Raw genomic sequence first — 57,671 nt, forward strand, 5'->3', positions numbered from 1 at the left:
AAACCAAATAACAAGAAGAAGTAGAGGTATTAATTTTGATGAATAGTAATAAAAAGCATAATGAACACTTGAAAATCCATTATTTTCAAAAGTTATTCCCAAAAGATTTATACTTTGAGCATCTGGGCTTATATATTTATAGTAGTAAAACAGTAAGGGAGTTACGGCTATAAACAAGGCTATCAACCCCTCGACAATCAGCTTTCTCTTTATTTTCTTTCTTTCAAACAAGGCCTACACAATATATATTATTATCCATAACCTTAAAAAGGAAAAATTATTGTAAAAAAAAAAGGCTTCTGAATTTCAGAAGCCTTTAATCAAATTTGCAAATGTCTACATTTTGCCGTCGGTTAACTTCTTTTTATCAATGCTAACCTTATCTCCAAAGGTATCTTTGTCGATACCAGTTGTAGACACAGCGGCCATGGCCAAAAAGGCTACGGCCAAAAGACCAAAAAATACTTTTCTAGTGTTCATCGTACATTTTTTTGGTTAATAAATCGAATGAATTCATCCAGAAACAAATGTAGGAAAATTTTTATACGAAACAAGTCGTTTATCGATATTTTTTGCTTTTAATCTAAAAAATCAATCCTTTCATCGATTCTGGGGAACTAGCGGGAAGATAATGAAAATGTTTGTTAACAAAAATTTAAGATGGAAAAAACTCGATGGCCCGGGTGTTTTCATCGATAATCTGTAAGTGTATTCGGTCAAAACCGACATCGAGCAATTCCTCAACTTTTTCGGGCCACTCAATAAAGACCCAAGCACCGGAATAGAGATAGTCTTCAAACCCTAGGTCCAATACTTCATCAATATGGTCAATGCGATAAAAATCGAAATGATAGGCCAAAACCTGGCCATTGGCATCATGGTACTCGTTTACCAAAGAAAAAGTAGGGCTGTTGCCACGATCAATGCCACCCAATGATTTTATGATGGCCTTGACCAAGGTGGTCTTGCCCGCGCCCATGGGGCCATATAGGCAAATGATCTTGGAAGAGGCCGTATGAATAACGGTGTTCGCAATCTCCTCTAACCGCTGCAATTCAAAACGTTCTTTCAAAGCGAATCTATTTTGCCTCCAAAACTACAAAAGGCACAATCATTTCTTCCAACGAAACCCCACCATGTTGGTAGGTGTTGCGGTAGTAGCTTACATAATGGTTGTAATTGTTGGGGTAGGCAAAGAACAAATCGTTTTTGGCAAAGATGAACGAACTGCTCAAATTGATGTTGGGCAAATGAATGCTGTGGGGGTTTTTGGCGGCCAACACATCTTTTTCTTCATAGGTAAGGCTACGGCCCGTCTTGTAGCGCAGGTTTAAACTGGTTTCGCGGTCACCGATGACCTTTGATGGGTGTTTTACATTGATGGTGCCATGGTCTGTGGTAACGATCAGTTTCATGCCCAACAACTGTGCCTGCTGCACAATGTCAAGTAGGGGAGAGTTCTTAAACCAGCTCAGGGTCAATGACCGATACGCCTTGTCGTTCGAGGCCAGCTCTTTTATTACCTCCATCTCGGTCTTGGCATGCGATAGCATATCAACAAAATTGTAGACGATGACCGTCAAATCGTTGTCTTTCTGCGATTTAAAATTTTGCGCAAGTTGCTTGCCCTGTTTCAAACTGCTGATTTTATGGTATTCCCACTTGAGGTTCATGCCGAGGCGTTCTAATTGGGCCCCCAAGAATTTGTCCTCAAAAAGATTTTTACCGCCCTCATCGGTATCGTTCTTCCACCAATCGGGATGGCGTTTTTCCATATCCAAAGGGGTGAGTCCCGAAAAAATGGCGTTTCTGGCATATTGGGTAGCCGTTGGCAGAATACTGAAATAGGGCACCTCCTTTTTCTTGCGGTAGAAATTGGTGAGCACATCTTCAAAGGCCAACCATTGATCGTACCGAAGGTTGTCTATTACCACCAAGAGGGTTGGGGTGTCTTCTATCTCTGATTTTATCAGTTTTTTGAACAATGTGTGCGACATCACCGGGGCATCATCGCCATCGAACCAACTTGCATAGTTCTTGTCGATGAATTTGCCGAACTGGCTATTGGCCTCTATTTTCTGTGATTCCAGAATTTCGAACATGCTTGAATCTTCGATATCCTCCAGGCGCAGTTCCCAATAGATCAATTTTTTATACAAATCGGCCCATTCCTCCCAAGAATTGACCATCGACAGGTCCATCGCAATTTTTCTAAACTCTTGCTGGTAATTGGCGGTGGTGCGCTCAGAGACCAAGCGCGAATTGTCAAGGCTTTTCTTTAGCGAGAGCAATATCTGGTTCGGATTGACGGGTTTTATGAGATAGTCGGCTATCTGTGAGCCGATGGCTTCGTCCATGATATATTCTTCCTCACTTTTGGTGATCATGACCACGGGCAATGAGGCATCTATCTGTTTGATCTCGTTCAAGGTTTCCAGACCAGAAATGCCCGGCATGTTCTCATCCAAAAAAACGATATCGAACGTGGTATCGCGAATTTCTTCGAGTGCCTCTTGGCCGCTCTTGCAAGTGGTAACGCGGTAATCTTTCTTTTCAAGGAAGAGTATGTGGGGTTTCAGCAAGTCAATCTCATCATCGACCCAGAGAATGGAAATATTACTCATATAGTGGTTATCTTTACGGACTTGAAATTTTGAACCTTAAAACTGAAACATTTTTGTCCCAGACCAACAAGCTCAACATATTCAACGATCCAATTTACGGTTTTATTGGCACTCAGAATGAACTAATTTTCAGTCTGGTCGAGCATCCGTATTTTCAGCGATTGCGGCGCATTTCGCAGATGGGCATGTCGTATCTGGTGTTTCCCGGGGCCCATCATACGCGGTTCCACCATGCTTTGGGCAGTATGTACCTGATGCAGCGGGCCATTGAGGTGTTGCGGTTAAAGGGTGTTGCTATTTCGGATGATGAAGAGAACGGACTTTTATGTGCCATTTTACTGCACGACATTGGCCACGGCCCTTTTTCGCACGCATTGGAAAATTCATTGGTCCATGGCATTGCCCACGAACAGCTGTCGTTACGTTTTATGGGGCACCTGAACAAAGAGCATGATGGTGGGTTAGACATTGCGTTACAAATTTTTCAGGGGACGTATCCGAGAAAGTTCATGAATCAATTGGTCTCGAGCCAGTTGGATATGGATCGTATGGATTATCTAAAACGCGACAGTTTCTATACGGGGGTAACCGAGGGCAACATCAACTCAGAACGGCTCATTACCATGCTCAATGTAGTGGATGAAGGGCTGGTAGTGGAAGAAAAAGGCATTTATGCCGTCGAAAAATTTTTGATGGCCAGACGGTTCATGTACTGGCAGGTATACCTGCACAAGACCAGTTTAATGGCCGAACTGCTGTTGGTGAAAATATTGAAGAGAGCACGCCATTTGGTCGAAAAGGGAGTTCAACTAGAGGCAAGCGAACCATTGAAGTTCTTTTTGTACGAAACGATTGCCCTGAAAGACTTTGATGATACCGTACTAGATACATTTGCCAAACTTGACGATATAGATGTACTATCGGCCATAAAAAAGTGGCAGGATAGCGACGATTTTGTACTATCCAAGATGTGTAAGATGCTTCTCGATCGAAGGTTGCTGAAGATAAAACTGAAGAACAAACCGGTGGCGCAAAAGAAAATGGACAAAAAATTGGAGTGGGTCAAATACAACTACTCATTGAGTGCTGAAGAAGCGTCCTATTTTGTGTTCGCTGGTATGGTAAAAAACCAAGCCTATGATAGTGAATACCAAAAAATAAACATATTGGAAAAAAGCGGAAAGGTGACCGACCTGACAAAAGCCTCTGACCACATTAATCCTAGCTCTTTCTCGCTTACCACAACAAAATATTACCTCTGTTTCCCCAAGGAAAGCGTTTGACAAAATTTCTTACTTTTGCAGCGATGAAATTTACGGCCACCCAAATTGCTGGAATACTGGAGGGAGAAGTTGAGGGAAATCCTCAAACGGCCGTCCATAAGCTATCAAAAATTGAGGAGGGCGAAAAGGGATCATTGACCTTTTTGGCGAATCCGAAGTATACGCCTTACATCTATTCCACAAAGGCTTCCATTACCATTGTCAACAAAGATTTTGTGCCAGAACAAAAGCTTTCGACCACCCTTATCAAGGTTGATGATGCCTATAAATCCTTCTCAAAACTATTGGAATATTACAATCAGGTAAAAAATAATAAAGTAGGCATCGAAAACCCATCGTACATCTCAGAAACAGCTGAATATGGCGAGGGATTTTATCTGGGTGCCTTTTCATATCTGGGCGATAATGTGAAAATTGGCAAGAACGTAAAGGTCTACCCCAATGTCTATATTGGTGACAATGTCAGCATTGGCGACAACGTAATGGTTTTTGCCGGTGCCAAGATCTACTCAGAATCCATCATAGGTGACAATTGCGTAATACACAGTGGGGCCATTATAGGTGCCGATGGTTTTGGGTTTACGCCAGATGAAAACGGTGAATATAGCAAGGTACCGCAGACCGGCAACGTAATCTTGGAAGACAATGTCGATGTTGGTGCTGGTACCACTATAGATAGGGCCACACTGGGTTCGACCATTCTTCGAAAAGGGGTCAAGTTGGACAATCAGATTCAAATCGCCCATAATGTCGAGATTGGCGAACATACCGCGATCGCGGCCCAAACCGGTATTGCGGGTTCTACCAAAATTGGAAAAAATTGTCTTATCGGTGGTCAAGTGGGTATCGTGGGGCACATTACCATAGGCGATAGGGTAAAGGTCCAGGCCCAATCCGGTATCGGCAGAAATGTGAAAGATGACGAGGTATTGCAGGGATCGCCGGCCATAAACTACGGAGACTTCAACAAATCATACGTACACTTCAAGAACCTACCGAAAATCATTAATCGAATAAATGACCTAGAAAAACGGAGTGACAGTGATACAGACAAGCAGTAAGCAAAAAACCATTAAGAAACCGATTTCATTGAAAGGAGTCGGGTTGCATACCGGCGAGAATGTAACCATGACCTTCTTGCCCGCAGAGCCCAATCATGGTTTTGCCTTTAAAAGGATAGACCTTGAAGGGGAGCCCGTTATAGAGGCCGACGCCAATTACGTGGTCAATACACAGAGAGGCACCAATCTTGAAAAAAACGGGGTTAAAATACAGACCTCAGAGCATGTACTGGCCGCTTTGGTAGGCATGGACATCGACAACGTGCTGATCGAGCTCGACGCCCCTGAACCTCCCATTATGGACGGTTCGGCAAAGTTTTTTGTGGAAGCACTGGAGGAGGCAGGAATCGAAGAGCAAGATGCCGACCGTGAAGAGTTTGTGGTCAAAGATGTGATCTCTTATAAAGATGAGGCCACGGGCAGTGAAATAACAGTAATTCCGGCAGATGAATATCAGGTGACCACCATGGTCGATTTCGGCACCAAGGTATTGGGTACCCAAAACGCCACACTTGAGCACATAAGTGATTTTAAGAACGAAATTGCAAATGCCAGAACGTTCAGTTTTCTACATGAACTTGAAATGTTGTTGGAGCATGGCCTTATTAAAGGTGGAGATCTGAACAATGCCATTGTTTACGTGGACAAGGAGATTTCTGAGTCTACCATGAAAAAATTGGAGAAGGCCTTCAACAAGAAGAAACTTTCGGTGAAGCCCAATGGTATATTAGATAATTTAACACTCCACTATCCGAATGAGGCAGCTCGGCACAAACTTTTGGATGTTGTGGGCGATCTTGCCCTTGTTGGAATGCGTATCAGGGGTAAGGTAATAGCAAACAAGCCTGGGCACTTTGTAAATACCCAATTCGCCAAGAAGCTTTCCAAAATAATCAAGATCGAAAAGCGCAACAACGTACCGAACTATGATTTGAACAAACCCCCGTTGATGGATGTTACACAAATCATGAAAATGTTGCCCCACCGGCCCCCATTTCTGTTGGTCGATAAAATTTTGGAATTGACAGACAAACATGTTGTCGGGGTGAAAAATGTGACCATGAACGAGCCCTTTTTTGTGGGGCATTTTCCTGGGGCACCCGTTATGCCGGGTGTTTTGCAGGTAGAGGCCATGGCCCAGACCGGTGGTATTTTGGTGCTGAGTACGGTGCCAGACCCCGAGAATTACCTCACCTACTTTATAAAGATTAACAATGTCAGGTTCAAACAACAGGTCGTTCCAGGAGATACATTGATATTTGATTGCGATTTGATTTCTCCGATTCGAAGAGGCATTTGCCACATGCAGGCATATGCCTATGCCAATGGTAAATTGGCGACCGAGGCAGAATTGATGGCCCAAATCGTGAAAGTAAAAAATAATTAAAAAATGAACCAACCCCTTGCATACGTTCATCCCGGGGCAAAAATTGCCAAGAATGTGGTCATCGAGCCGTTCACGACCATCCATAACAACGTCACCATTGGTGAGGGCACGTGGATCGGTTCCAATGTGACCATTATGGAAGGTGCCCGTATCGGTAAGAACTGCAATATTTTTCCCGGAGCCATTATTTCGGCTCCGCCACAAGATCTAAAGTACCAAGGTGAGGAAACCACCGTGCACATTGGTGACAACACTACCATTCGTGAGTGCGCCACCATCAACAAGGGCACTGCAGATAGAATGAAGACCGTAATCGGCAATAACTGTTTGATTATGGCCTATTGCCACGTAGCGCATGACTGCCTAATAGGTGATGGCTGCATATTTTCGAACAATTCGACCCTTGCAGGCCATGTTACCATAGGCGATAATGTGGTGTTGGCGGGTATGGTGGCCGTGCATCAATTTGTTTCAATCGGCAGGCATGCCTTTGTGACCGGAGGTTCATTGGTAAGAAAAGATGTGCCACCTTACGTCAAGGCCGCACGTGAGCCATTGTCATATGTGGGCATTAATTCCGTTGGCCTTCGCCGAAGAGGGTTCGAGGCAGAGAAAATCCGTGAGATACAGAACATTTACAGAATACTTTACCAAAAGCATTACAACAACTCACAAGCGGCCGAAATTATTGAGGCCGAAATGGAGGCTACCCCCGAGAGAGATGAAATTCTTCAGTTTATAAGGGATTCGCAACGAGGTATTATGAAAGGATATTTCAGTACAAACTAATTTTCAGAAATGGCAAATACATCAGATATTCGAAAAGGATTGTGCATCCGATACAATAACGACATTTATAAAATAGTCGAGTTTTTGCACGTAAAACCTGGAAAGGGCCCTGCTTTCGTGCGTACAAAATTGAAGAGTGTCACTTCAGGAAAGGTCATAGACAATACTTTTTCTGCTGGGCATAAGATTGAAGATGTCAGGGTCGAGACTCGTTCGTATCAATTTTTGTATTCAGAAGGTGATACCTATCATTTTATGAATACTGATGACTACAACCAGATTGCATTGCAAGAAAGCAATTTGGATGCCCCGGATCTATTGAAAGAGGGCGAAGTGGTCACCATTATTTTCAATGCTGAGGACAATATGCCACTTTCGGTTGAAATGCCCGCCAGTGTCATCCTCGAAGTAACACACACCGAACCAGGGGTAAAAGGCAATACAGCAACCAATGCCACCAAGCCTGCCACTGTAGAGACCGGGGCAAGGATCAATGTGCCTTTGTTCATCAATGAAGGAGATAAAATAAAGGTAGATACTTCGAACAGTTCATACCTAGAACGGGCCAAAGAATAGGGCATGAAATTTCCACGACCATATATGCTCAGCGAAATTGCGGGTATTATTGATTCCGAGTACATCGGTGAAGATGATTTTCCGGTATTGGGGCTGAACGAGATACATGTGGTCGAGAAGGGAGACATCGTGTTTGTGGACCATCCGAAGTATTATGACAAGGCGCTGCAGTCCAAGGCCAGTGTGGTACTTATAAACAAAAAGGTTGAGTGCCCCAAAGGAAAGGCCCTACTCATTTCAGATGACCCATTCAGTGATTTTAATAAGCTGACCCTATATTTCAATCCGTTTACGAGTGCCAGTGCAAGTATCTCAAAATCTGCACAAATCGGTGAGGGTACGGTAGTACAGCCCAATGTCTTTATTGGAAACAACGTAAAAATTGGCAAACATTGTCTCATCCATCCAAACGTTACCATCTACGATGATTGCGTTATAGGCGACCACGTTACGATTCATGCTGGCACCGTCTTGGGCGCCGATGCCTTTTACTACAAAAACCGGCCTGAGGGTTTCGACAAACTGGTGTCAGGAGGCAACGTTGTGATTGAAGACCATGTTGATATTGGTGCTGGGTGCACCATTGACCGCGGTGTCACCGGTAGCACGACAATAAAAGAAGGTTCAAAATTGGATAATCAGATTCAAGTGGGCCATGACACCGTGATCGGCAGAAAATGCCTGATTGCCTCCCAAGTTGGCATTGCGGGCTGTGTGGTGGTGGAAGATGAGGTCATTTTATGGGGACAAGTAGGTGTCACCAGTGGCGCTACCATAGGTAAGGGCGCCGTTATTTTGGCCCAGACGGGTATTGCAAAATCGTTGGAAGGTGGCAAAACCTATTTTGGAAGCCCGGCCGAGGAAGCCCGTGAAAAGATGAAACAATTGGCAGGTGTTCGGCAGATACCCACTATCATCGAAAAGTTAAAAAAGATTGATAATTGATGCTTGGTTTTGAGCTCCAAGCCATATTTTTGCAAGCAAACTAAACGTACAAAATGAGTGTTTTAGTAAACAAAGATTCAAAGATTATCGTTCAAGGTTTTACGGGCAGCGAAGGTACATTCCATGCCGAGCAGATGATTGAATACGGCACCAATGTTGTCGGAGGGGTGACCCCGGGCAAAGGTGGACAGGAACATTTGGGAAAACCCGTCTTCAATACCGTTGCCGAGGCGGTTGCAGAGGTAGGTGCCGATGTGTCCATCATATTTGTGCCGCCAGCCTTTGCTGCCGATGCCATTATGGAAGCGGCCAATGCCGGTATCAAGGTGATCATCACCATTACCGAAGGCATTCCGGTTGCCGATATGGTCAAGGCCTATGATTATATTAAGAAGTTCGACTGTGTGCTTGTAGGGCCCAACTGTCCGGGTGTTATCACCCCGGGTGAGGCCAAAGTGGGTATAATGCCCGGATTTGTCTTCAAAAAAGGCAATGTCGGCATTGTCTCAAAATCAGGAACCCTTACCTACGAAGCGGCCGATCAGGTCGTACGCCAAGGTTTGGGAATCACCACGGCCATAGGCATTGGTGGGGATCCCATTATCGGTACCACCACCAAACAGGCGGTTGAAATGCTCATAAACGACCCCGAGACCGAATGTGTTGTCATGATTGGTGAGATTGGTGGGCAATTGGAGGCCGATGCGGCCAATTGGTACAAAGAGAGCGGCAGCAAAAAGCCGATTGTTGGATTTATTGCCGGAGAAACTGCTCCGGCAGGTAGAACCATGGGCCACGCAGGCGCTATCGTGGGTGGTAGTGATGATACCGCTCAGGCAAAGAAGAAGATTATGCGCGAATGTGGTATCCATGTTGTGGATTCTCCCGCAGATATCGGTCGAAAGGTCAAGGAAGTAATGGCTTGACATACCGTTAAAACTATTATAAATCCCGAGTGTATCGGGATTTTTTTGTGCCTTTCTGTTTTACAAAACTTATATTTGGGTATACCATCCATTAAACCAAAAGACATGAAACTACTTGAAGGAAAAAACGTGATTATAACCGGTGCCAGCCGTGGTATTGGCCGTGGTATCGCCAAGGTGTTTGCCGAACACGGGGCCAATGTGGCATTTACCTATAGCTCGAGTGAAGGGCCGGCAATTGAACTTCAGGATGAGCTTACAGCCCTTGGTGTAAAGGCGAAGGCGTACAAGAGCAATGCCGCCAGTTATGAAGAATCTGAAAAATTGGTTGCGCAGGTTTTGGAAGACTTCGGAAGCATAGACGTATTGATAAACAATGCAGGTATTACAAAAGACAACCTTTTGATGCGAATGGGCGAAGAAGATTTTGACACCGTTATCGAAGTCAACCTCAAATCTGTATTCAATATGACCAAGGCGGTACAGCGTACCATGCTTAAACAACGAAAGGGCTCCATTATCAACATTAGCAGTGTAGTGGGGGTAAAAGGCAATGCAGGCCAAGCAAATTATGCGGCCTCAAAGGCCGGGATGATAGGTTTTACCAAATCTATTGCCCTTGAACTGGGGTCTCGAAATATCAGGTGCAATGCCATTGCCCCGGGCTTTATCGAAACAGAAATGACCGACAAATTGGATGAAAAAACGGTTCAAGGCTGGCGCGATGCCATTCCGTTGAAACGTGGCGGCACCCCAGAAGACGTGGCTAATGCGTGTTTGTTCTTGGCCTCGGACTTATCGGCATATATAACGGGGCAGGTATTGAATGTTGATGGTGGAATGCTCACGTAATCAGTTAGGCCTATAAGGGGTCAGCATATGCAGACACAGACCATATTGTTGATAGTACTGGCAATAGCAATCTCTTTGGGGTTGGCCTATTGGCAGTATCTCTACAAAGCAAAATGGTCAAAACTCAAAGGCGGCCTCTTTTTTTTGAGATTTTTGGGATTGCTGACGGTATTGGTACTATTGATAAATCCAAAGTTCGTCAAACAAGAAAACTATCTTGAGAAACCAAATTTGGTACTGGCCGTAGACAATTCACGATCGGTACAATTGCTGAACGGCACTGATGCCGCAATCTCTTTTTTGGAGATGCTACGTTCGCAGAACGATTTGGGCAACCGTTTTGAGGTTTTCGACTACGCTTTTGACGCCTCTCTAACAAACAACGACAGTATTGGGTTTGACGGTAATTTTACCAATATCCATGAAGCCATTGAAAGTATTTCCCAGGCCCATGACCAAAAAAACACCGCTTTGGTGCTAATCACAGATGGAAACCAAAACCTGGGTTTTGATTACCAATACCAGCCATACGATGATAATCTGACCATATTTCCTGTAGCGGTGGGTGACACCACCCAGTACGAAGACTTTCGTGTTGAAAGGATCAATCTGAATAGATATGCCTTTTTAAACAATAAATTCCCCCTTGAGGCCAGTTTGGTGTACGAGGGTCGCGGCCCAAAGTCCACGGTGGTCCGGGTTTCGATGGACGGCCAAACCGTACATCGTGCAACCGTGTCATTTACCCCTGAGGTGAACAGCCATAACCTGAACGTGTTGTTACAGGCCAAAGATGTGGGCAATAAAACGATTACGGTTTCGATGGGTGAGCTGCCGAACGAACGAAATGTGGCCAACAATGTAAAGCAAGCTGCAATCGAAGTGGTCGATGAAAGAACAAGGGTGGCGCTTATTTCTAAGGTGCTGCATCCTGATATGGCGGCCTTGAAAAGGGCCATCGAATCAAATGAACAACGTCAGGTGTTTTTCTTAAAGCCGAATGTAAGCACATCGACCTTGGATGATTACGACGTACTTATCTTGTACCAACCCGACAACTCTTTCTCAAAGATATTTGAATACGTTGAAAATAGGGGTGTAGGAGTGTTTACCATTGCAGGGGAAAAAACCGACTGGAATTTCTTGAACGGGGCGCAAGGCAGTTATACCAAAGAAAACTTTCAGCAGACAGAAGATGTGTTCCCTGTTAAAAACGATGCCTTTCCGCTTTTCGATATCAGTGATTTTTCCGCCGCGGATCTCCCGCCGCTTAAAACTGATTTAGGAGAGCTTTTGATCATTCGACCACATGAACCGCTTTTTTTTCAACGCATTAGAGGGGTAGATTTGCCAACACCATTATTGACCCTCATTACCGAACCCAGAAAAGAGGTGTTGCTGTTGGGCAACGATATTTGGAAATGGCGTGTGGAGACCTACCGACAAAATGGTTCTTTTGAGTCTTTTGATGCCCTTATGGGCAGGTTACTTCTCAACTTGACCAGTAATACCAGTAAAAAAAGACTTACGCTGCGCTATGAACCGATATACGACGGTCAATCGAAAGCACTTATCAGCGCTTCCTATTTTGATGAGGCCTTCGTCTTTGACAAAAACGCCTCCCTCACCTTAACGGTAAGAAATGTTGAGACCCAAGCTTCCCGCACCTTTCCCCTCTTGTTGAAGGGCAACCGGTACGAAGTGGATTTGAGCGACCTTGATGCCGGTACCTATGCGTTTACCGTAGAAGTTTCCGGAAGTGGACTATCAGAATCAGGTCAGTTCACGATTCTCGATTTCGACCTTGAAGCACAGTTTCTTTCTACCAACGACCATAAATTGGCCCAACTTGCTGCAAATACAGGTGGTGATGTGTTCTACCCTGACCAAGTTGATGAATTGGTTCAAAAACTTATCGGTGATCAACGCTTTTTGCCCATTCAAAAAGGCCGTCAAAATATTGTATCTTTAATAGATTTTCGCATATTGTTGGGGCTCTTGGCCATAACCCTTGCTGCGGAATGGTTCATTAGAAAATATAACGGATTACTTTAAACAGATACCCTATGGATAAATTACCTAAAATTGCGCTCCCCACAGTATTTATAATCATTGTACTCATTATTTTGATTTCAAAATCGGCCGTCAACATCGGGGCCGGTGAGGCAGGCGTTCTTTGGAAACGTTTCGGAGGAGGTGTGGTCACCGATAAACCACCCCTAGAAGAGGGCTTTCACCTCGTGGCGCCTTGGAACAAGGTATACATTTACGAGGTACGAAGGCAAGAACTTTTTGAGAAAATGAAGGTGCTTTCCTCAAACGGATTGGATATCCAGCTAGATGCTTCTGCCTGGTACAAGCCTGAAATTGAAAATTTGGGCAAATTGCACAAAGAAATTGGGGAAAACTATTTAGAGCGCATTATTCTGCCCACTATTCGTTCGGCGGCACGAAGTGTAGTTGGTCGTTATACCCCCGAACAGCTATATTCGAGCAAACGAGATGCCATTCAACAAGAGATTTTTGAAGAGACCCAGAAAATTGTGGGCGACCAATACATTGTTTTGGATGAGGTGTTGGTGCGCGATGTAACGCTTCCACCAACCATCAAAGAAGCAATCGAAAGAAAACTAAAACAAGAGCAGGAGGCCCTAGAGTATGAATTTAGGCTCGAAAAGGCCGAAAAAGAAGCGGAAAGGCAGCGTATTGAGGCTCAGGGAAAGGCAGATGCCAATAGAATCTTAAGTGCTTCATTGACTGATAAAATCTTGAAAGACAAGGGCATCGAGGCCACTTTAAAGCTGGCCCAATCACCCAATGCCAAAGTAGTGGTGGTAGGTTCAGGCGATGATGGACTACCCCTGATTTTGGGAAATAACTAATTTTAATTTTTTTGTAAAAAAATTAATTCTATTTTTGACCCGAAATGAGAAATAAAAATACACATCATCATTCAGTTACTTGCGCTCAGGCGAGGTGACCGTGTTTTGTGTGTATCAAAATAACAGACCCGTTTGAGCAATCGAACGGGTTTTTTTATTCCCGCCTAGGCGGGGATTTTTAACCGAAAGTGGAGCTTTTCAGAAAGCTGTCAAAAGAAAAAGTAAAATATGAATATCAGAATAGCGATACAAAAAAGCGGTAGGTTAAACGAAGACTCCCTGCGCATTTTAAAGGAATGTGGCATAGCTATCGATAATGGCAAAGACCAGTTGAAGGCCACGGCCAGAAACTTTCCTTTAGAAGTCTTTTATCTAAGAAACAGCGATATTCCGCAATATCTGGTTGATGGTGTGGTCGATATCGCCATTATCGGCGAAAACCTATTGGTTGAAAAGGGAGGGTCCATTGGTGTGGTCGAAAAACTGGGGTTCTCTAAATGTAGGGTCTCGTTGGCCGTTCCGAAATCTGAAAAATATGCTTCCCTTGAATATTTCCAGGGAAAAAAGATAGCGACCTCCTATCCGAACACGGTACAGCAATTTTTTGACCAAAGGGGCATCACAGCAGACCTCCACGTTATTAACGGTTCGGTAGAGATCGCACCTAATATTGGTCTTGCCGATGCCATTTGCGATATTGTTTCGAGCGGTAGCACTTTGTTCAAGAACAACCTGAAAGAGGTAGAGGTGTTGCTGGCCAGTGAGGCGGTTTTGGCGACCTCACCCAAGATTTCGGCCGAACGATCGGCCATACTCGACAAGCTCGTCTTTAGGTTAAAATCAGTACTGCAAGCCCGGCAGAACCGCTATGTGTTGATGAACGTGCCCAATGATAAGTTAAAGGAGGTAACCGCTATATTGCCCGGTATGCGTAGCCCCACGGTATTGCCTTTGGCCGAAAAGGGGTGGAGCTCGGTACATACGGTCATTAACAAAGATACCTTTTGGGAAGTCATTGACGAACTCAAATCAGCCGGTGCAGAAGGCATCTTGGTATGCCCGATCGAGAAAATGGTTTTATAGGCCCCACCTGACCTCCCCAAAGGGGAGGGATGAATGTAGAGGTCATGAAAAAAATAATAAATAAAAAATTCCCTCTCCTTGGGGAGAGGGTTAGGGTGAGGGGAAAATGAAAAAATATAACAATCCACACAGAGCTGAATGGCCAGAACTGTTAAAGAGGCCTACCGCCTCGTACGAGGAGATTGAGGGGTTGGCCCTCGATATTTTTGGGGAGGTCAAAAATAGTGGCGATACCGCAGTCAGAAAGTTTGGCAGGCAGTTTGACGGCATCGATTTGCAAGATTTCGGGGTATCAGAAGCCGAAATAAAGGTTGCCGAGACCCAGGTTTCTGATGATTTGAAACAGGCCGTTGAAGTGGCCAAGGGCAATATCGAAAAATTTCACAGGGAACAAAAGACCCAAAGGGTCGAGGTTGAGACAATGCCCGGTGTTTTGTGCTGGCAAGAAAAACGTCCCATAGAAAAAGTGGGATTGTACATTCCAGGAGGTACGGCCCCCTTGTTCTCTACCATTTTGATGCTGGCCGTTCCCGCCAAAATAGCGGGCTGCAAAGACATTGTACTTTGTACGCCCCCCAATAAGGAAGGAAATGTCCACCCCGCCATTTTGTATACCGCTCAGCTTTGTGGTATTGAAAAGGTTTTCAAGGTAGGGGGCGTACAAGCGGTGGCGGCCATGGCATTGGGTACGGAAACCATTCCGAAAGTGTATAAGATTTTTGGTCCTGGCAACCAGTACGTCACGGTTGCCAAGCAGGTTTCAATGCGTTTCGGTACGGCCATTGATATGCCCGCAGGCCCTAGCGAACTATTGGTAGTGGCCGACGATACCGCCAAAGCCAGTTTTGTGGCCTCCGATTTGTTGAGTCAGGCAGAGCACGGCCCTGATAGCCAGGTAATCTTGGTTTCGCGTTCAAAACAGTTTATTGATAAGGTCGATGGGGAAATCAGATTGCAAATGGCACAACTGCCACGAAAGGAAATCGCAAAAAAGGCCATGGCAAACAGTAGGCTCATTTTTATGGAGGATGCGCAAAAGGCACTGGAATTGGTGAATGAATATGGACCCGAGCATTTGATTATTTGTACGGCCAACGAAGCTTTCTTTGTGGAAAATGTTTCCAATGCCGGTTCGGTCTTCATAGGAAACTATACGCCCGAAAGTGCGGGCGATTACGCCTCAGGCACCAACCACACCCTGCCCACCAATGGTTATGCCAAGCAGTACAGCGGGGTGAACCTTGACAGTTTTATGAAAAGCGTCACTTTTCAAAAAATCTCGGAAGCCGGTATAAAGCAATTGGGGCCATCCATAGAAATCATGGCCGAAGCAGAACAGTTGCAGGCGCACAAAAATGCGGTAACGTTACGGTTAAAAGAACTAGATAATGGCAGATAAAGGTACAGATAAGTTCCCTCTCCTTGGGGAGAGGGTTAGGGTGAGGGGAGATTTCAACGTGCAAAACCTAGTCAGGGAAAACGTAAAACGTTTAAAACCATACTCCTCCGCAAGGGACGAGTATCTTTCTGATGGTTCAGTAATGGTATTCTTGGATGCCAATGAGAATCCGTTTGACAATGGAGTGAACCGCTACCCCGATCCGCACCAGCGTAGCGTAAAACATATTTTAGCAGAGCTAAAAGGGGTGCGGGAGTCCCAAATATTGATTGGGAACGGTAGCGACGAGGTGCTGGACTTGTTGTTCAGGGCCTTTTGTGAGCCGAAAAAAGACAATGTCATCACCACGCCTCCTACGTATGGCATGTACAAAGTGCTGGCCGACATCAATGAAATCAAGGTCGAAGAAGTATTGTTGACCGACAATTTTCAACCAGATGTTGAAAATATTTTAAATGCAGTGGATGATGAAACAAAACTGATTTTTATCTGCTCGCCGAATAATCCCACGGCCAACAGTTTTGAAGTAGGGAGGGTAGCAAAAATTCTACAGAAATTCAACGGTTTGGTCGTCATCGATGAGGCCTATATCGATTTTTCAGAGAATGAAAGTTGGATTTCCCATTTAAGAGAATATCCCAATCTCGTTGTTACACAAACGTTGTCAAAAGCCTATGGAATGGCAGGCATCCGAATGGGAACCTGTTATGCTTCCAAAGAAACAATCGATGTTCTAAAAAAAATCAAGCCACCGTACAATGTCAACGAACTGACACAGCAGCGGGCAAAAGAAGGGCTTTTGAACCAAGAGCAGGTCAAAAAACAGGTGAAGGAGATACTTGACCAACGAGAACTGGTGCGAGAGGCACTACTCGAAATCAATTTCGTGAGAGTGGTGTTTCCCTCCGATGCAAATTTTTTATTGGCTAGGGTCGATGATGCAGAAAAAAGATACAACGAACTATTGCAAAAAGGGATTGTGACCAGAAATCGAAGCAAGCAGCCCCTTTGTGAAAATACGTTACGGTTCACCATCGGTACTGCCGAAGAGAACAAAACATTGATAAATACTTTAAAAGAATTGGACCATGGCTAAGAAAGTACTGTTTATTGACAGGGATGGAACCCTGATCATAGAACCGGCCGATGAGCAGATAGATGCCTTTGAGAAATTGGAGTTCTATCCCAAAGTGTTCACGTACTTGGGAAAGATTGCCAAAGAACTCGATTTTGAATTGGTAATGGTCACCAACCAAGACGGATTGGGCACAGATGCTTTCCCAGAGGAGACCTTTTGGCCCGTACAGCATTTTATCATAAAATCCTTTGAAAATGAAGAGATTGTGTTCAATGAAATCTGTATCGACAGAACATTTCCCGCTGAAGGGGCTGACACTCGAAAACCGGGTACAGGCTTACTGAAGAAATATTTTTCCGAAGATTATGATCTTAAAAATTCTTTTGTGATAGGGGATCGAATGACCGATGTCGAGTTGGCCAAGAACTTGGGGGCAAAAGGAATCTTTATCCAAAACAAAACCGATTTGGGACTCGCCGAACTCAGCGTCGATGAAAAAGAGTTGCAAGAATTTATTGCCCTTGAAACCAACGATTGGCAAGCGATTTATGAGTTTTTGAAAAGAGGCAAGCGTACGGCCTCTGTCCATAGAAAAACCAACGAGACCGATGTACAAATAGAGATCGACCTTAACGGCACAGGCAAAAGCCATATCGATACGGGTCTTGCCTTTTTTGACCATATGCTTGACCAATTGGCCCGTCATGGTCAAATGGATTTAAAAATAAAAACACTGGGCGATTTGGAAGTTGACGAGCACCATACCATTGAAGACACGGCCATAGCGCTTGGTGAGGCCATGGCCAAGGCCCTTGGCAATAAATTGGGGATAGAGCGGTACGGCTTTACCTTGCCGATGGATGATTGCCTTGCCCAAGTGGCCATTGATTTTGGAGGCCGTAATTGGTTGGAGTGGGAAGCCGAGTTCAAAAGGGAAAAGATAGGCGATATGCCAACCGAAATGTTTTTTCACTTTTTCAAATCCTTTACCGACAGTGCCAAGGCCAATCTGAACATCAAGGCCGAGGGTACCAATGAGCACCACAAGATAGAAGCCATTTTTAAAGCATTCGCAAAAGCAATCAAAATGGCCGTGAAGCAAGACCCTGAAAAAATGGTGTTGCCAAGTACAAAGGGAAAATTGTAATCGATGTCATTTCGAATGTCACATTGAGCACAGTCGAAATGTACATGAGAAATCTAGATTTCTCAGTCACAAGTTCCTTCGAAATGACAAAGGAGAACAAACCGGGCATATGAAATTAGTAATAATAGATTACGGTGCAGGGAACATTCAAAGCATCCAATTTGCATTTCAGCGACTGGGTGTCGATGCCGTACTGACCCATGACAAGGAAGAAATCATGAAGGCAGATAAAGTCATTTTTCCTGGGGTAGGTGAGGCGAGCAGTGCCATGCAGAAGTTATGCGAAAGCGGTCTCGATAAAATAATTCCCGATTTGAAGCAGCCTGTTCTGGGCATTTGTTTGGGCATGCAGTTGATGTGCAACTCCTCCGAAGAGGGCGATACCAAAGGACTGGGTATTTTTGATACAGAAGTGGTCAAATTTAAGAGCCCCCAACCCCTCAAAGGGGGCTTAAAAGTGCCGCAGATAGGTTGGAACGAAATCAAAAATTTGAAAACGGATTTGTTTCACGGTGTTTCAGAAAATGATTATATCTATTTGGTCCACAGTTATTATGCGCCGATCTGTAACGAAACAATTGCAGTTGCAAACTACGGACTCGATTATAGTGCGGCACTGGCAAAGGACAATTTCTATGGAGTGCAATTTCATCCCGAGAAGAGCAGCAAGGTAGGGGCCAGAATTTTAGATAATTTTTTGAGAATGTAAAAATTTCGTCACCTGAACTTGAATGTTGAGGGAACCCATAAAACATGACATTAAAAAAAAATCAATCAGAATCAGCCGGGTATGGAGTTCCCCCTTTGGGGGCTAGGGGACTTCGGATAATTCCAGCAATAGATATTATCGAGGGTAAGTGTGTACGCCTGACCAAGGGCGACTACGATACCAAAAAGGTGTACAATGAACATCCATTGGAAGTGGCCAAACAGTTTGAGGCACATGGTATTCAATACCTGCATTTGGTTGATTTGGATGGCGCAAAATCGAAGCATATTGTCAACTACAGAGTTTTGGAAGAGATTGTCTCAAGAACCAGTTTGAAAGTGGACTTTGGGGGCGGACTCAAAAGCGATGAAGATGTGAAGATTGCCTTTGAGTGTGGTGCACAACAGATAACGGGCGGCAGCATTGCCGTTAAAGATAAAGACACTTTTTTGCACTGGCTTGAAACATACGGTCCTGACAAGATCATTCTGGGGGCCGATGCCAAGGATGGAAAAGTAGCCGTATCTGGCTGGCAAGAAGATTCCAATGAAAAACTGATACCCTTCATTAAATCCTACCAAGAAAAGGGAATCAACTATGTGATTTGCACGGATATCTCAAAAGATGGCATGTTGCAGGGCCCATCGTTTGATTTGTATGCCGAAATTATTGCGGCGACCAAAACACACCGAACTGAGATCGGCCCCAGTGGCGTAGAGGATTTTGAGGAGATTGGAATTCACCTTATTGCAAGTGGCGGTATCTCAAACATTGATGAGCTGCCAAAGCTCAAGGGAATAGGATGCGAAGGAGTGATAATAGGAAAGGCCATTTATGAAGGAAATATTACTTTAAAGCAATTGGAAGATTTTGTTTAATATGTTGGCAAAAAGAATCATACCGTGCTTGGATATCAAGGATGGCCGAACGGTCAAAGGGGTGAACTTTGTGAATTTGCGCGATGCGGGCGACCCCGTGGAGCTCGGCCAATTTTATGCCGAACAAGGGGCCGATGAACTGGTGTTTTTAGATATTTCGGCAACAGAGGAAAAGCGGCGAACGCTGGCCGAACTGGTCTATCATGTAGCGGAAAAGGTCGATATTCCTTTTACGGTCGGTGGTGGTATATCATCGGTTGATGATGTGGGAATGCTCTTGAAGAATGGGGCCGATAAGGTTTCCATCAACTCCTCGGCCGTGAAGAACCCTGATTTGATCAATGAACTGGTGGCGAAGTTTGGCTCGCAATGTATTGTGGTTGCCATAGATGCCAAACAGATAGGCGGAGAATGGAAAGTGCATTTGGTGGGTGGCAAGGTACCCACTGATCTCGATTTGTTCGAGTGGGCGAAAGAAGTCGAAAAACGTGGCGCGGGCGAGATATTGTTTACCTCGATGAACCACGATGGCACCAAAAACGGTTTTGCGAATGAGGCCCTGGCCAAGTTGTCCGATTTGGTGAACATACCCATCATCGCATCGGGTGGTGCGGGAAACATGAAACATTTTGCCGATACTTTTATAGATGGAAAGGCCGATGCAGCATTGGCCGCCAGTGTATTCCACTTTAAGGAAATCGCCATAAAAGACTTGAAAAAAGAATTGAAACAAAGGGGAATTCCCGTTAGAATATAAAACTGTCATTTCGAGCGCAGTCGAGAAATCTTAACCTTTCGACTTGGCCCAAAGTGACAAAAGATTTCAAACATGAAAATAGATTTTAGTAAAAATCCAGATGGTCTTGTGCCAGCAATAATTCAAGATGCCAACACCAAAAACGTTTTGATGTTGGGCTATATGAACGAAGAAGCGCTTAAAACGACCAAAGAGACCCAAAAAGTGACCTTCTTTAGCCGAAGCAAACAACGTTTATGGACAAAAGGGGAGGAGAGCGGCAATTACCTGAACTTGGTTGACATTAAAATGGATTGTGATGCCGATACATTATTGGTTTTGGCACGACCCGAAGGCCCTACTTGTCATAAGGGCACCGATACCTGCTGGGGCGAATCGAACGAACAAACCTTTGGGTTTTTATCACAATTGGAGGGGATTATAGAAGAACGACGGTTGGAGTCTGAAAGAGATTCCTCCTCCCGTCGGAATGACCAATCGTATGTGGTCTCACTTTTTGATAAAGGCATCAACAAAATTGCCCAAAAAGTAGGCGAAGAAGCTGTCGAGACGGTAATTGAGGCGAAGGACACAAACGATGAACTGTTTTTGAACGAGAGTGCCGATCTGTTGTTTCACCTGTTGATTTTATTGAAAGCAAAAGGCTTCGGATTGAATGATGTTGTAAAAGTGCTACAATCTAGACACTGAAAAAGCTTACCACCAAACAACGAACCATTTTTCAATGGCTCCATCGGGCCGCTTGGCCCATAGCATTGGTGCATTTTCTTTGAGCATGCGAACATTGGTTTCCATCAAAGTGTCGAAATGGTTCATCCAACCCACATTTTCTTGGGGTTTAATAACCCATTGTTGTTTTTTGGGGATGTAAAACTGCCACTTCGCAAACGCCACTTGGTTGAAATCATCAAAGCGAATCCATTCCCCTGACAGGCACGCTGTGTTCAAGGGTCTAATATGTACATTTTCCTTCCTGTAGGGTTTGAAAAGTTGTGCCTTGAAACAGGCAGCTTGGTTGATAGCCGTTGGCTCGATTTGAAGAGCTTTCCAATGGCTTTTAAGTGAAGGATGGTACAACAGCGGAAACTGTTTCGATTTCAATTTGTCGAGCTTGGTATGGAACATATCCCGTTTGTTGGGCCCCATCAACCGATAGATGGGTTCTGAGATATCAGGGTCGATTATATAGAACTTATAGGCCAGTTCAACATGCACAACTTGTTTGGTTGACATTTCCCGTAGTAAAAAATCAAGCTCCCCCAAACGTTGTTTTCCTTCTTCTATCAGAATATTCGAGAACAACAGTTCGTGTTGTGTTGAGGCCTGTATCAGGGTTTTGAACACATACTCCATTTGGTGGCCTAGCCTCAGATTTTCATAGAGTTTCAGTGGCGGCAGCGAGTCTATTTCCACCTTTGGAAGCACAAATTGTCGAAGATTGAACTGTTGATGCTCCCATAGCGGTGGAGTACTGTAAAATCCTTTTAATAGGTCCAAGTCCATGGCACAAACTTAAACGAAACCGTTAAGTTTTCTTAAAAAGAAAAATCTACAAGCGAATATGTCTTATTTTTATATGATGGCTATGAATTTGAAAAAAGGTTTTCGCTTCACTTCTTATGAAGCGCCAGACCAGACTCCATTCGAAAGGCTTTTTGAGATTTTTCAAGAGCTCATTACCCATACCTCGGGAGATTTTGATGAGGCCATAGACTGGCTGAGGGAGCTGGACAAGGAATATGGCCTTACCGATGAGGACTATACCATCGATGATTTTATTGAAGACCTGAAGCGCAAAGGATATATTCGCGAAGTGTTTGAAGACGGTGGTGGCCAGATAGGCGACGGCGAGGATGGCGAGCAAGGCGGTGGCCGCAGCAATTTTTCCATTACCGCCAAATTGGAACGCGCCCTGCGACAGCGTGCCTTGGACCAAATTTTCGGAAAATTGAAACGAAGCGGATCGGGTAACCATAGAACGGGCAAGTCGGGCAGGGGCGATGAGCATACCGGTGATTTTAGGGAGTATCGCTATGGCGATGCCCTAGAGAATATTTCGATGACCGAAAGCCTCAAAAATGCCCAAGTGAACCATGGGGTCGATGCCTTTATGCTCAATGAAAACGATCTTGTAGTAGAAGATACCCACCATAAGGCCCAGATGAGCACTGTACTGATGATTGATATCAGCCATAGCATGATATTGTACGGTGAAGACCGTATAACTCCCGCCAAAAAAGTGGCAATGGCCCTGGCCGAGCTGATTACCACATGGTACCCAAAAGATACCTTGGATATCTTGGTCTTTGGCAACGATGCGTGGCCCATACCCATTAAGGATCTTCCCTATCTGAAGGTGGGGCCCTACCATACCAATACCGTGGCCGGTTTGCAATTGGCGATGGATATGTTACGGCGCAAGCGAAACACCAACAAGCAGATTTTTATGATAACCGATGGCAAGCCCAGTTGTTTGAGGCTTCCCAATGGTGATTATTACAAGAACAGTGTGGGGCTCGATGACTATATTGTCGAAAAATGCTACGCCATGGCCCAACAGGCCCGTAAGCTACATATTCCCATTACCACCTTTATGATTGCACAAGACCCGTATTTGATGCAGTTTGTGCGCGAGTTTACCCAGGCAAACAAAGGGAAGGCCTTTTACACTGGTCTCAAAGGATTGGGCGAGATGATTTTTGAAGATTACGAGAACAACAGAAAAAAAAGGATAAAATAACTACAATGTCATTTCGAGCTGTCAGATTGAGCGCAGTCGAAATCAAAACGAGAAATCGAGATTTTTCAGTCGCATACTCCTTCGAAATGACAAATTACAGATTATGAAAACAGAAAACATCAAAACACTGGGCCAGCTCAAAAAAGCAGGATATCAGAGCAAGAGTATAAAGGATGAGCTACGCGATAACCTCATTGAGAAATTAAAGAACGGTGAAAATACATTCGAGGGTGTTTGGGGATATGAAAACTCGGTCATTCCAGAACTTGAGCGTGCGATTCTATCGCGGCACAACATCAATCTACTGGGTCTAAGGGGCCAGGCCAAGACACGTTTGGCACGCCAAATGGTCGGTTTGCTCGATGAGTACATACCCGAGATCCAGGGCTCTGAGATACATGACGATCCCTTGAACCCGATATCTCGATATGCAAAAAGCCTACTGGAAGAAAAAGGGGATGATACACCCATCGCTTGGATGCACCGAAACGAGCGTTTTTACGAAAAGCTGGCTACCCCAGATGTGACCGTGGCCGATTTGATCGGTGACGTGGATCCCATAAAGGCTGCCAACCTTAAATTGTCGTATGCCGATGATCGTGTGATTCACTTCGGAATGATTCCCCGTGCGAACCGCTGTATTTTTGTCATAAACGAGCTGCCCGACCTGCAGGCGCGCATACAGGTATCGTTGTTCAATATCTTGCAAGAGGGCGATATACAGATAAGGGGCTTTAAGCTAAGGCTTCCGCTTGATATGCAGTTCATCTTTACCGCCAATCCGGAGGATTACACCAATAGGGGTAGTATCGTGACCCCATTGAAAGACCGTATCGGGTCTCAGATATTGACCCATTATCCAGAATCGCTGGAAGTCGCAAAGAAAATCACCAAACAAGAGGCACGTTTGGGCGAAGACCAAAACAAAAGGATCTACATGCCCGAATTGGCCTTTGAACTGTTGGAGCAGATTGGTTTCGAGGCCCGAAAAAGTGAATATGTTGATGTCAAAAGTGGGGTCAGTGCGCGCATGAGCATCACGGGTTATGAAAATTTGTTGAGCACTGCCGAACGAAGGGCGCTGTTGACCGGGGAGGAAAAAACCTCACTGCGTCTCAGTGATTTTATGGGGATAATCCCGTCCATAACAGGAAAAATAGAGTTGGTCTATGAGGGCGAGCAAGAGGGGGCGGCCTTTGTGGCAGAAACCTTGATCGATGAGGCGGTAAAATCGCTGTTTCCGCAATACTTTCCAACTATTGACAAGTTGGAACGAAAAGACGCCGAATCACCTTATGATGAATTGATCAGCTGGTTTTTTGAGGAAGGCTCTTTTGAGCTGTTGGACGAAAACACCGATGAGGAGTATCGTTCAAAGCTGGATGGCATACCCCCATTGACCGCATTGGTGAGAGAATACCAACCCGATGTGGACAAGAAAGACAGTTATTTTTTAAAGGAACTGTTGCTATGGGGGCTTGTGGTCCATAAAAAACTCAGCAAGCACCGCTTTGAAAGAGGGTATCAGCTCAAAGACCTATACAGCAGCTATATCAAGGATCTATAGATTTTCTTATCGGTTCCAAGAATCGATATCCTCATTTAGATAGTCGATGCGGTAGCTTCCTATTTTCCATCTCCTGACAAAGAAAAGGCAGATGGTCGTGGACAACAACAATAGGTGTACCACCAAAAGAAATGTTCCCAAAGGCAAAAAGTAAGGGGAAATCAGGTGTTCGCTATAATCACCCAAATTCGTTAACGTCAAAAATGTTTCCACAACTTTGTATAGGTACAAAAGCGTAAGCGCGTACAGTACATATTCAAGGTTGCGCATTACCACATCAGGATATTCACCCTCTTTAATTTTAAACCAAATCACATAGAAGTAAACAAAATGGGCCAGTGAAATAACGGCGAATAGATAGGCATCGAGCTTAAAAAAATAGAACCTATTGGTGTATAGGCCATAAAAGTTGAACACTAAGGTCAATAGCAAGCATATTACCGAAGTGATAATCAACGGTTTCCAGTAGGTCTTCAAGAAAGTGGGCATTTTCTCCATAAAAGGTTTCGGGTTCTTAGCTTTAACGGCTGTGCCCAAAACATATTTTACCGATTTTAGCTTCAACAATAATTTTGTTGTCAAAAACAGAATGTGTGTTGTCACTTCCTTTTCATGGGGTACCATTTAAAAAAGGTGGCACTGCGCCATAGCCATTCAAGGGGGCCATAATAGAATCGGTTGAGCCACCAGTTGCTCAGCCAGACCTGCACGGCAACAAGCAGTATCGCCAGAAGAAACACCAAGCTGCTTCGAATGTTGGTCAAATAGCCCAATCCCCAACCATAGAAGATGGCCGTGCCGATAACGCTTTGTGCCACATAATTGGTAAGGGCCATTCTACCGTAAGGTATAAAGCGCTCTAGAAATTTTTGGACTTACTATTTTTATAGAGAATAATGAATACGGCTATTATGATGACTGTCATGCCAATGTTCATTAAGTCGTAAAAAGTAAGCCCGATCATGGCCAGCCAATTATCAAATGCAACGTCAGGGCCCAGATTGGCGAACACTGTGATAAGTCCAACCAAAGAAACCGCGAACATGATGGTTCCAATAATCCATGATTTTTTGATGATACTGCTCCGTTCTTGGTAGTGTTTGAAAAGTCCAGACCTACCCACCAACAGCCCCATCAGAAAAAAGCCAAAAGTCAAATAACCTCTGGAAAAAAGACCGAATTGAAATTCCATTTTGGTCAAGTGTCCGTCCACGGCGTTGGCCTGAAAAACATCTAGAAGGGTACCGTTCTTGAGTAAATCGAAATAATGTCGCGCTGCAGCGCTATCGGGCATTAAGGGATTATCGACAAAAAGTGGATCGCCCTTGGTGGCAGTAAATACGATAAACCGCCCCAGCCCTAAAAAAAACAGGGCAAGAACCGCCATGACCCATTTTGATTTGACCCTGTAGAAGGGAATCAAAAATATACCGCAGACAGCATATATGGTTAAAATATCACCCCGATAGAACAGACTGTGTACATAACCGATGGCCAAAAGCAGCACCAACCTCCATAAAAACCGCATTTCAAAACGATTTCCCTTTTGATGGGCATTGTCCATCTGGATAAAGAAACTGAGCCCGAACAAGAATGAAAAGAGTGCAAAGAATTTTCCTCGAAACAGGAAATCGACCAAACCGCTCGCCATTTGATCAATAATGCCCGGTGTCATGCCCTCGACCGTTTCAGGGGGAATGGGGCCACCCACAAAGTTTTCGAGCATATGTGCAAAAACGATGCCCACCAAAGAGAAGCCTCGCAGGGCATCTATGATTTCTATTCTTTTTGTTTCGGCAACAACACTTTGCTTTCCCACGTGCCCTTTTTTTGATTGATGGAAGTAATATGACAAATTTTTGCCGATCTTGTCACATGAATTCTTGTTAAAAAGAAAAAAGGAGAATTGTTAGACCACGTTTTAGAATGAAGAAGAAAACACCGAAATCCAAAACAAAGAAAATTCAAAGAGCCCAAAAAAAAATGGGCAAGGCCCCGGGCACCATTACCTACTTGGGTCAACGTGAAGGAGCCAAGAGCGTGGTCAATATCCTCGATTATAACGAAACCACCTTTGAACACCATAAACCCGGCAATTTAGACCAAATAGTCGCCCATAGAGAACCGCCTTTGGTCTCTTGGATAGATGTGGTCGGGCTGAGCGATGAAACCTTTATCGAAAAAGTGGGCAAGCGCTTTGGGCTAAATCCGTTAGTGATGGAAGATACCGTAAACACCCAACAACGCCCGAAAATAGATGAATACGAGCATTATATTTTTGGGGTCTTTAAAATGCTCTACTTGGACGAGGACAATCAGTTGGTTACTGAGCATGTGGCATTGGTGCTGATGAAAAATTGTGTGCTTGTTTTTCAAGAATTGGAAGACGACGTTTTTAACGGGGTTCGGGAGCGGATACGAACCAAGTCTGGTCGCATACGCAGCAGGGGGGCAGATTATCTTTTCTTTGCCCTTATCGATGCCATAGTGGACCATTATTTTGTGGTATTGGAGCACTTGAACGAACAGATCGAACTGCTTGAAGATGAGGTCTATGAGAACCCCACCAAGCAAGAGGCCAACAAAATTCAAGAACTTAAGAAACAAGTGCTCAAGGTCAGACGTTGGGTTTCGCCCGTAAAAGAGTTGGTCAGCAGGCTCATCGAAACCGAGCACCCGTTGATCACCAAAGACACCAAACTGTTTTTGCGCGATGTGCAAGACCATTCAACCGAAATCAATGAAACGATACAGATCTATCGTGAAATGACCATGAGCCTCATGGAAATGTACATGAGCAATATGAGCAATAAAATGAATGAGGTCATGAAAGTATTGACCATAATGGCCTCAATATTCATTCCGCTTACCTTTATTGCAGGTATCTACGGAATGAATTTTAAATATATGCCAGAACTCGAATGGCATTACGGCTACTATATGGTCTGGGCGGTCATGGTGGCCCTCTTCGTTGGGATGTTAATTTTCTTCAAAAAGAAGGGCTGGCTTTAACACTCATTAAGTTAATAGTTGCAAATTACTGTTAAAGGCTGTTAAATCACTTGACAAATTGGGTATATCCAATATATTGATAGTGTTGGTTTTACAATTTTAAGTAAGTAAAAATGCCTGAGTTTTTCCACACAACGCCCATCGTTGTAAGCAGGTGATTCTTTTCCAACATTAACATTTTTTATTAACCTAAAAATCTATTGGAAATGAACTATCTAAATATGGATGAAGAAAAGGTATTGCCGGTAATCATAGAATTGAATACGTTGCTGGCAGACTACCATATGTACTATCAAAAACTAAGAAACTTCCACTGGAACATTTTGGGCAAGAATTTCTTCGATTTGCACGAAAAATTTGAGGAGTTGTATACCGATGCCCGTGTGAAAATCGATGAAATTGCTGAGCGTATACTCACATTGCGCTATCATCCGGTGAGCAATTACAGCGAGTACCTGAAAATGTCGAACATTGATGAATGCACTTCGGTACTGGAAGATTCAGAAATGGTGACCGAAATACTGAAGGCCCACCGAACACTGATTTCACAAATGTCAAAGGTCATTGAAAAGGCCGAGACCATTAAAGATGAGGGTACCATTGATTTGATCGGGGCCTACATCAGGGAACTCGAAAAAAGCAGTTGGATGCTCGACGCTTGGAACAAGACCAAGTCAGAGAAGTTGAACGAACCTGTAAGTGCATAAGTACTGATTAAAACGATTGATTAACCTAAAAACAGAAAAACATGAAATATTATAGAACACTTCTATTATCAACCGCACTGTTATTTGCTACGGGGGCCATTGCCCAAGAAGCCAAACAGAGCAAAATATCTGAGGAGACCACCGAGAAAACCTATAAAGTAACAATGAATGACCAAGTGGTGGAGAACTCGGTAAAGATTCACACCACACGCTATCATCCAGTTATGCTGGATGAAACAGAAAAAGACCAAGTGAACCAGAGTAGGATATATCCGCCCAAAGCGGTGGTAAAAACGGTCAAGATAGACCGAGATGCAGACGACGCCTATGATGAAGTGGTAAAATTCAGCTATATCACTGAAGATGACAAAGATTTTACGCTTGTCTCTGATGAAGATAGCCTGCTGGTTGCCGTTGAAGATGGAAGCAATATTACCATTTTAGAGGACAGGGCCATTTCAAAGAACGACTTGAACAATCCTAAAAAGTCTTACGTCTTTACCACTGAAGACGGAAAGAAGATCGAGTTCTTTATTGAGTCGTTTGAGTACCAAAAAGAAACTATGTAGCGATAGTTCATTTTTTGATGATGATGAGGGAGCCTTAGGGCTCCCTTTTTTCTTTGGCCGACATAGTGAAAAATTATTCCCTGACGGCATGTCTGGGGTTTATGATTTTACCTCCCCCTTGGGGAAGTCGTTATCGCTTTTGGGCGGTATCGGGTGGGGTGAAATATAAAATTTTAGTCTTTGATCCTGAGGGCCAAATAGCCCAAATAATGATTGTGGTGGACGATGGCCTTTGGAATGGTCGGTTTCAAAATTTTTTATTTGTATTTTGTGAAAAAGCACTGAAATGCCAAACTGGGCCTATATTGTATTGTTGGTATTGGCGATATACATTTTGCTCAGTCTGTTGCTGTACATACTGCAAGATTATTTTTTGTTCAAGCCCGAAAAATTGCCTAAAGAATTCCAGTTTTATTATGAAAACCAAGAAACCGAAGAATATAATATCGAGACCCGAGATGGGGCGGTTATCAATGGGCTTCGGTTCAAGGCCCAAAACCCCAAGGGGGTCGTTTTTTATTTAAAGGGCAATTCAAAGAGTATCAAGGGTTGGGGCAAGTTTGCTGTTGATTTTACGCGCCACGGTTACGATGTGATCATGGTCGATTACAGGGGTTTCGGCAAAAGCACGGGCCGCCGCACCCAAAAGGCCATTAAACGTGATATGCAGGTGGTCTACAACAAAATCAAGGAAAAGGTGCCTGAAAGGTATATCATTTTGTACGGTCGTTCGCTGGGATCGGGCTTTGCGGCAAAGTTAGCTTCAATGAACAATCCGCGCATGCTCATACTCGACGCGCCCTACTACAGCCTCAGCAAGGTTGCCAAAAAGTTCATTCCCTTTATGCCGTTATCACTGCTGATCAAGTTTCCCATGCCTACCTACAAATGGTTAAAATATGTTAACTGCCCCATACACATCATACACGGCACTGATGATAGGCTTATTCCTTATAAGACCAGTGTAAAGCTTTCAAAGATCAAGCCCCGGCAGACAACGTTGCATACCGTCATAGGTGGTGGCCATAAAGATTTGAACACCTTTGAATCGTACCATAAAATGCTGGGCGAAATCATAACTTCGCACCCCAAAAAGGTAGACCTAAAAGGGTCGAGCATTGATGTAGGGACCTCATCAAAACAAATGGATGTCAAGGCTTAGGAAGTTTGTAGGGTGGCTTTTGGCCTTTTTTGTACTTTCGTTGGCCATGTTGACGTTGTTCCAAGAAAGACTCATTTTTTTACCGACGAAGCTTCCGAAAGATTTTCAATATGTATTCGATGAAGATTTTGAGGAAATTTTTCTTACTGCCGATGACGGTGCCCGATTGAACGCATTGCATTTCAATGCCGATGTATCCAAAGGGTTGATTCTTTATTTTCACGGCAATGCGGGAGATTTGTCGCGTTGGGGTGAAATCGCCTCTTATTTTGTTGATAAGGGGTACGATGTGCTGGTAATGGACTATCGCACCTATGGAAAAAGCACCGGAAAGCTTAGCGAGGAAGCCCTTTACCAAGATGCGGAACTTTTTTATGAATATGCCCTGGGGCATTACCAAGAAAGCGATATTGTTCTGTACGGACGGTCATTGGGTACCGGATTGGCCACCTATCTCGCTTCTCGAAACCGTCCGAAAAAGCTGATTTTGGAAACTCCTTTTTATAGTCTGGTGGAAGTGGCCAAAGAAAAATTTCCCTACTTACCGGTCGGTTCCTTGTTGCGATACGAGTTTCCGTCGTATCAATATGTGCAAAGTTTGAAAAGCCCCGTCTATATTTTTCATGGCACCGATGATGGGGTGGTGCCCTTCGCATCGGGCAAAAAGCTGTTCAACGCCGTTCCATCCGAAGAAAAGACTTTTTTTAAGATTGAGGGGGGCGACCACAACAACCTGATTGCATTTTCTGATTATCACAGGGGCATCGATGCTGTTTTATTGGCCGAAAAGCGCTGATGATAGGTAGCGATCGCCACGGTCGCAGACAATCGACACGATTACGCCACTATTGATCTGTGCTGCCAACCGAAGCGCAATGGTTGCGGCACCACCGCTGCTCATACCTGCAAAAATACCTTCTTCCCGTGCCAGTCTTCGGGTCGTTTCAATGGCCTCTTCTTCACTGACATATTGTATTTGGTCAACCTTGGTCGCATCGAAAATACTGGGTATGTATTCGGGCGACCATTTTCTAATGCCCGGAATTCTCGAACCTTCGTTGGGCTGCACCCCCACGATTTGCACTTTGGGGTTCTTTTCCTTTAAAAATGTGGATGTACCGGTAATGGTGCCCGTTGTGCCCATGCTTGACACGAAGTGGGTGACCGTACCTTGGGTATCCTTCCAAATCTCAGGTCCTGTGGTATGGTAGTGAGCCTGCCAGTTATCAGCATTGCCAAATTGGTCGAGCATTTGGTACCCTTGGGATTTTACTTTTTCCTCTGCATGGTCACGTGCCCCCTCGATGCCCACGTCCGCAGGGGTCAAGGTAACCGTGGCGCCATAGGCCTGCATGGTCTGTACCCGTTCTTTTGTCGAATTTTCGGGCATCACCAATTCAATGTTCAATCCGTAGAGGCGCGCAACCATAGCGAGTGCAATACCGGTATTGCCGCTGGTGGCCTCGATCAGTTTGGTTTTTTTGTCAAAATCGCCACGTTCGAGCCCCTGCTTGATCATATTGTAGGCAGGCCGGTCTTTGACGCTACCACCGGGATTTTGTCCTTCCAACTTGAAATATAGCGTAACATTTTTGTTGGTGTTCAGCACCTTCGACGCAACCAAGGGTGTGTTGCCGATAAGGTCAAGTACTGATTTAGGCATCGGATGCGGTTTTAATCTTGATTTCAGGAGTGTGGAAAACAGTGGAATTGGGCGGTACCGACGATGTCAACCAAGCATTGCCACCGATGATCGAGTTCTCGCCGATGACCGTATCGCCGCCCAAAATGGTGGCATTTGCATAAATGGTCACATTCGATTCTATGGTCGGGTGTCTTTTGGTCTTTTTAAGACTCTTGGAAACATACAGTGCACCCAAGGTTACCCCTTGGTAAATCTTTACATTGTCTTTGATGATGGCAGTCTCGCCAATGACCACCCCCGTGGCATGGTCGATAAAGAAAGACTTGCCTATCTGTGCCCCGGGATTGATGTCAACGCCGGTCTGACGGTGCGCATACTCGGTCATTAAGCGTGGTACCAGTGGAAACCCTTCTTGGTAGAGTATGTGGGCCAAGCGGTAGATGGCAATGGCGTAGAAACCCGGATAGGCCATATAGACCTCTTCTATGGACAAAGAGGCAGGGTCACCGCTTACGATGGCCTCGGCATCCATGTTCAATTTTTCAAGGGTTTCAGGGAGTTGTTGCACATAGCGCTCCCAAATTTTGCTGCATGGCTTCTCAACCTCCCAACAGGCCAATGTGACCAGTTCGTCGAACATCGACTCGAGTATGGGCAAATTTTCTTCGACCGGGGTCTTGATGTCAAAAAGGGTATAGAAGAGTTTATCGGTAAACAATTCGGTCTTTCTTTTTAACCTATAGTCTAAATAGGGTTGTTTTTTGTGTTTCTTCAATTCTAAAATGATTGATTGCTTGTCCATCATCTGAAACGTTTTTTTAAAAGTAGCCATATTGCCCAGAGTTTCTAGGGAAAAGGGCTAACTTTAGCTAAAAAATAACACATTCAAAATTTACTGTGGAGAATACAACGATTACAAAAGAGTGCTTCGATTTTTTGAAAGAATTGGCCAAGAATAACAACCGTGAATGGTTTGTCGGGCACAAATCCACTTTTAAGAAACACGAGAAAGCGGTCAAGGAATTTTACCAAACGCTCATGGAGCGCCTAAACCAGCACGATGATATCGAGAAGCTGAAAATGTTCCGGATTTATCGTGATGTCCGGTTTTCGGCTGACAAGACCCCTTACAAGGCACACTTTGCCGGTTCTTTTTCACGACTGGGGGCCCATTTGCGGGGTGGGTACTATTTACGGCTGAAACCTGGGGAAAGCTTTGCTGCCGTGGGTTTTTGGCAGCCCAACAAAGAAGACCTTTTTAGAATACGCAAAGAGTTTGAAACAGATGCCGAACCCTTTCGCCAGGTCATCAATGCAGATTCCCTCAAAAGAATATGGGGCAATCTTGAGGGCGATGAAGTGAAAACAGCTCCCAAAGGCTTTGATAAAGAACATCAGAACATTGATCTCATACGCAAGAAACAGTTCATCTTTGTCAGAAACTTTACCGACAGCGAGGTGTTGTCGCTTACCTTTTTAGATGAAGTGGATGCCTCTTACCGCGCCATTAGGCCATACTTTGACCTTATGAGCGATATCTTGACCACCAACCTGAACGGTGAATCATTGCTCAACTAGCACTTCTTGCTGCAAAAGCTGTACTTGGTCTTTTAAACGTTCGATGACCATGTTCATCATACGTTTGTTCAAGGCTGAGGAATTTTTGATATACCCAAGGTATTCTTCAACGGTAAATTGCCCAATGACCATTCCTTTCAGCGCATTTCTGAACTTGATGTCTTTTTGAATGGCATTTTCAATAAAATGCAGCTGCTTTTCATTTGACAGCTCGTAGAAGGCACCCTTGTGCTTGTTGACATAGTTCTTGAACATCTCAACAAGAAGAGGGTTCTGAAACTTGATAACGGGCCGTAGCGTTTCGTTTTGAAAACGCTCTTCATCACCCATGTTTTCGTAGCACCTTGAGGTTTTTATCCCTGGCCGAACGGCCAAGAGGCTTTTGGATCGTGAATCCATGATGAAAGGTTTTATTAAAAGTACTGAATCAAGTTTTTTCGATTTTGTGCTACCCGATTATTTTTCAACGGGGTTATAAACAAAAAGGCCACCTGTAAAAGGTGGCCTTTTGATAGTTGGGTTCCAGCCTTCTATTTACTGTCTAAAAATTCTTCAAAGGTCTTTAATTCAAGGGTTTGCTTTTTCAAATACTTCGTTTTTAACTTTGAAAAATCATGCTTGGCCTTTTCGAATCGCTCCGAGATCACCTTCAGGTTCTGAAGGTCATCTGCCGTCGGGGCATCATAACTTGCCGCTACTTTGCTGTATAGGTTGGCCATCTTTTCACGCAATTGGGGCTCGGCCGAACCTACATAATTATCGCCGGTGGTGATGACCAATGTTTCTTTGAGCGAGTTTAGTTTTTCCGCTGTTTTTGAATCATTGTTTTCTTCTGCGTTGGCCAACAGGGCATCCAATTCGTAGACCAGATAGGCCAATTCTTGGGTCATGTCGTACAGGCGCATAGTGGTACTGTTCTTTAGCTCCCTTTCTTGGTCTGTTAGACCGGTGTCCTCATCATAGACCAACGTGAAGGGATGTTCATAGGTTTCCTTGCCCTTCGTCATTACAGCCGTGTACATGCCGGCAGGTGCGGAAGGAGTGGTGAATCCACCAAAACTGAACGTTTTTCCCGTGGCAATCTTTGGTTGCTTGAGGCGGTAGTTCCACTCGACAATATTGATGCCCTTCGATTTACCCGGTGTCAGCGTGGCAACCGTTTCACCTTGGTCGTTCTTTATTTCCATGGCCATTTTGCCAAAAGTGTGCCTTTTCTTCAAGAAATAGGTCAACCTGACATTTTTTGAACGATTAGGCCCTACAAATTCGGTCTCGGTGCCGAAATTTCCTGAAAAGGAACTGGTTTCATCGATTACGGTTGGCGATGTTTTAAAGAAGTGTACATTCTTGTTCAGTACTTCTTCATTGATTTCGCGCAGGGGTGAAATATCGTCGATGATAATGACACCCCTACCATGGGTGCCCATTACCAAATCGTTGGTTCTCTTTTGCAGATCAATAAAATGTACAGCCACCGGGGGCATGTTGTTGGTAAACTTTTTCCAGCTTTGGCCACCATCCAAGGTAATATAAAGTCCGAACTCAGTGCCCAAAAACAACAGATCAGGGTTCACGTAATCTTCTTGGATATTCCTGACAAAGCCTACCACATCATCGGAAATGATGTTCGTCCACGTCTTACCGAAATCTGTCGTCTTATAGGCATAGGGGGTCTGGTCGTTCTGTGTATGCCCATCAAACACGGCATAGGCGGTTCCCTTGTCGAATGAGCTGGCCTCGATGTGGTAGCACCAGGTGTTTTTGGGTAAGCCGGGTATGTTTTCAACCGTGTTGGCCCATGTTTTTCCACCATCTTGTGTAACCTGTACGTTGCCATCGTCGGTACCGACCCAAATGATGTTCTCATCAAAGGGCGATTCGGCTATGGTAAAGATGGTCGTATGGTTTTCGGCCCCTGAATTGTCTTTTGACAGTCCGCCGGAGTCTTCTTGGTTTTGCTTTGCCGGGTCGTTGGTGGTCAGATCGGGCGAGATAATCTGCCATGTATCGCCCATATCCTCAGATTTGTGCAAATACTGGCTTCCCATATAGAAACGGTCGGGTTGGTGCATGCTGACTGCCATAGGGGCATTCCAGTTAAAGCGAAGCTTTTGGTCGTCTGAGGTGGGCAATGGTTGTATGGTCTTGATCAAATTGTTGTCCACATCAATGCGCCAAACATTCTCGGCCCCCTGCATTTCAGAATAAATGATGTTTTTGGTGGGATGTTTCAATACCCGGAATCCATCGCCTTGGCCAACCGAGTTCCAATCCCTTGCCTCGACCCCACCGGGTGAGGAAGAAGGCCCGTACCACGAGCCGTTGTCTTGTAACCCTCCGTAAACATTGTAAGGCTCGGCATCGTCAACACTGATATGGTAAAACTGTGATAAGGGCAGGTTGGGCACTATTTCCATAGTGGTGCCCCCATCCCAGCTACGGTATACACCGCCATCGGTTCCCACGTACATGATATCCGAGTCATTGATGCTGAAGACCATGTCATGAATATCTGAGTGCATATTGCCAAGGTTCTTGAAGGTCTTTCCGCCATCACGCGAGATAGACCCGCTGAGTCCACCTTTTACAACGACATCCTCATTTTTGGGATCTACGACGATCCTTGAAAAATAAAAGGGGCGCACGGTAATGCCAAAATCGTTGTTCAGCTGTTTCCATGACTGCCCGGCATCATCACTGCGGTAAAGTCCTTTCCGTTCATCTTTTTCGGCCTCGATCACGGTATAGAGTACATTTGGATTGGAAGGTGCCACGGCTATGGCCAAACGCCCCAACTGGCCTTCTGGAAACCCATTGTGTATCTTGTTCCAAGTTTTTCCGCCATCAGTGGTCTTGTAAAGGGCACTGTTGGCACCGCCTGATTCAAAAGACCATCCGGTACGCCGAAACTCCCACATCGACGCATAGAGCACATTTGGGTTTTCGGGATCCATGGCCAAGTCGGCACAGCCCGTTTTAGGATTTACATACAACAGCTTTTGCCAAGTTTCACCACCATCGGTGGTTTTGAAAACCCCACGCTCTTCGCTGTCACCCCAAAGGGCCCCTAGCACACCTACATAAATTTCTTTCGAATTCTTTGGGTTGACGATGATGTTGGCAATACGTTCTGAATTTTCAAAACCTATTTTTTTCCAGTTAGAACCACCATCCACAGACTTATAAAGTCCATCACCGACCGATACACTGTTTCGGGTCCATGTTTCGCCCGTGCCCACATAAATGGTATTGTCTGGATCGTTGGGGTCTAGTTCAACTGCCCCGATAGATTGGCAATATTCATCAAAAATGGGGTTGAAAGTAGTGCCTGCATCGTTCGATTTCCAAACGCCGCCGCCTGCCGTTCCGGCATAGATGATGCGTTTGTTGGTCGGGTGTGCCTCCATGTCGTTGATACGACCGCTCATTAGGGCGGGCCCAATGTGTCGGGCCTTGAGGTCACCGAACAGTTCTTTTCCCTTGATATCGACAAGGGTCTGCTGCGCCTGTAGCGAAAGCCCCCCAGCGAACAATAGCGCCAGGGTGCCTAGAATTTTTATTTTCATGCTTGTTTTGTTGATGTTGCTTGAAGGATTCTATTTTTTGTCTTCTGCCATTTCTTCGGGAAAGGCAAATTCAGCATCATCAACGGTCGGATTTAGCTCAATGCTATCTACGGTCATGGTGAACATCAAATTGCCGTCAACATATTGGGAAGTCGAAAACGGGAAATACAAACCATTGACCTCTTGGTAGTCGCTCATTACGGTCTTGGCCATCTTGCCCTTTGCAGGGCCTTCCCGTACAACGGATTCCACTGCTATGGGCACGTAGTTTTCGGTATCAAAGTAGTAGAAAGAGATATCATCTTCCTTTACCCCATCAACTGTAATGGGCTCTTTCACCAATTTGACCTTAAATGTCTCGGCACCATCCATGGTTTCTTTGCCGAGCAATTCAACGGTATAGCCCTTGTCTTTGTAATCGACAAAGGAATCAGGAAAATCGTTGGTGTTCAATTTGAAGTTGGCCGTTTGTTCGGCATCACTTTTTTCAGCCTTCATGGTCATGAAGTTGGTGTTCCAAAGCACCTCGCCATCATAGACACCTTGTTTTATTTCCTTTCCTTGAAAGGTGAACGAGAACATTTGTCGGCCGTCTTTTAGCTGCACCACCTTAATGGGGAACTCAAAGCCCTGTTGGCTGCCCTTGCCCTCAAGCTTCATGCCCTCGAGACTTTTGAAGTTTTCCAACCCGCCAATATTTTCAAAGTAGGTAGCGATGATCTCATCGGCAGTTTGTGCTTGCACCGGCGCCATCAATGCCATTGCAACCACAGCAATAATTGTTTTAATCGTTTTCATTTTCAGAGATTTTAATTTGAATTAACTTGTTAGTACCAAGTAAGTGAAATATGTTACAAGGTATCCAATAAAAACCACTTACTTGGCATGAAATAGGGCTTTTATGGCTATTTTTATCAAGTATGTTCCGAGGATAAAAGAACGAAATGAAATTTGGCAAAGTAGACCACCCAGAATTGGTTGACTTCACCCTTCCGCCCGATGACCCTATGACGGAAGCTTTGTTGAAGAAGACCGCTACCGAAGAGCCTTTTCGGCTTTATGTCGGTTGTGCCAAATGGAATCGACAAGACCTGAAGAATTTCTATCCCAGGGGCACTAAAGATGAACTGACCTATTATTCGAGCCAGTTCAACCGTATAGAGCTGAACGCTACTTTCTATCGCATTTTTCCTGCGGAACAGTACCGGAAATGGTACGATAGAACCCCGGCCCATTTCAAGTTCTTTCCCAAGATCACCAATGAGATAAGCCATCTGAGAAGGCTCAACGAGCGTATTTACGACACGGTCGACCGATATCTCGAAGTTACCTCGTTGCTAAAAGAAAAGCTGGGCACCATCTTTTTACAGATGCACAATAATTTTTCACCAAAAGATTTTGACAGGGTAGTGCGCTTTGTCGAATATTGGCCCAAAGAATTTGCCCTCGCCATGGAGTTCAGGCACACCGATTGGTTCAACGATAAGCAGGTGTCACAAGAACTCTACCACCTTCTGGAAGAAAACAATATTGCCAATATTCTGGTCGATACCGCAGGCAGAAGAGATTTGTTGCACATGAGGCTAACCAATAACGAGGCCTTTGTGCGCTATGTCGGGGCCAACCATGAATCAGATTACAAACGGCTTGATGATTGGGTAGAGCGGTTGTCGGTTTGGAAAAGACAGGGGCTGCGCAATGTACATTTTTTTGTGCACCAGAACCTTGAGTTGGAGTCGCCCCTGTTGGCGGCCTATTTTATCGACAACTGCAATAAAGCACTGGAAACCAATTTGCAGATACCCAAAGCGTTGGACAGTAAGCCCCCGAAACTCTTTCAGTAACTCGCACCTACCTCGACAAAAGCATTTTTTTGATGGAACCTGGGCGCCAAGGGCGCAGCCATACAACAGGTTGAGCCAAGATAGAACACTGAAATCTCTTGCAGTTTTCTGACCTTGGCCCCTAGGGCGATATTCATGCCAAGTTCGATGGATCCCACCGCAGGACCGCCCACAATTGATAGGTGCCATTTTTTACCCGAACTATCGGTAATGTCTATGTTATAGCGCTCGTTTCTAAAAGCAGGTAGCGATGGGTTTTGTTTGTATATCCACGGCCTTAGTACTATCAGGTCACCGGGCACGTGTTGTATTCTCGTGATGGTGCCATCAGTGGGCGAATGGATGCGATGGTAGTTTTTGTTGTGCAGAAAAACATTGCTGAAGGTATAATCTTCTGGAATATCATCCTTTTTAACCCCAAATATGGTATGTAAATTTCTGCGATCGCTTTTTACTTGGGCCATACCGAGCGCCCCTATTTTTCCAACATCACATAATAATCCCTCGCAAGGCCACACCCACGCGCTGTTATTTTTGGGCAGCGACCTAAACTCACGGGTAAAGAAATCTTGAAAATTCCTATATGTTGTGCCCCCGTTGGGGGGCTTGAACTTAGAAAGGTAGTTTCTGTCGTTGTAGTGCCATTTTAAATAAGGAGGAATAATGTGCCTTGAAAAGGGCTGCGAATAAAGTCTGGTGTACGCCTTTGAAAGGCTTCGTTGCCACGGACTAGGCAAGGCGCCCCAGACGTTTACCGATAGGAATCTATAGCATTTGGCCCTCCACAGGGGAACATTGAAAACGGTAAAACTTGGGTCTGAGTAATAACGGGCAGAAGTTTGCATTGACGGTTGTTTGATGATTGATGAAGTCTCAATTTATTTTTTTATCGAATTCTCTCCCAAAGAATTAAGAAAACTTTATTTAAAGCTTAACAAAGTTTTCCAATCGGCAATAATTCCCGCAAAAGCATACAAAGCTTTCTCCACGTGGTGATTTGCCCGTACCTTTGCGCCAAAACCGTTCGCTATGAGATTTCACTCAAGAAAGTGGGTAAAGCCCGAAGACCTCAACGCCAATGGCACCTTGTTCGGGGGGCGTGTCTTGTCATGGATAGACGAAGAAGCTGTTATTTATGCCATTATACAGCTCGAAAATAAACGTGTTGTCACCAAATACATGTCTGAGATCAATTTTATGAGCTCTGCCGTTGAGGGCGATATTGTGGAGTTGGGCATTGAAGTGGTCAAATTTGGAAAGTCTTCGCTCACCCTCAATTGTGAGGTACGGAACAAAATGACCCTAGAGACCATTTTGACCGTTGATAACATTATTCTGGTGAACCTCGATGAAAACGGCAAACCCGCCCCGCATGGCAAAACAAAGATAGAGTACGTAGAAGAGCGCTTGGCCGATAAGGAAAACTAGTTTGCCTGGAGTTCTTTCGCCACAGACTGTACCTCGTCAAGTACCCGCAGCAAGTTACCTCCCCAAAGTTTGGCGATTTCTTCTTCTGTATATCCTCTTTTTACAAGCTCTAAGGTCACGTTAAAGGTTTCTGAGGCATCTGACCAGCCTTCGATGCCGCCACCGCCGTCAAAGTCTGAACTTATGCCCACGTGGTCAATGCCGATAAGGTCTACCATGTAATCGATATGGTCCACAAAATCTGAAACGTTGACCGCTTCAGGAGCCTTGGGATCATCGGCCACCAACTCTTTGGAAATGTTCAATACCTTGGGGTAGTTTTCTATGAAGGTCGCTTTTTGAGCATCGGTCAACTCGCGAAATTGTGATCGGTCGTACCATTCAATGCCCAGAGAATCGGCCACCTTTTGGTACACTTCTTTCATATAGGTAGCCCTGGCTTTATGCTTTTCAGTGCTGAGGTAGGCGCTAAATGCCACGGTTTGCACCACGCCGCCATTCTCTTTCAGCAGCAGTAATTGTTCGTCATCGAGATTTCTGCTATGGTCGCAAAGGGCCCGTGCCGATGAGTGTGAGGCGATGATAGGGGCTTTCGATAGGGCGACCATCTGCTTCATGGATTCCTTTGATGGATGCGAGACATCAATCATTATTCCTAGTCTATTCATCTCAAATACAGCATTTTTGCCCAACTCACTTAAACCATTATGTAACCATTCGTCATTTTCTTCCCCAGTATTCGAATCGCAAAATTGGCTATGTCCATTATGTGACAATGAGATATATCGCGCACCCCATTCATGGTATTTCTCAAAATTGGAAAGGTCTTCACCAATGGGGTAGGCGTTTTCCACACCTATCATGGCCACTAGCTTGCCTTCGCCAACGATTCTTCTAACGTCATCTGAGTTCAGTGCCAAACCTATTTGGTCTGGGGCAAATTCTTCGCAAAGCCGGTGAATTGCCCGAAACTTGGCCTCGGCATTGGCCGCCGCTTTGGCGTATCCCTCGGCATTCAATGAATCTTGACCTGTGTAGACAATGAACCAGCCAACATCGAGCCCCCCTTCTTTCATTTTTGGCAAATCGACCTGTGTCTGCAGGCGCTGGGTGTAGTTAACACTATCGGTAAAATTCTTGACGTTGATATCGATGTGCGTATCCACTGTGATCACTCTATCGTGTATTGCCTTGGCTTTTTCTTCAAGATTTTCGGTTGATTTTTCTTGCTTTTCGCCGCATGACAGTAAAAGGCAGCAAAGGGTGAAAAGGGTATAAATTCTCATGGAAATAATTTTTACACCTACAAATAAAGCGAATTGACAACAAAAACGGGAAACCACGTAACAATTAATTGCCCAGGCTAGGTTAAATGACCAGTTTTAACATCATAAAAACCAGTTTTTTAGGGAACGGCCAAAAATACCTTAACAATTGGCCGAACACAATAACTAGACGACGAAATTGATGATGCAACTACTGAACCACTTGGATAGATTAGGAACCGCACTGGACAACTACTCTTTCGAAGAATTGAAAATAGCCGAAGCACTGAAACTCAAACAGCACTATTCGGCCCTCGAAGAACGGCTGCACAAAAACATATTCGGCCCGTTGGAGGCCGAATGTGACACACCCTCCGTTCAGGTCAATCATGCCTATGACATATCGGACAGTAAAGTAATGTCAGAACCTGACAGGACGGACCCATCAGCTAACTGGTCGGAGTTGGAAAGGGTTATGGCAGAATTAAAAGACTCAAAACTCGACCCTTGGCAAGAGGCCCTTGTGGAGCGCTTGCAACAGGTGTCAAAAACAATTGAAGCTACCATCAAGGCCGTATAGGTCGGTATGGTATATCTAAAATAGGATAGTTATGGCTACAAAGATCACCATTCAACAATTTGAATCACAGCTAAAGAACGCTGAACAACCATTTGACATCAAAAACTTGCTCACCGAATGTATGGGGCAGGTGGCATTGCTCGAAGAACTGATACGCCTGTTCAAACAGAACGTTCTAGAATTTATCGGCAACTTGAAGGTGCACCTCACCAACGAGGATATGAAGGGTCTTGCCTTTGCCTGCCATAAGATGAAGTCGGGCATTAAAATGATGAAGGCCCATGGGCTACTACAAATCGTGGAACAGATCGATTTGGAGAGCAAAACCGGCAAAGACCTTAAACACCTAAACTTTCTGTACAACCATTTCATTGACGAATACTCGCGATTGGAAAAGCAGATTGACCGAGAATGTGACGAAATGAAAAACCAATAACAATAGACCCAGAAATTGAAAGGAAGAAAAATCTTATTGGCGGAAGATGACCAAATGTTGGCCTCGCTGCTCCAATTCTGGCTTGAGAAAGAGGGGTATGAGGTCAATGTGCTTGAAAACGGCTTGGAAGTAAAGGAGTCTTTGAAGCAGGCCTTGCCAGACATTATCATCAGTGACATTATGATGCCCTATTTCTCGGGTATAGAGCTGGTTGACCATGTTCGCAATGAGGTAAACTCAAAGCTACCGATCATATTGATCTCTTCGGCCTCCAATGATGAAAACATCTTGAATGCCTTTGAATTGGGGGCCACCGATTTTCTGTCAAAGCCCATAAGCCCGTCTGAACTTTTGGTCAGGGTATCAAGGGCATTGAATACCGTGAGTAAAACATAGTAAAAACCAAATAACCAAACCTATCAACGTCCCGACCATACATACCGACCTACTTTGGGATCTTACCGCCATGTTCACGATACTGGGAGTGGTGTATTTTGCGTTCATATTCTTTTTTAAACGCAAAATTTCCTTCCATTCAAAAAGGCTTTCAGAGAAGAAGAAAAAGTTGGCACCCGTTATCAGCAACTTTCTCTTTCATGACCACCATGGCCCCATCGAAGAACAAAAGAGTTATGTACAGTTGAAAATTGAGATTAGGGGGGAACTCAAAAACAAATCCTTTCGAAAAATACTCACCGAGATATTGATGGACCTTGAAAAGGACGTCTCGGGCGAAACCAAGAAAAAACTGCACCGACTTTATGCAGAATTGGGGTTGCACCTCGATGCGTTCCAAAAGTTGAAAAGTTGGCGATGGGAGGTGGTCTCATCAGGAATTTTGGAGCTGACCGAAATGCAGCGGATCGATGCCTACCCCTTTATTACCAAGTTTTTGAACGACAGAAGGGGCATAATACGAAAGCAGGCCGAAATAGCCACCGTTTCTTTGAAACCAGAGGGCATCAGCCATTTATTGGATACCACCCGATATAGCATTTCTGAGTGGCAACAGCTCAAAATCATGGAAGAACTCAGGGAGATGGAAAATTTTAGGCCACCGCAATTTGCCACTTGGTTGATTTCGCCCAATCGTGATGTGGTGCTTTTTTCACTTCGGTTGATGCGCCATTACAACCAGAACGATGCGGCAAAATCAATTGTTGAACTTATAAAGCACAAAGATGACCAAGTTAAGACAGAGGCCATTCGGTGCATCAAAGAGTTCTGTATTCTTAGGGCTATCGATCCTTTAAAAAAGGTGTTTTGGAGCTGCAATGAAATGGTCAAGATCGAGATTCTTGAAGCCATTTCAACGTTGGGGAGCAAAAACGACATCGAATTTCTTCTTAAGGTAGAAAAACAAGAACCTTCTTTTATGGTGCGCACAAAGGCACTGACTGCCATCAACGATTTGGCCCCTGATACCATAATTCCGACCAAAGATATCATGTCGCGTTTCAAAAAAGACAAAAAGGATTCCATCGACATTGAATTGGCGAACGCGAAAACCGTTTCAGATTCGGCCCCTGTAACCGTTCACGATAAAGAAACACCCCCAGAAGATGATTTGGTGGCCGGCAACGAAACGTATTTCGAGAGCATCGAGGTCTATGAGGTTGACCCCAAGACCATTTCGCTGGCAGACGATGCTATTCATGCTGAAGACCATTTAGAAGCGTCAGCAGGCGAACAGGAGGCTGAAATGGAAAAGGAATATGAATTTGGGCCACTTGAAGAAGAAATGGATGAGGTATTCAATGGCCACCTTGGGCTGGTTAATCCCGATTCCAACCAGGAGCAGACAGATGATAGCAATGCCCTTCAACCAAAATTTTCAGAAGAATACCAAAAACTCTCGCCCCCAGAACAGGAAAAGCTTATTGAGAGCCTGGAAATATCAGGCTCTGACAGGGATATTCCCGTTTTGGAGGATTTGATGAAACAACAGAACAACCCCGAATCGGGCTTCCGTATTTTCAAGATGTTGAAAAAATTGAAGACCCGATCCGACATTGCAAATACCCCATCTTCAGAGCCATCGTATAATGTAGACGAACTTTTGGTCGAGGCCAAAGACAGTATTTTTTACCCACTTTTTGAGTATGCCGATGGCACAGCCCCCAAATTGGCACTGTTGGAAGAAATTGCCGATGTGGGCGACGAACGCGAGCTGGCCTTGCTTGAAAAACTTACTCATGACCAAGATGTAAGGGTGGCGCAGCGTGCGGGTAGGGCAAAAGAACAATTACTGCAAAAATTGACAAGCGATGAGGAGGCGGTTTCGGAAATGGCAACCCAAGAGCCGGCAGAACAACCCGAAATGGTACAGGATAATCAAACTGAAAAGGCTCCTCTCGAACAGAACCCTAAAACCGGGGAAACTAATGAGGCCGATGACGAACTCTTGCCCCTTGAGCTCTGTTTTCTTTATGACGAGTTGGGCATAAAGGGCGCAAATGATCATGAAGAAGGGCTCAATTTTGAATTGTCAGAGGAGTTTTATCTGTACGGTAATAGCTCGCAAGTAGAACGAAACATGTCTAAAAAATGATGGACAGCACCCTTTTTGAGGTATTGTTAAAGTACATCAATATCACCTTTTTGGTGTTTACGGTGGTGCTTTTTAGCATGTTCTGCATAATGGGTTACCTGTCCACCAGAAATGCCATCCACTACAGGAACAAGAACAGTTTTGGCGACCTCTCCAAAGTAATGGCCTCGCCATTGGCCCCGGGTATCACGATCATCGCACCAGCGTACAATGAAGAATTGACCATTGTAGAAAACGTTCGCTCGCTGTTATCGCTGAAATATGTCAATTACGAGGTGATGGTAGTGAACGATGGCAGTAAAGATGATACCCTCGAAAAATTGATTGCGGCCTACGACCTTGAGAGGGTTGAGCAAAAAATTGACCCAAACTGGCAATCAAAGCCCATTCGTGGTATTTACAAGTCTAAGCACCGTGCTTTTTCGAAATTGGTTGTGATCGATAAAGAGAACGGGGGCAAATCAGATGCCCTAAATACGGGTATGCGGCTATCTGAAAACAGGTATGTGGGGTGTATCGATGTGGATTGCCTGTTGTTGCCAGATGCCTTGTTGCATGTGGTAAAGAGCTTCTTTCAGCGAACCAAAAAACGGGTGATTGCCGTTGGCGGCGTTATTAGAATTGCCAATTCATGCAAGATCTCAGGGGGTACTTTGGAAGAAATAAGGCTTCCAAAGAGCTGGTTGGCCAAATTTCAGCTTTTGGAATATACCCGATCTTTTTTGTTGGGCCGTATGGCATGGGGCCGCATCGATAGCCTTTTGATCATTTCAGGCGCCTTCGGTTTTTTTGATAGGGAGATAGCCCTGGCCGTGGGGGGCTATGATACGGGCACCATTGGGGAAGATATGGAAATCGTTTTCAGAATGCGCCGCTATATGCATGAGCGGCGCGAGCCGTATACCATTGAGTATATACCTGATTCACTGTGTTGGACCGAGGTGCCGGAAGATCTCAAGATATTGGTAAACCAGCGTGATCGTTGGGCCCGGGGCAACCTTGAGACCCTGTACAAGCACAAAGACATGTTTTTCAACTCAAAGTTTGGCAGGTTGGGCCTTTTGAGCTATCCCTACTGGTTCTTTTACGAATGGCTTTCGCCCTTGCTGGAATTTTTCGGGTTTCTGACCATAATGCTGTTTTGGTACCTCAATATTCTCAACTGGGACTTTTTTCTGGCGATTACGGTGACCATTTACATGTTCTCCATCATGTTTTCGTTCTACGCCATTCTATGGGATGTCTATACCTACAACGAGTATAAAAAGACCAAAGACATCCTCACCTTGATGCTCTGCGCTATCATAGAGCCGTTTGTTTTTCGGCCCATCGTGGTCATGTCGTCGGTTCGGGGAAATCTAAAAAAACTGTTCAGGGTACAATCGGGTTGGGGTACCCAGGTTCGAAAGGGATTTGCCAAAGCAACTTAATGCAATAAGATGAACACGAGCCAACGTGATAGATACTCGCTAATGCATTACACCAGATTGATCATCGCATTCTTTCTGTGCCTGATGCTGTTGTCTGTGTTTCAATATACCACGCTCTATTTCAAGGGTGTGGTTGAAGGTGTTTTCAGTTCCAGCTTTTTTATCGCGGTTGCCCATCAAATGGGTTTTGCATCGTTAGTGGCCATAATACTGATATTTCCCTTTAATTTTTGGGAGAATCTAAGGCCACGCTATGGCTTTGTGCTTATTGTTGTGCTGCTTGTACTGTTGTTGATCGTAGAGGCCCTGTTGATTACCTACTACTGTACCGCATTGGTGCCCTTGGGTTCTGACCTTTTGGGCTATAGTATTGCCGATATCAAAGAGACCATCAGCAATTCGGGCGGTATATCGATAGTGCCTTTTGTAGGTCTGGCGGTCATTATAGCCACCTTTTTTGGCCTGTACAGACTTACCTCGAAGTACTACCACCATATCGGTAAAATGTACCCATTTACCATTGTTCTCTTTAGTCTTTTCGTCTCAACGCTTTTTTTGGACGGTAAACCCATAAACCAAAGCAAGACACAGTACCTGGCCATAAACCTTTATAAGACCTCAACAGAAGACACCTCGTACAAGGCAGATGTCGAATACCCTTTGATAAAATCGGGGCATACCAAGAACGTTTTGGGCGAATACTTTGAATTGAAAGAAGAAAAGCCCAATATCGTTATGGTAATTGTTGAAGGGCTGGGCCGCGATTTTATGGGCGAGGGTGCCGAGTTTGGCGGCTTTACACCCTTTTTGGATTCCCTATCCCAAAAGTCGCTCTATTGGGAGAACTGCCTGAGTACAACAGGGCGCACATTTGGTGTGCTTCCGGCCCTTACCGGCTCATTGCCTTTTGGCACGAGTGGGTTTATGGAACTCGAGAAATATCCGAACAAGCTCACCTTGTTCAGCATATTAAAGAACAATGGATATCTAACATCATTTTATCAAGGCACCAATAGCTCATTTGATAACGTAGACAGTTACCTGATAAGCGAGAACGTTGATCAGATAATCGATAAATCCAGTTTTGGCGAAGAATATGAAATGCAGGAAGAAAACAAGGGCTTCTCATGGGGGTATCCTGATAAGGAACTCTTTAAAAAGAGTATGCGTATGAACCGTGAGGAAGCGCAGCCAAGACTTGAAGTCTATATGACCATCAGCAACCATGAACCATTTATTCCTCCCCGTCAGGATTATTATGAGAAAAGAGTAGCGCAGTTATTGGAAAAGGCGCAGTTGGAGGGAGCTGTCAAGAGGGTCATTAAAAAGAACGACAACGTTTTTGCCACACTTTTATATACTGATGATGCGCTAAAATATTTCTTTGAGGAATACAAAAAACAACCCGGCTATGAGAATACGATTTTCATTGTAACGGGAGACCACAGGCTGATACCCATTCCACAGCGAAACAATCTGAGCCGTTTTCATGTGCCCTTGATGATTTATAGCCCGATGTTGAAGAACCCAAAGAAGATCAGCGCGATTTCTTCCCATTTTGATGTACCCCCCACGTTAATGGCCCTGCTCGAAGGTAAATACGAGCTCAAAATGCCCAAAAAAGTAGCATGGATGGGCGATGCACTCGATACAAATTCCAGCTTCAGGTCAATAAAAGACATTCCGCTCATGCGCAATAAAAACGAATTGAAGGAATATATCAGTGGTGAAAAGCTGTATTCTGATGGGGCGGTATATACCATTGACGAGAATATGGATCTGGGCAGTACATTTGGCGGTTCAGACCTCGAAAAAAAGCTACAGAACTTTAAATCGTTGAACGCCTATGTGACCACCAACGATAAGATAATACCTGATAGTCTGGCCATTTTCACCATCAAAAAAGAAAAATTTACCGATAGCGAAATGGTTTGGATCAACAGTCTTTACAACGGGTATAATTCTGACAAGTTCTTTTCGATTGCCCGAGACCTTGCCTTTGACAAAGAATATGACAAGGCGCTATTGTTGTGCCGCTATATACTCTCTGAAAGGCCAAGGCATATCGACACAAAGATTTTGATGGGGAGGGTCAATGCATGGCGTGGCAACCGCGATACCGCCATTGAGATATTGCAAGAATGCATTAAGATAAACCCTGATTACATCGACTCTTATTCTGCTTTGTTCGATGTCTACTTCTGGGATGGCAGACATCATGAAGCCCTTGAACTCATAGAACTTGTGCAGCGAAACAGTTCGAGTGCCGATGTCATTGCCGATAAAATAGCACGTGCCAAGCGAGAGGCAAGAAAGGCAGGGATTTCACTTGTGAACAAATCTGAACGCCCAAAAGGCAAAGATGTCGTGGCATCACTAAAGCAATGAGGTTGAGCAAAACAATATATACTTGTATTCTTGGTATGGCCTGTTTTTACGGATGGGGCCAGGAGCTGGCCTACAATGGCCCCAAAAAACCGGATGTTGCCCAAGCGCATCAGATGGCTTTTGAGGGCGACCACATCTCTGCAAAAGACCTTCTGCTGAAAATATTGTCCAAGACCCCCGATGACATACAGGCCCGTTCGCTATTGGCCAACACCTATAGCTGGAGCGGAAAGTACGATGAGGCAAGAAAGCACTTCAACAAAATAACATCCGAAGAGAGAACCGATAGGGATGTTTGGATTTCGGCCATCAAGAACGAGCTGTATGCAAAAGAAGATGCCACGGCCCTGGGGCTTGCCAATAAGGCCCTATCTTACTTAAAAGATGATAATGAAATCGAACGTTTGAAAAACTTGGCCTTAGAGCGAATAACGAACAAGAAGTACCCTGAGAAAGGATGGCACAACCAAGGCCCCGATATTACCAACGCCAAAGCTGATTCACTGAAGAAAGACAAGAAGAACACCCTTGAGAATGGCAAAGAAACCGGTAGAGCCACTACCGATGCCGAAGGCAGGTCAGAAGCATCGGCCGATACAGAAGAATTTCAGAACAGAATAGGCATCAACAATTCATTTACCGTTTTCAGCGAGCGATTTGACCCCCAGGTCTTCTCCAGTATTTCTTTTAGACGAAAGACCTTGGCCGGAAGCATTATTCCAAAGATCAACTACAGCAATCGTTTGGGCAAGCATGGTGTTCAGTATGATATTGACTTTTATCCGAAGTTTTCGAAACGTTTCTACGCCTATCTAAACTATGGCCATTCGAATGCAGACATCTACCCCAGGCATAAAATGGGGGGCGATCTGTATGTAAACCTGCCCGGCGCTTTTGAGTTTTCTGCCGGTGGGCGCTACATTATCACCAATACCCGAGAGGTCAAGGCCATTACCAACTCTTTGGGCCACTACCGGGGCAACTACTATTTTTCACTGCGTTCGTTTATAACCCCAAGGCCTGATGGCCTTACACGCGTTTCGGGCAATCTATTGGTACGCAAGTACCTTAAGGATGCCGAGAATTTTTTAGGTGTAAACGTAGGAATGGGCGTGTCACCCGAACTTCGCCAAATCATAGCAGACGATCAGTTGCTGGCAGAGACCCTGTTTTTTATTGAATCACAGCGTTTGAACCTTGAATACCAGTTCACTGGAAAGAACGGCCCGAATATCTACCGGGCGCGGTTAGGGGTTCGCAGGCAAGAACTGGCCTCCGATTTGGGCAACTTCTTTTGGGGCGTTACCGCGGGGTTGGTCTATCAGGTGAAGTTTTAAGACCGATTGGTTGATTACTTTGATGCCCGGTCTTTTGGTCGATCAAAAACCCATTTGTCGGCGTACATGCCATAAACCAGTCCGAGTTCATTTTCATAGACATATCGTTCATCCTTGCCGGGGTCAAAGTTTACATTGTAGACATATACCTTTATGCCGGCATCCCTTAGTTGTAACATCAACTTCTTTTCCCGTTCAATAATACGTCTTGAAACGGCAGCGTACTGAACGTTGTTCACGGCCAAGAAGTTTAGTTTGTCGCCTTTCAATTTCAACAGTGGTCGTTGTGATATCATGGCCTTGATACCATTTTTGGTGGCTATTTCGATTGCCATGGGGCTAAAGAGCTCCATGATCAAACGATCTTTATCCACAAACTTCTCTGCAAAGGCAATCGGGTCACTCAACTTGTCCGTTACCAAAATAGCATCAGGATGGGCGGCAAACCAATCATTGATACCCTGCATATCCAAAGTGGTGTAATCACCATAAATTGTATGCTTTTTGAATTCCTCTAGGCTAGGGGGTAAAGACCCTTTGTATTCGGTAAAACGCGACCACATGTTCCAGTCGTGTGCGGCCACCAACTTTCCATCGGATGTTTTTATAATGTCCAGCTCAAAAAGACGGAACCCCTTGGCATAGTTTTGATCCAAGGCCTCTTTTGTATTGGTATAGGCATGGCCGTTTACCTCGCCTCCGGCATGGGCTATGTAGCGGTCTGCACTGGGCTCGAATTCATATGTTTCCTTCGGAAAGTAGATTCTGTCGTCTTGTATGTTTTTAGGAATGTCAACTGTAACGCTCGCCCCAATGTCATCAACCCATTCATGGACATCTTGGCCAAGATTGTGCATAACATAGGCTTGCCGGCCTTTTAAGACACTTAGTTTTGTGAGTCCCAGTTTTGTTAGATCCTTTGATTGGCCGAATGTTCCTTTTGTGGCCGAATCGTGAACCAAGATGGCAAAATAGGCGCCATTACCATGAAGTTGGCCAAGTACATCGAGTGCCTGTGCTTGTTCTTCTACACTGCCATAGGTATCAAATGTCCGGAATTCATAGGTAACAGGTGAATTGAAATGTATGATGGTCAGTCCTCTTTGTACGGTCTCTTTTTGGCCTGCAATGGTAAAATCACTCCTTTTTTTTGCATTGAAACCATAACTGTTCAGCGTAGCCGAGACTACCTCGGTATTTTTGGCATTTTCTTTTTGTGCAAACGTTGTTGCCGGGCATACCATTATAAAACCCGTAAGAAGTAAGGCCACAGCCCTTAGAAAAGAGGATCGGGGTAGGGTATTCATAGTTTTATGATCTGTAAAACGGCCTCTAAGCCGTGGATATCCATTATGGATAGAACGCTATTACCTATGCGTTATTGCTGAAAAACCTGGGGAAAGAACCGTTTAATCGAATTAATGGGAAGATGGTCGAGGGGCATTTGTTACCGGCTACAGCGCAAATGCTAACATACTGGGGCCATTTCTACATTTTTAGACATTTTACAACAGAAAAATGATGCTTCACCACATTTTGTTGCCCTGCCATACGGTTTGCTCTAAGTTTAGCGTTGTAATAGCAGTACCGAATTTTAAATTGACCTACAATGTTATACGATACCTACGGTGAGGAGTACCTCGCTTTTCTTCAAGAACTGAACGAAATTTTGAGCATTAACGAATTGGCCGAATTAGACTACCTATAGTCTAACCAACTCTGTGTAAAAATTCTCAAATCATGGAAAATCAACAGAACGAAAACGCCGCTTACCAGACCTTTATCAAAGACTTGAACGATATTTTGATGGGCTATAACATAGCCAAGTTGAACTGATTTAAGCGATAACAAACCGCTTTCGCAACTTGGGTCTTAGCCCAAATAGGTCTTCAATATTTTGCTTTTCGAGTTGTGCCGCAACTTTCGAATGGCTTTTTCCCTTATTTGTCTGACGCGCTCCCTGGTCAGGTCAAAGGTACTTCCAATTTCTTCAAGGGTCATCGACTGTTGGTCCCCGATTCCGTAGTAAAGCCTTACCACATCTGCCTCGCGAGGCGACAATGTATCCAACGCCCTATTGATTTCAGTGTTCAACGACTGGTGCATCAGATCTTTGTCAGGTCTGGGCGACTCGCTGGTATTCAACACATCGTACAGGTTCGAGGTCTCACCTTCCTTTAAGGGCGCATCCATCGAAACATGCCTTCCTGCATTTTTGATGGACTGTTTTACCTCGGTAACGGTCATGTCAAGCTCTTTGGCGATTTCTTCTGCAGAGGGCGGTCTTTCGTGTGCCTGCTCCAAATAAGAAAAGGTCTTTTTGATTTTATTGATGGAGCCGATCTTGTTCAAGGGCAGCCGTACCACCCGCGATTGTTCGGCCAAAGCCTGCAAGATGGATTGGCGGATCCACCAAACGGCGTAAGAGATAAACTTAAATCCCCGTGTCTCGTCAAAACGTTTTGCCGCTTTTACCAACCCCACGTTGCCCTCATTGATCAAATCGGGCAGTTTTAGGCCTTGGTTTTGGTATTGTTTGGCCACCGAGACCACAAATCGTAGGTTGGCATTGGTCAATTTTTCGAGGGCTTTTTGGTCGCCGGCCTTGATTCTGCGCGCCAGCTCAACTTCTTCGTCGGCGGTGATCAAGTCTATTTTACTGATGTCTTGTAGGTATTTGTCTAGTGATTTTGATTCGCGGTTTGTAACCTGCTTGATAATTTTAAGTTGCCTCATTCTTTTTTATAGGATTGGATTTGTGTGTTGTACAAGAACTCATTATACATTTTTAAGTGCGAATTTCCAAATGACAGCAGTTATTCTTATCAAAAATTTATAAGCAAGACGACTCATGCGCCCAAAATCCAAAAAATGGGGATAACTTGTTGATAGTATTTTTCGCAAAACCGGAAGTCGATTTTTCACAAGGCATAAAAACAGCTAATTTTGTAAGGTTTGATGCTAATGAAAAGAATTATCCCTGATTTGGAGTTCGAAAAAGAAATCTCAAGAAAAACTTTATACGATTACCAGCTAGAAGACCTTGGCAAGATCTTCAAGGCTTTGAAAGAAATGCCCGAGGGCAGCAACCTGTTGTACCAGTTGCCAACGGGTGGCGGCAAAACGGTAGTTTTTTCTGAGATTACCCGTCGGTACATCGAACAGACCAAAAAGAAGGTGGTTATCTTGACCCACCGGATCGAGCTGAGCAGGCAGACTTCTAAGATGCTCACCGGCTTTGGGGTGGCCAATAAGGTCATCAACAGTGAGGTCAAAGAATGGGACGACCAAGATGAGTACAGCTGTTTTGTGGCCATGGTCGAGACCCTGAACAACCGCCTGCAAGAAGAAAAGGTGAGCATCAACAACATCGGGTTGGTCATTATCGACGAGGCCCACTACAACTCGTTCAGAAAGTTGTTCAAGTATTTCGAAGAGGCCAATATATTGGGCGTTACGGCCACACCTTTGAGTTCGAACATCAAATTGCCCATGAAAGACCATTACCAGAAGTTGATCGTGGGCCGGTCGATCAAGTGGTTGATAGAAAACGAGTTCTTGGCCAAGGCCAAACTGCATACCTACGATGTAACGCTGCGGTCTTTGAAATTGGGAATCCACGGCGATTATACGGTAAAATCGAGCGATGAGTTCTATGGGGCACAAAGTATGCTGGGCAAACTACTGTCGGCCTATGAAGAGATTGCCAAAGGAACCAAAACCTTGATTTTCAACAACGGTATCAATACCTCCCTGTATGTATACCAGACCTTTAAAAAGGCGGGCTACAATATTCGCCATTTAGACAACCGCAGTTCGACAGCCGAGCGACAAGAAATTTTGGAGTGGTTCTCGAACACCCCCGATGCCATTGTTACCTCGGTCAGTATTTTGACCACCGGTTTCGATGAACCTACGGTCGAGACCATTATCCTTAACCGAGCCACACGCTCGTTGACCCTTTATTTTCAGATGATCGGCCGGGGTTCGCGCATCATACCCGGCAAAAACGAGTTCAACGTTATCGATCTAGGAAACAACATTGCCCGTTTCGGGCCTTGGGATGAACCCATTGATTGGCAGGAAATTTTCCACTTCCCCGATTTCTATTTGGAGAACATCAAGAATGACGAGGACATCGAGCGGGAATTTGTCTATGAGATGCCCGCTGAGCTTCGTGCCAAGTTCAGTAAGTCAAAGAACATTGATTTTGATGTGAAGGAAGAATATAAAAAGGTCTTTGCCCAAGGCCTCAAATCAAAATTGGTGTTGGAGCGCAGCATCGAGCAGCACGCGCAGATATGCGTCGAGAACAGTGAGGATGTCTTCGATGCCCGTATGTTGGCCAAAGAGCTGAAAGATGAGATTGCCTACCGTGTACGCCAGTATTCGTACTGCATCATGAACAATACCAAGAACTACAAAGAATGGCTCGAAGAAGACTATGAGCGCAAGCTCCGTTCCAGCATTTCGAAAAAGTTTGCCGAGATGATGTGATATCTAGATGTGGGACCGCTTCGCTGTTAGCTATTGGATACTAGATATAATGTTTGTCAGTAATGTATTTATTTGGAATTTGATTTTTGGATATGTCAAAAATCCTGATCATCGGCCATAACTGGCCCGAACCCTCGACCACCGCGGCAGGGCATCGGATGCTTCAACTTTTAAAAGCGTTCAGCGAAAGGGATTGCCAAATTTTTTTCGGCACCACAGCTGCCAAAACGGAGTTTTCCATTGATTTGTCCGCTCTCGGTGTCCAAGAGGCCCATATCAAGCTCAACGATTCCAGTTTTGATGATTGGGTGGGCAAGCTGCGGCCCGATGTGGTCATTTTCGACCGTTTTATGGTAGAAGAGCAGTTTGGGTGGCGTGTGGCCGAAAACGCACCGAATGCCCTTCAGATACTGAATACCGAAGATTTGCATTCGCTACGTCATTACCGGGAAACGGCCGTAAAACACGAGAAAGACTTTGCGGTGGCCGACTGGCTCGCCACCGACAGGGCCAAACGCGAAATGGCCAGTGTTTTTCGCTCAGACCTGACCTTGGTCGTCAGTATGGTTGAGGCCCAATTTTTGGTCGAAAGGGTAGGGGTGCCCCAAACCCATGTCTTGCACCTGCCCTTTATGCTGCCTCCGTTGACAGAAAATGAAACGGCCAATTGGCCATCTTTTAAAGAACGGAGCGGGTTTGTCTGCTTTGGCAATGGCAAACATGCCCCGAATGTAGATTCCATCGTACAACTGAAAACCAAGATTTGCCCCCAGATTAGAGAGCAGTTGCCAAAAGCCACACTATCCGTATATGGGGCCTATCTACCCCAACACATTCAACAATTTCATGAAGAAACCCAAGGCTTTTTGGTCAAAGGCTGGGTAGCGGATTTGGATGGCGTATTGAAAAAGGCCCGTATCAATTTGGCGCCCTTACGGTTCGGGGCGGGCATCAAGGGCAAACTGGTCGATGCCATGCGCAACGGGCTCCCCAGCATCACCACGCCCATCGGGGTCGAGGGCATGCACGCTAATTTGCCATGGGCAGGGCATGTGGCGACAGACGACAACGATTTTATCAACGCGGCCGTACAGTATTATCAAAACCCCGAACAGTGGCAGCTGGCCCAACAAAAGGGAATCAACATCATCAACCAGGTGTATGGTCACGAAAAACTAAAGGGGCGCCTTTTTGCAAAAATCGATGGTATAACAGCTGACTTGAACACCCACCGAGCGCAAAACTTTATCGGGCAAATGTTGCAACACCAATCGCTCGCGGCCACGAAGTTTATGGGCAAATGGATTGAGGAAAAGCATAAAAAAACTTAACCGTAGGCACGGTCGGCCGCTCGCAACTGTTCAAAATTCGTGGCTCCCAATTGTACCATATTGTTCTGTAGGGCATCCACCAAAATGTTGGCGACATGGTCACCCCCGTATTGGCCCAATGCCGCCACACCCCAAATAAAAGGCCTGCCCACCAACACAAAATCGGCACCCAGGTATAGTGCCCGCATTACATCCAGACCTGAGCGGACCCCGCTGTCAAAAAGTATGGGCACCCTGCCGTTTACTTGGTCTACGATGGCGGGGAGGGCCTCGATGGCAGATAGGGCTCCGTTGAACTGTCGCGCCCCGTGGTTTGACACATAAATACCGTCCATTCCAATATCGATGCACTTTTGGGCATCTTGTGGGTGTAAGATACCTTTTATAACCACGGGGCCGCCCCATGCCTTTTTTAGCTCTTCGCAGTAGTTCCAATCCAACGTACCGCCCAATCGGTTGCCCACAAAACCGCTCATAAATTTCATGTCGCTATTGTTCACGTAGTGCTCCACGGTACGCAAACGGGGCAGTCCACGTCGCAAGGTGTGGTAGCTCCAGACCGGGTGGGTCAGTCCCTGCCAAATGAGTTTGGGGGTGATTTTCGGGGGAATCGCCAGTCCCGCCCTTTTGCTGCGCTCGCGCCTACTGGCCATGGGCACATCGGCCGTGACCACCAAGGTATGGAAGCCGGCATCTTTGGCACGCTGCAAAAGCGAGTCGCGCACGGCACGGTCTTTTGGCGGATAGAGTTGAAACCAACCCATGTCACCTACAAGCGGCCCTATGGTTTCGGGGGTCTCTGTGGCCACGGTGCTCAAACAATAAGGTAGCTGCAAACGGTTGGCGGTGGCCGCCAAATACTGTTCGGCTTTGGGCCAAAGCAGCCCCGTTAACCCTATGGGGGCCATACCGATTGGGGCCTTATAGGTTTTGCCAAAAAGGGTGGTCTCGGTGTTTGCTTCTATCGGCCCTTTGCAAAAGCGGGGCAAAAACCGGATGTTCTGAAAAGCGGTTCGGTTATGTTGCAAAAGAGCTTCGTCTCCCGTACCGGAATCTAAGTACTCCCAGGCGACCCTAGGTACCCTTTTTTTGGCTTTTTGTGCTAGGTCTTCGATACGGGGATATTGCTTGGCAAACCGCTCCAATTGCTTTTCGTAGGACATGGAATGAAAATACAAGAAAAATGGAAGAAACGCTTACGAGAGGGTGGCGTTACCTTAGCTATTTAAAACCCAGTAGGCTGTTTTTGATATTTTTAAGCGTGCTAAGCAATATCTACAGTGTTCTCAGCTGACTTTTTAGTTTGTTTGTCAATTGGCGCTGCAGAACGGCACACTCACTGCAATTATTAGGTTAAGAGTTGGCTTGTGTGAATTGTAGGTGTGTGTTTCTTTAGTATCTGCTTATTCAGTTAGATTTATTATTTCATTCTTCTTATAAAGATTTGGCAGAAATCCCGATTTGATTCTGAATTGGCTTCTCTTTTTAATCTTTGGTTTGTCTGATATATTTTCCAATTTAATTCCTGGGTCATAGTAAATATTCCCATTTGCCATTTGTCCAAGGAAAAGTTGAAAATCTGTTCCTGTTCCCAATATTACGTTGTTCCCATACTTGTATTTTCTATCTCCTTTTGTGTCTGATAATGATGGCACATAGCAG

General features: G+C 44.9%; 55 protein-coding genes (1 of these 55 cut by a window edge). 37 read left to right on the plus strand and 18 right to left on the minus strand.

Features of this window, described 5'->3' with window-relative positions; all coding sequences use genetic code 11:
- Positions 1 to 336 precede the first annotated feature (336 nt).
- The 3 genes from VC82_RS15685 to porX all read right to left on the minus strand — a co-directional run bounded on the left by VC82_RS15685 (position 337) and on the right by porX (position 2,624).
- Positions 337 to 480, minus strand: a complete 144-nt coding sequence (locus VC82_RS15685) for a hypothetical protein (RefSeq protein ID WP_170218326.1) — start codon at positions 478 to 480, stop codon at positions 337 to 339.
- A gap of 175 nt (positions 481 to 655) precedes the next feature.
- Positions 656 to 1,072 (minus strand): tRNA (adenosine(37)-N6)-threonylcarbamoyltransferase complex ATPase subunit type 1 TsaE, encoded by a 417-nt coding sequence (gene tsaE / locus VC82_RS13570; RefSeq protein ID WP_045802850.1) that lies wholly within the window; start codon positions 1,070 to 1,072, stop codon positions 656 to 658.
- 7 nt (positions 1,073 to 1,079) lie between these two features.
- The gene (gene porX / locus VC82_RS13575; RefSeq protein ID WP_045802851.1) at positions 1,080 to 2,624 is read right to left on the minus strand and encodes a T9SS response regulator signal transducer PorX; all 1,545 of its coding nucleotides are present in this window, start codon (positions 2,622 to 2,624) and stop codon (positions 1,080 to 1,082) included.
- 53 nt (positions 2,625 to 2,677) lie between these two features.
- On the opposite strand from porX, the gene VC82_RS13580 reads away from it, so the two are divergent.
- The 18 genes from VC82_RS13580 (at position 2,678) to hisIE (ending at position 21,066) form a co-directional block, all read left to right on the plus strand.
- A complete protein-coding gene (locus VC82_RS13580) occupies positions 2,678 to 3,907 on the plus strand; it encodes an HD domain-containing protein (protein ID WP_045802852.1) in 1,230 nt (409 codons plus the stop codon).
- Between the two features lie 23 nt (positions 3,908 to 3,930).
- On the plus strand, positions 3,931 to 4,968 hold the full coding sequence (gene lpxD, locus VC82_RS13585; RefSeq protein ID WP_045802853.1) for a UDP-3-O-(3-hydroxymyristoyl)glucosamine N-acyltransferase: 1,038 nt from the start codon (positions 3,931 to 3,933) through the stop codon (positions 4,966 to 4,968).
- The gene (locus VC82_RS13590) at positions 4,943 to 6,355 is read left to right on the plus strand and encodes a bifunctional UDP-3-O-[3-hydroxymyristoyl] N-acetylglucosamine deacetylase/3-hydroxyacyl-ACP dehydratase (RefSeq protein ID WP_045802854.1); all 1,413 of its coding nucleotides are present in this window, start codon (positions 4,943 to 4,945) and stop codon (positions 6,353 to 6,355) included. Before lpxD ends, VC82_RS13590 begins: the two co-directional genes overlap by 26 nt.
- Positions 6,356 to 6,358: 3 nt before the next feature.
- Positions 6,359 to 7,144, plus strand: a complete 786-nt coding sequence (gene lpxA / locus VC82_RS13595) for an acyl-ACP--UDP-N-acetylglucosamine O-acyltransferase (protein WP_045802855.1) — start codon at positions 6,359 to 6,361, stop codon at positions 7,142 to 7,144.
- A 9-nt stretch (positions 7,145 to 7,153) separates the two neighbouring features.
- Positions 7,154 to 7,720: an elongation factor P gene (gene efp, locus VC82_RS13600; protein ID WP_045802856.1), complete on the plus strand. Its 567-nt coding sequence runs from the start codon at positions 7,154 to 7,156 to the stop codon at positions 7,718 to 7,720.
- A gap of 3 nt (positions 7,721 to 7,723) precedes the next feature.
- Positions 7,724 to 8,665, plus strand: a complete 942-nt coding sequence (locus tag VC82_RS13605; protein ID WP_045802857.1) for a UDP-3-O-(3-hydroxymyristoyl)glucosamine N-acyltransferase — start codon at positions 7,724 to 7,726, stop codon at positions 8,663 to 8,665.
- Positions 8,666 to 8,718: 53 nt separating this feature from the next.
- Positions 8,719 to 9,591 (plus strand): succinate--CoA ligase subunit alpha, encoded by an 873-nt coding sequence (gene sucD / locus VC82_RS13610; RefSeq protein WP_045802858.1) that lies wholly within the window; start codon positions 8,719 to 8,721, stop codon positions 9,589 to 9,591.
- 105 nt (positions 9,592 to 9,696) lie between these two features.
- Entirely contained in the window at positions 9,697 to 10,443 is a 747-nt protein-coding gene (fabG, locus tag VC82_RS13615; RefSeq protein ID WP_045802859.1) for a 3-oxoacyl-[acyl-carrier-protein] reductase, read from the plus strand.
- A gap of 27 nt (positions 10,444 to 10,470) precedes the next feature.
- On the plus strand, positions 10,471 to 12,498 hold the full coding sequence (locus VC82_RS13620; RefSeq protein ID WP_045802860.1) for a vWA domain-containing protein: 2,028 nt from the start codon (positions 10,471 to 10,473) through the stop codon (positions 12,496 to 12,498).
- A gap of 11 nt (positions 12,499 to 12,509) precedes the next feature.
- Entirely contained in the window at positions 12,510 to 13,325 is an 816-nt protein-coding gene (locus VC82_RS13625; protein WP_045802861.1) for a prohibitin family protein, read from the plus strand.
- Between the two features lie 228 nt (positions 13,326 to 13,553).
- A complete protein-coding gene (gene hisG / locus VC82_RS13630; protein ID WP_045802862.1) occupies positions 13,554 to 14,408 on the plus strand; it encodes an ATP phosphoribosyltransferase in 855 nt (284 codons plus the stop codon).
- 106 nt (positions 14,409 to 14,514) lie between these two features.
- A complete protein-coding gene (hisD, locus tag VC82_RS13635) occupies positions 14,515 to 15,807 on the plus strand; it encodes a histidinol dehydrogenase (protein WP_045802863.1) in 1,293 nt (430 codons plus the stop codon).
- Positions 15,797 to 16,903 (plus strand): histidinol-phosphate transaminase, encoded by a 1,107-nt coding sequence (gene hisC, locus VC82_RS13640; RefSeq protein WP_084598234.1) that lies wholly within the window; start codon positions 15,797 to 15,799, stop codon positions 16,901 to 16,903. Before hisD ends, hisC begins: the two co-directional genes overlap by 11 nt.
- Complete coding sequence (gene hisB, locus VC82_RS13645; RefSeq protein WP_045802864.1) at positions 16,896 to 18,032, plus strand: bifunctional histidinol-phosphatase/imidazoleglycerol-phosphate dehydratase HisB; 1,137 nt, start codon at positions 16,896 to 16,898, stop codon at positions 18,030 to 18,032. Before hisC ends, hisB begins: the two co-directional genes overlap by 8 nt.
- 109 nt (positions 18,033 to 18,141) lie before the next feature.
- The gene (hisH, locus tag VC82_RS13650; protein WP_045802865.1) at positions 18,142 to 18,741 is read left to right on the plus strand and encodes an imidazole glycerol phosphate synthase subunit HisH; all 600 of its coding nucleotides are present in this window, start codon (positions 18,142 to 18,144) and stop codon (positions 18,739 to 18,741) included.
- A gap of 44 nt (positions 18,742 to 18,785) precedes the next feature.
- Positions 18,786 to 19,619 (plus strand): 1-(5-phosphoribosyl)-5-[(5-phosphoribosylamino)methylideneamino]imidazole-4-carboxamide isomerase, encoded by an 834-nt coding sequence (locus VC82_RS13655; protein ID WP_084598235.1) that lies wholly within the window; start codon positions 18,786 to 18,788, stop codon positions 19,617 to 19,619.
- 1 nt (position 19,620) lies between these two features.
- Positions 19,621 to 20,376: an imidazole glycerol phosphate synthase subunit HisF gene (hisF, locus tag VC82_RS13660; protein WP_045802866.1), complete on the plus strand. Its 756-nt coding sequence runs from the start codon at positions 19,621 to 19,623 to the stop codon at positions 20,374 to 20,376.
- A 72-nt stretch (positions 20,377 to 20,448) separates the two neighbouring features.
- Positions 20,449 to 21,066 (plus strand): bifunctional phosphoribosyl-AMP cyclohydrolase/phosphoribosyl-ATP diphosphatase HisIE, encoded by a 618-nt coding sequence (gene hisIE / locus VC82_RS13665; protein WP_045802867.1) that lies wholly within the window; start codon positions 20,449 to 20,451, stop codon positions 21,064 to 21,066.
- A gap of 6 nt (positions 21,067 to 21,072) precedes the next feature.
- Here the strand turns inward: hisIE and VC82_RS13670 are convergent, their stop codons facing one another.
- Positions 21,073 to 21,879 (minus strand): DUF1853 family protein, encoded by an 807-nt coding sequence (locus VC82_RS13670; protein ID WP_045802868.1) that lies wholly within the window; start codon positions 21,877 to 21,879, stop codon positions 21,073 to 21,075.
- A 76-nt stretch (positions 21,880 to 21,955) separates the two neighbouring features.
- Between VC82_RS13670 and VC82_RS13675 the strand changes: the two genes are divergently transcribed.
- Together VC82_RS13675 and VC82_RS13680 are read left to right on the plus strand one after the other, a co-directional pair.
- Positions 21,956 to 23,116, plus strand: a complete 1,161-nt coding sequence (locus VC82_RS13675) for a vWA domain-containing protein (protein ID WP_045803463.1) — start codon at positions 21,956 to 21,958, stop codon at positions 23,114 to 23,116.
- Between the two features lie 103 nt (positions 23,117 to 23,219).
- Positions 23,220 to 24,683: an AAA family ATPase gene (locus tag VC82_RS13680; RefSeq protein WP_045802869.1), complete on the plus strand. Its 1,464-nt coding sequence runs from the start codon at positions 23,220 to 23,222 to the stop codon at positions 24,681 to 24,683.
- A 6-nt stretch (positions 24,684 to 24,689) separates the two neighbouring features.
- Here the strand turns inward: VC82_RS13680 and VC82_RS13685 are convergent, their stop codons facing one another.
- Genes VC82_RS13685 through VC82_RS13690 form a run of 3 tightly spaced genes read right to left on the minus strand, consistent with a single transcriptional unit; the run spans position 24,690 to position 26,502 of the window.
- Complete coding sequence (locus VC82_RS13685; RefSeq protein WP_157518118.1) at positions 24,690 to 25,247, minus strand: hypothetical protein; 558 nt, start codon at positions 25,245 to 25,247, stop codon at positions 24,690 to 24,692.
- 35 nt (positions 25,248 to 25,282) lie between these two features.
- Positions 25,283 to 25,519 carry a DUF418 domain-containing protein gene (locus VC82_RS15320; RefSeq protein ID WP_052699042.1) on the minus strand — a complete coding sequence of 79 codons (237 nt, stop codon included), beginning with the start codon at positions 25,517 to 25,519 and terminating at the stop codon, positions 25,283 to 25,285.
- Positions 25,520 to 25,542: 23 nt separating this feature from the next.
- The gene (locus tag VC82_RS13690; protein ID WP_052699044.1) at positions 25,543 to 26,502 is read right to left on the minus strand and encodes a DUF418 domain-containing protein; all 960 of its coding nucleotides are present in this window, start codon (positions 26,500 to 26,502) and stop codon (positions 25,543 to 25,545) included.
- 107 nt (positions 26,503 to 26,609) lie between these two features.
- On the opposite strand from VC82_RS13690, the gene corA reads away from it, so the two are divergent.
- The 5 genes from corA to VC82_RS13715 all read left to right on the plus strand — a co-directional run bounded on the left by corA (position 26,610) and on the right by VC82_RS13715 (position 30,929).
- Entirely contained in the window at positions 26,610 to 27,695 is a 1,086-nt protein-coding gene (gene corA, locus VC82_RS13695) for a magnesium/cobalt transporter CorA (RefSeq protein WP_045802870.1), read from the plus strand.
- Positions 27,696 to 27,901: 206 nt separating this feature from the next.
- Entirely contained in the window at positions 27,902 to 28,402 is a 501-nt protein-coding gene (locus VC82_RS13700) for a Dps family protein (protein ID WP_045802871.1), read from the plus strand.
- Positions 28,403 to 28,443: 41 nt separating this feature from the next.
- Positions 28,444 to 28,971: a hypothetical protein gene (locus VC82_RS13705; RefSeq protein WP_045802872.1), complete on the plus strand. Its 528-nt coding sequence runs from the start codon at positions 28,444 to 28,446 to the stop codon at positions 28,969 to 28,971.
- A gap of 286 nt (positions 28,972 to 29,257) precedes the next feature.
- Positions 29,258 to 30,133, plus strand: coding sequence for an alpha/beta hydrolase (locus VC82_RS13710; protein ID WP_045802873.1), 876 nt, complete (start codon positions 29,258 to 29,260; stop codon positions 30,131 to 30,133).
- Entirely contained in the window at positions 30,120 to 30,929 is an 810-nt protein-coding gene (locus tag VC82_RS13715; protein WP_045802874.1) for an alpha/beta hydrolase, read from the plus strand. Before VC82_RS13710 ends, VC82_RS13715 begins: the two co-directional genes overlap by 14 nt.
- Here VC82_RS13715 and cysM read toward each other — a convergent pair.
- Both cysM and epsC read right to left on the minus strand, forming a co-directional pair.
- Positions 30,909 to 31,796 (minus strand): cysteine synthase CysM, encoded by an 888-nt coding sequence (cysM, locus tag VC82_RS13720; RefSeq protein WP_045802875.1) that lies wholly within the window; start codon positions 31,794 to 31,796, stop codon positions 30,909 to 30,911. The genes VC82_RS13715 and cysM overlap by 21 nt on opposite strands.
- Positions 31,789 to 32,580: a serine O-acetyltransferase EpsC gene (gene epsC, locus VC82_RS13725; RefSeq protein ID WP_045803465.1), complete on the minus strand. Its 792-nt coding sequence runs from the start codon at positions 32,578 to 32,580 to the stop codon at positions 31,789 to 31,791. Before epsC ends, cysM begins: the two co-directional genes overlap by 8 nt.
- 95 nt (positions 32,581 to 32,675) lie before the next feature.
- Between epsC and VC82_RS13730 the strand changes: the two genes are divergently transcribed.
- The gene (locus VC82_RS13730; protein WP_045802876.1) at positions 32,676 to 33,356 is read left to right on the plus strand and encodes a DUF2461 domain-containing protein; all 681 of its coding nucleotides are present in this window, start codon (positions 32,676 to 32,678) and stop codon (positions 33,354 to 33,356) included.
- On the opposite strand, the gene VC82_RS13735 is transcribed toward VC82_RS13730, so the two are convergent.
- The 3 genes from VC82_RS13735 to VC82_RS13745 form a co-directional block, all read right to left on the minus strand.
- On the minus strand, positions 33,342 to 33,755 hold the full coding sequence (locus VC82_RS13735; protein ID WP_045802877.1) for a hypothetical protein: 414 nt from the start codon (positions 33,753 to 33,755) through the stop codon (positions 33,342 to 33,344). The two genes, VC82_RS13730 and VC82_RS13735, sit on opposite strands and share 15 nt — an antisense overlap.
- Positions 33,756 to 33,886: 131 nt before the next feature.
- Positions 33,887 to 36,922: a WD40/YVTN/BNR-like repeat-containing protein gene (locus tag VC82_RS13740; protein ID WP_045802878.1), complete on the minus strand. Its 3,036-nt coding sequence runs from the start codon at positions 36,920 to 36,922 to the stop codon at positions 33,887 to 33,889.
- A gap of 30 nt (positions 36,923 to 36,952) precedes the next feature.
- Positions 36,953 to 37,720 (minus strand): hypothetical protein, encoded by a 768-nt coding sequence (locus VC82_RS13745; protein WP_045802879.1) that lies wholly within the window; start codon positions 37,718 to 37,720, stop codon positions 36,953 to 36,955.
- 146 nt (positions 37,721 to 37,866) lie between these two features.
- Here VC82_RS13745 and VC82_RS13750 point away from each other — a divergent pair, with 146 nt between their 5' ends.
- Positions 37,867 to 38,766, plus strand: a complete 900-nt coding sequence (locus VC82_RS13750; RefSeq protein WP_045802880.1) for a DUF72 domain-containing protein — start codon at positions 37,867 to 37,869, stop codon at positions 38,764 to 38,766.
- Here the strand turns inward: VC82_RS13750 and VC82_RS13755 are convergent.
- Positions 38,760 to 39,611, minus strand: a complete 852-nt coding sequence (locus VC82_RS13755) for a phosphatidylserine decarboxylase (protein ID WP_045802881.1) — start codon at positions 39,609 to 39,611, stop codon at positions 38,760 to 38,762. The two genes, VC82_RS13750 and VC82_RS13755, sit on opposite strands and share 7 nt — an antisense overlap.
- A 184-nt stretch (positions 39,612 to 39,795) precedes the next feature.
- Between VC82_RS13755 and VC82_RS13760 the strand changes: the two genes are divergently transcribed.
- Positions 39,796 to 40,194 (plus strand): acyl-CoA thioesterase, encoded by a 399-nt coding sequence (locus VC82_RS13760; protein ID WP_045802882.1) that lies wholly within the window; start codon positions 39,796 to 39,798, stop codon positions 40,192 to 40,194.
- On the opposite strand, the gene VC82_RS13765 is transcribed toward VC82_RS13760, so the two are convergent.
- Positions 40,191 to 41,480 (minus strand): dipeptidase, encoded by a 1,290-nt coding sequence (locus VC82_RS13765; RefSeq protein ID WP_045802883.1) that lies wholly within the window; start codon positions 41,478 to 41,480, stop codon positions 40,191 to 40,193. The two genes, VC82_RS13760 and VC82_RS13765, sit on opposite strands and share 4 nt — an antisense overlap.
- Before the next feature lie 181 nt (positions 41,481 to 41,661).
- Here VC82_RS13765 and VC82_RS13770 point away from each other — a divergent pair, with 181 nt between their 5' ends.
- The 7 genes from VC82_RS13770 to VC82_RS13800 all read left to right on the plus strand — a co-directional run bounded on the left by VC82_RS13770 (position 41,662) and on the right by VC82_RS13800 (position 50,181).
- Positions 41,662 to 42,039: a hypothetical protein gene (locus VC82_RS13770; RefSeq protein WP_045802884.1), complete on the plus strand. Its 378-nt coding sequence runs from the start codon at positions 41,662 to 41,664 to the stop codon at positions 42,037 to 42,039.
- Positions 42,040 to 42,070: 31 nt separating this feature from the next.
- Complete coding sequence (locus VC82_RS13775; RefSeq protein ID WP_045802885.1) at positions 42,071 to 42,475, plus strand: Hpt domain-containing protein; 405 nt, start codon at positions 42,071 to 42,073, stop codon at positions 42,473 to 42,475.
- A gap of 15 nt (positions 42,476 to 42,490) precedes the next feature.
- Entirely contained in the window at positions 42,491 to 42,871 is a 381-nt protein-coding gene (locus VC82_RS13780) for a response regulator transcription factor (RefSeq protein ID WP_157518124.1), read from the plus strand.
- Positions 42,872 to 42,941: 70 nt separating this feature from the next.
- Entirely contained in the window at positions 42,942 to 45,026 is a 2,085-nt protein-coding gene (locus tag VC82_RS13785; protein ID WP_045802886.1) for a HEAT repeat domain-containing protein, read from the plus strand.
- On the plus strand, positions 45,026 to 46,456 hold the full coding sequence (locus VC82_RS13790) for a glycosyltransferase family 2 protein (RefSeq protein ID WP_045802887.1): 1,431 nt from the start codon (positions 45,026 to 45,028) through the stop codon (positions 46,454 to 46,456). Before VC82_RS13785 ends, VC82_RS13790 begins: the two co-directional genes overlap by 1 nt.
- Positions 46,457 to 46,465: 9 nt before the next feature.
- A complete protein-coding gene (locus VC82_RS13795; RefSeq protein WP_052699046.1) occupies positions 46,466 to 48,844 on the plus strand; it encodes an LTA synthase family protein in 2,379 nt (792 codons plus the stop codon).
- A gap of 2 nt (positions 48,845 to 48,846) precedes the next feature.
- Positions 48,847 to 50,181, plus strand: coding sequence for a YaiO family outer membrane beta-barrel protein (locus VC82_RS13800; RefSeq protein ID WP_170218327.1), 1,335 nt, complete (start codon positions 48,847 to 48,849; stop codon positions 50,179 to 50,181).
- Between the two features lie 14 nt (positions 50,182 to 50,195).
- Here the strand turns inward: VC82_RS13800 and VC82_RS15325 are convergent, their stop codons facing one another.
- Together VC82_RS15325 and VC82_RS13810 are read right to left on the minus strand one after the other, a co-directional pair.
- Positions 50,196 to 51,488, minus strand: coding sequence for a glycerophosphodiester phosphodiesterase family protein (locus VC82_RS15325; RefSeq protein WP_052699049.1), 1,293 nt, complete (start codon positions 51,486 to 51,488; stop codon positions 50,196 to 50,198).
- Positions 51,489 to 52,053: 565 nt separating this feature from the next.
- Positions 52,054 to 52,917: a sigma-70 family RNA polymerase sigma factor gene (locus VC82_RS13810; RefSeq protein ID WP_045802889.1), complete on the minus strand. Its 864-nt coding sequence runs from the start codon at positions 52,915 to 52,917 to the stop codon at positions 52,054 to 52,056.
- A 228-nt stretch (positions 52,918 to 53,145) separates the two neighbouring features.
- On the opposite strand from VC82_RS13810, the gene VC82_RS13815 reads away from it, so the two are divergent.
- Complete coding sequence (locus VC82_RS13815) at positions 53,146 to 54,678, plus strand: DEAD/DEAH box helicase (RefSeq protein ID WP_170218328.1); 1,533 nt, start codon at positions 53,146 to 53,148, stop codon at positions 54,676 to 54,678.
- A 92-nt stretch (positions 54,679 to 54,770) separates the two neighbouring features.
- On the plus strand, positions 54,771 to 56,009 hold the full coding sequence (locus VC82_RS13820) for a glycosyltransferase (RefSeq protein WP_045802891.1): 1,239 nt from the start codon (positions 54,771 to 54,773) through the stop codon (positions 56,007 to 56,009).
- Here the strand turns inward: VC82_RS13820 and VC82_RS13825 are convergent.
- Both VC82_RS13825 and VC82_RS13830 read right to left on the minus strand, forming a co-directional pair.
- Positions 56,006 to 57,172, minus strand: coding sequence for an alpha-hydroxy acid oxidase (locus tag VC82_RS13825; RefSeq protein WP_045802892.1), 1,167 nt, complete (start codon positions 57,170 to 57,172; stop codon positions 56,006 to 56,008). The genes VC82_RS13820 and VC82_RS13825 overlap by 4 nt on opposite strands.
- 240 nt (positions 57,173 to 57,412) lie before the next feature.
- On the minus strand, positions 57,413 to 57,671 hold the end of the coding sequence (locus VC82_RS13830) for an MvaI/BcnI family restriction endonuclease (protein ID WP_045802893.1). The gene runs 1,049 nt beyond the window's last position; only the last 259 of its 1,308 coding nucleotides appear in the window; its start codon lies off the right edge, out of view; it ends in the stop codon at positions 57,413 to 57,415.

This window comes from Flagellimonas lutaonensis, from assembly GCF_000963865.1.
GTDB lineage: Bacteria > Bacteroidota > Bacteroidia > Flavobacteriales > Flavobacteriaceae > Flagellimonas_A > Flagellimonas_A lutaonensis.

Bases quoted from the DNA above. Each gene is read 5' to 3' on its own strand.
- VC82_RS15685 (WP_170218326.1), bottom strand. From the start codon at position 480: ATGAACACTAGAAAAGTATTTTTTGGTCTTTTGGCCGTAGCCTTTTTG.
- porX (WP_045802851.1), bottom strand. From the start codon at position 2,624: ATGAGTAATATTTCCATTCTCTGGGTCGATGATGAGATTGACTTGCTG.
- lpxD (WP_045802853.1), top strand. From the start codon at position 3,931: ATGAAATTTACGGCCACCCAAATTGCTGGAATACTGGAGGGAGAAGTT.
- lpxA (WP_045802855.1), top strand. From the start codon at position 6,359: ATGAACCAACCCCTTGCATACGTTCATCCCGGGGCAAAAATTGCCAAG.
- efp (WP_045802856.1), top strand. From the start codon at position 7,154: ATGGCAAATACATCAGATATTCGAAAAGGATTGTGCATCCGATACAAT.
- VC82_RS13605 (WP_045802857.1), top strand. From the start codon at position 7,724: ATGAAATTTCCACGACCATATATGCTCAGCGAAATTGCGGGTATTATT.
- sucD (WP_045802858.1), top strand. From the start codon at position 8,719: ATGAGTGTTTTAGTAAACAAAGATTCAAAGATTATCGTTCAAGGTTTT.
- fabG (WP_045802859.1), top strand. From the start codon at position 9,697: ATGAAACTACTTGAAGGAAAAAACGTGATTATAACCGGTGCCAGCCGT.
- VC82_RS13620 (WP_045802860.1), top strand. From the start codon at position 10,471: ATGCAGACACAGACCATATTGTTGATAGTACTGGCAATAGCAATCTCT.
- VC82_RS13625 (WP_045802861.1), top strand. From the start codon at position 12,510: ATGGATAAATTACCTAAAATTGCGCTCCCCACAGTATTTATAATCATT.
- hisG (WP_045802862.1), top strand. From the start codon at position 13,554: ATGAATATCAGAATAGCGATACAAAAAAGCGGTAGGTTAAACGAAGAC.
- hisD (WP_045802863.1), top strand. From the start codon at position 14,515: ATGAAAAAATATAACAATCCACACAGAGCTGAATGGCCAGAACTGTTA.
- hisC (WP_084598234.1), top strand. From the start codon at position 15,797: ATGGCAGATAAAGGTACAGATAAGTTCCCTCTCCTTGGGGAGAGGGTT.
- hisB (WP_045802864.1), top strand. From the start codon at position 16,896: ATGGCTAAGAAAGTACTGTTTATTGACAGGGATGGAACCCTGATCATA.
- hisH (WP_045802865.1), top strand. From the start codon at position 18,142: ATGAAATTAGTAATAATAGATTACGGTGCAGGGAACATTCAAAGCATC.
- VC82_RS13655 (WP_084598235.1), top strand. From the start codon at position 18,786: ATGACATTAAAAAAAAATCAATCAGAATCAGCCGGGTATGGAGTTCCC.
- hisF (WP_045802866.1), top strand. From the start codon at position 19,621: ATGTTGGCAAAAAGAATCATACCGTGCTTGGATATCAAGGATGGCCGA.
- hisIE (WP_045802867.1), top strand. From the start codon at position 20,449: ATGAAAATAGATTTTAGTAAAAATCCAGATGGTCTTGTGCCAGCAATA.
- VC82_RS13670 (WP_045802868.1), bottom strand. From the start codon at position 21,879: ATGGACTTGGACCTATTAAAAGGATTTTACAGTACTCCACCGCTATGG.
- VC82_RS13675 (WP_045803463.1), top strand. From the start codon at position 21,956: ATGGCTATGAATTTGAAAAAAGGTTTTCGCTTCACTTCTTATGAAGCG.
- VC82_RS13680 (WP_045802869.1), top strand. From the start codon at position 23,220: ATGAAAACAGAAAACATCAAAACACTGGGCCAGCTCAAAAAAGCAGGA.
- VC82_RS15320 (WP_052699042.1), bottom strand. From the start codon at position 25,519: ATGGCCCTTACCAATTATGTGGCACAAAGCGTTATCGGCACGGCCATC.
- corA (WP_045802870.1), top strand. From the start codon at position 26,610: ATGAAGAAGAAAACACCGAAATCCAAAACAAAGAAAATTCAAAGAGCC.
- VC82_RS13700 (WP_045802871.1), top strand. From the start codon at position 27,902: ATGAACTATCTAAATATGGATGAAGAAAAGGTATTGCCGGTAATCATA.
- VC82_RS13705 (WP_045802872.1), top strand. From the start codon at position 28,444: ATGAAATATTATAGAACACTTCTATTATCAACCGCACTGTTATTTGCT.
- VC82_RS13710 (WP_045802873.1), top strand. From the start codon at position 29,258: ATGCCAAACTGGGCCTATATTGTATTGTTGGTATTGGCGATATACATT.
- VC82_RS13715 (WP_045802874.1), top strand. From the start codon at position 30,120: ATGTCAAGGCTTAGGAAGTTTGTAGGGTGGCTTTTGGCCTTTTTTGTA.
- cysM (WP_045802875.1), bottom strand. From the start codon at position 31,796: ATGCCTAAATCAGTACTTGACCTTATCGGCAACACACCCTTGGTTGCG.
- epsC (WP_045803465.1), bottom strand. From the start codon at position 32,580: ATGGACAAGCAATCAATCATTTTAGAATTGAAGAAACACAAAAAACAA.
- VC82_RS13735 (WP_045802877.1), bottom strand. From the start codon at position 33,755: ATGGATTCACGATCCAAAAGCCTCTTGGCCGTTCGGCCAGGGATAAAA.
- VC82_RS13740 (WP_045802878.1), bottom strand. From the start codon at position 36,922: ATGAAAATAAAAATTCTAGGCACCCTGGCGCTATTGTTCGCTGGGGGG.
- VC82_RS13745 (WP_045802879.1), bottom strand. From the start codon at position 37,720: ATGAAAACGATTAAAACAATTATTGCTGTGGTTGCAATGGCATTGATG.
- VC82_RS13750 (WP_045802880.1), top strand. From the start codon at position 37,867: ATGAAATTTGGCAAAGTAGACCACCCAGAATTGGTTGACTTCACCCTT.
- VC82_RS13755 (WP_045802881.1), bottom strand. From the start codon at position 39,611: ATGCAAACTTCTGCCCGTTATTACTCAGACCCAAGTTTTACCGTTTTC.
- VC82_RS13760 (WP_045802882.1), top strand. From the start codon at position 39,796: ATGAGATTTCACTCAAGAAAGTGGGTAAAGCCCGAAGACCTCAACGCC.
- VC82_RS13765 (WP_045802883.1), bottom strand. From the start codon at position 41,480: ATGAGAATTTATACCCTTTTCACCCTTTGCTGCCTTTTACTGTCATGC.
- VC82_RS13770 (WP_045802884.1), top strand. From the start codon at position 41,662: ATGATGCAACTACTGAACCACTTGGATAGATTAGGAACCGCACTGGAC.
- VC82_RS13775 (WP_045802885.1), top strand. From the start codon at position 42,071: ATGGCTACAAAGATCACCATTCAACAATTTGAATCACAGCTAAAGAAC.
- VC82_RS13785 (WP_045802886.1), top strand. From the start codon at position 42,942: ATGTTCACGATACTGGGAGTGGTGTATTTTGCGTTCATATTCTTTTTT.
- VC82_RS13790 (WP_045802887.1), top strand. From the start codon at position 45,026: ATGGACAGCACCCTTTTTGAGGTATTGTTAAAGTACATCAATATCACC.
- VC82_RS13795 (WP_052699046.1), top strand. From the start codon at position 46,466: ATGAACACGAGCCAACGTGATAGATACTCGCTAATGCATTACACCAGA.
- VC82_RS15325 (WP_052699049.1), bottom strand. From the start codon at position 51,488: ATGAATACCCTACCCCGATCCTCTTTTCTAAGGGCTGTGGCCTTACTT.
- VC82_RS13810 (WP_045802889.1), bottom strand. From the start codon at position 52,917: ATGAGGCAACTTAAAATTATCAAGCAGGTTACAAACCGCGAATCAAAA.
- VC82_RS13815 (WP_170218328.1), top strand. From the start codon at position 53,146: ATGAAAAGAATTATCCCTGATTTGGAGTTCGAAAAAGAAATCTCAAGA.
- VC82_RS13820 (WP_045802891.1), top strand. From the start codon at position 54,771: ATGTCAAAAATCCTGATCATCGGCCATAACTGGCCCGAACCCTCGACC.
- VC82_RS13825 (WP_045802892.1), bottom strand. From the start codon at position 57,172: ATGTCCTACGAAAAGCAATTGGAGCGGTTTGCCAAGCAATATCCCCGT.